Here is a 53,090-nt window from a genome sequence, read left to right as displayed (position 1 = left end):
GCGCGCCAGCGCGGCGGTAGCCGCAGCCGCCTGGACGGCCGATGGCAATTACAGCGCGGTGCGCGATATCGTATGGGGTCGGGCTGACACCCTGGTCTGGCTTGATTATGCACTGAATGTCATCTTGTGGCGCCTGGTAGGCCGCACCGTGCGCCGCGTGGCCTTGCGCGAAGAACTGTGGAGCGGCAATCGCGAAACATTGGCCGCACAACTAAGTCGAGATTCGATGATCCTCTGGGCCTTGCGCACCTACCAACGGCGACGGCGCGAGACGCCGCTGCTCGTTGAGCAGCCTGCTTACCGCCACCTCACCGTGATTCACCTGCGTTCGCCGCGCGAGGCGCAGCGTTGGCTGGCGGCGCGTCAACCGCTGGACCTGACGCAGGGAGAGGCGTAGGCCATAGGCGCCTGGTCGAGGCGGCCGGCGCCCGATTCAGTCAGCAGCCGTCCTCTGCGCCGCTGCTTCATGAGCTCCGCCGTCTGTGCTTGCCTGGGTTGGAAGGCGGAAGGTAAACGACGTGCCTTGACCTGGTGTGGACTGGAAGCCAATCTGTCCGCCAGCCTGCTCGACGATCTGCTTGCAGATGGCCAGGCCCAGGCCAGTGCCCTGGCGCGTCAACGCTTTTGCGTTGTCCGCGCGGTAGAACTCGCCAAAGATGTGCGGTTGCGACTCTAGCGGGATGCCGATGCCGGTATCTGTCACTTCACCCACCAGGTTCCCATCGTCGCGCTGCAGACTGACATGCACATGGCCCCCGGGCGGCGTGTATTTGATGGCGTTGCTGATCAAATTCATCCATAGGCTCTTCAACTGGTCTGGATTGGCGCGCAGCGGCGGCAGATCAGCGCCAATTTGCGTCTCCATGGCAACCTGGGCGCTCTGCATCTGCGCGCGTAACGAGTCCAAGACTCCGCCCAGGACTTCTTCGACCTTGAGGGTTTCGATGCGGCTGCGCGCGCGCTCGCGCACGCGTCCCAGTTCCAACAGGTCGGCAATGAGAGCCAACTGCTCCATGGCGCGAGTTTCAGCGCGTTCCAAAATCGCGCGCTGCTGCTCGGCCGGCACATAGCCCTCCAAAATCAGCTTGAGATAACTCTGGATGGCGGCCACGGGCGCGCGCAGCTCGTGCGTCACCAACAACGTAAACTGAGTGCGGGCGGCCTCGGCTTGTTCCAGGCGCACATTCAATTCGGTCAGTTCCTGCGCGTGCGTTTCTAGCGCCTGGTTGGCATGGCTCAACTGGGTGTTGAGCAGCGTCAGTTGGTCGCGCTGCGCCTTGCACTCGGCGTTGGCCTGGCGCAGCTGCCTGTTCAAATCCTTCATGCGCTCGGAGCGGGCCACGTAGCGCTGATTGCTCTGACGCAGCTCGCGATCTCGCTGGCGCAGGTGCTGCACAATACTCGATGTGAAGAAGGCTTCGAAGAAAGCGGTGGAAACCAGGCCAAACACCTTGGCGATCAGAAACGTATCGCGTTGGTGAAAGCCCTCGTCAATCAGACCTGTCAGGTGAAAATGGGGGAGCACGCCAAAGTATTCACCGGCGGTGAGGCCAGCATAGAGCAGGCTGCAGAAGCCCGCAAACCAGAAGGCCTCGCCTTGGGTCAGCAGCGCGCTGGCCAGGCCCACCAGAATCAGATAATAGAGATAAAAAGGGTTCTCGGCGCCGCCGGCCAGGTGAAGCAGCCACGTCACGCACAGCATGTCCATGCCAATCTGCAGTTTGACCAACCACGTCGCCTGGCGAATCTCCTGGTCGCTCTGCGTGGCGCGGAGCACATACCGCCGGTAGCCCCAGATCAAGAGGTTATAGAAGGCGAGGGTTCCCACGGCCACCAGCAGCCCGCCGATGGGCAGGACGCCAGGCAAGCGCAGACTGCTGATCGCGATGATCAGCAGCGTCGAGCCTACGGCGATCCACCGCAGCCGCACCAGCCAATCAATACGATCGCCCAATTCTTGGCGAAACGACGTAAACAGCGTCGTGACCCGTGAGATTGACACGACAATTCCTCCTGCCAAAGCCGGGGGTTACTGTGGTACGTCGAAATAACGATTGATCGCTGCCAACGCGTTTTGCAGACTCGCCTCGGCAATGATACAGGTTACGGTTGAAATGGAAGTGCTGATGGCCTCGATGTTGATGCCGGCTTGCGCCAAGGCCCGAAACATGGTTGCGGCAATGCCAGGGCGCTCACGGAAATCAGGACCAAAAATGGCGATACTGGCGGCGCGGCTGTCGTGGACGATGCTGCGCGCCCGCACGTCGCGGGTGGCCTCTTCCACCACGCGCAGGGCCTCAGGCAGTTCATCGCGCTGAATACAGAGCACGAAATGATCCTGCTGGTTCAGATCAATGCACTGAATGATGAAATCTACATTGATCCGAGCATCACCCAGGGCGCCCAGAATTGCAGCCGCCACGCCTGGCCGGTCTGGCAAGCCAATGACACTGATGCGAGCGAGGGTTTGGTTCTTGAGAATGCCGCCGATACGCGTTTTTGCATTCATGCTGGCCTCATTTGTTAGGCTGGTGTCAACACAGCAGTGAGCAATTGATTCACCTTGTCGCGCAGCTCGCGTGGGTTCACCGGCTTGGATAAGAAAGCATCAATATGAATATAATCGGACATCGGGAACAGGGCTGCGTAATCGGTGTTGGCAATGGATGTCACCATGATAATCGGCACGTGGCGCAAATCGGGGTCATCGCCCATGCGTTGGCTCATGGTCAGGCCATCGAGGACGGTTGACATGATCACATCGAGGATCACCAGGTCAGGCTGCTCTCGCACCACCTGGCGCATTCCATCGGCGCTGCTGCTGGCGCTTACCACCTGATGTCCATCCACGGATAGCACCGTACGCATCACTTCCACAAAATCGGGATCGTCATCTACCACCAGAATTTTGCTCATGCGGTCTTCCTCCCTCGGTCTTTCCTTCTCGGTAGTTTTCTCTTCTTGCCTCAATGGGCACGCATATGGGCGCGAAACTCGTCTGGAAATTGCTGCAGCAGCGAATGGACGGGGTTCGCCATCCCGGTCCCCATCGGGCAAAACGTAATGCCGTTGATGCCTTGCGCCAGGCGCTGCAGATTCTCCAGGTCAGTCGGCGACGCGGCTGATGATGTGAAACGGGTGAGAGACTCTAGCAGACGATAGCCGCCAATGCGGCACGGCACGCATCCACTGCACGACTCATGAGCGAAAAAAGCCACGGTGCGCCGCGCCACTTCGACCATGTCCGTGGTGTCATCCATTACGATGATGCCGCCAGTGCCAAGTTGGGTGCCAATGGCTTCCAAGCCCTCGAAAGACATGGGCACATCGAGGTGCTGCGGCAGCACCAGGTTGGTGGAAACGCCGCCGGGAATGATGGCCTTGATCGTATGTCCGTGGCGGACTCCGCCAGCGTATTCGTCAATGATCGTACGCAGCGGCGTACCCAACGGCAGCTCATAAATGCCTGGCCGATTCACATGCCCACTAATGCAGAAGATCTTGGGGCCGCTGCTCTTCTCTGTGCCAATGCTGGCGTACCATTCGGCGCCATTTAGGATGATATGCGGCACATTGACCAGAGTTTCCACATTCTGAACCACCGTGGGCTGACCCCACAAGCCAACCTGCACCGGATAGGGGGGCTTCAAGCGCGGCTCACCGCGTTTGCCCTCCAAAGATTCAAGCATGGCCGTCTCTTCGCCGCAGATGTAAGCGCCCGCGCCGCGGTGCACAGAAATGTCCAGGCTAAAACCGCTGTTCAAGATGTTTTTGCCGAGCAAGCCATACTGATAGGCATCGGCGATCGCCTTGATCCAGCGTTTGATGCCCAGGAAAAACTCGCCCCGAATATAGACAAAGGCGCGCTGCGCCCGAATGGCATAGGCAGCAATGATAACACCTTCAATAATTTGATGAGGGTCGCGTTCAACAATGGCGCGATCCTTGAAGGTGCCTGGTTCTCCTTCGTCCGTATTCACCGCGAGATAGCGAACAATGTCATCGCCTTTTGGTACGAAACTCCACTTCAGCCCGGTGGGAAAACCGGCGCCCCCACGCCCGCGCAGGCGCGAACGTTTCACGAGGTCAATGACTTCGTCGGGTTTCATGGTCAACGCCTTACGCACCGCCTGGTAGCCGCCATGATCAAAGTAGGTGGTGATTTTTTCTGAGTTTGGCAGATGAATGTTACGCGTCAGAATCGGTTGCCACATGCCAGCACTCCCTTCTGTTGCCGTGTCTGTTCGGCTGCGGCATCAACTCTCGTTCAACCGATCAAGCAGTGCATCGAGGCTGTTCGGCGTCAGATTCTCAACCAGTTCATCATTGACGCGCAGAGCTGGCGCCGTGCCACATGAGGCTAAGCATTGCACCCGTTCCAGCGCAATCCGGCCATCAGGCGTGGTTTCGCCCGGGCGGATACCCAACTTACGGCCAATGTAGTCTGCAACACGATCTGCGCCGTCGCGCAAGTAACACGAGAGGCCATCGCACACCTGGATCACGAAGCGGCCGCTCGGTTGCGTGCGAAACAGGCTGTAGAACGAAGCCGTGGAATAGACGTGCCCCACAGGCAAATCAAGGCGACCAGCCACCTCTTCGATGGCCGCTGGCGTCAGATAGCCATGCCGCTCCTGGGCCAGGTACAGCGCCGTCAGGAGCATAGATTGACGTACAGGATCGCTCAGTCGAGCGCCATGCCTGGCAACGTCGGACCGATGAACGGCGGCCGTTGCTGACGACAACGCCGCCGCTGCAGCAGAATCTTGCGTAGTTGGCGCCATACAATCACCTCATCACTACTTCGCAGTCCCGTCAGTCGCGGGTCTCCGTTGCGCCCCAGTTTACGATGCCGGCGCGCGATGAACGTCAACGAGTCGTTGCTTGAGTAAACGCTCAACATTGGCCAATATAACAGCGGGTTGGATGGGCTTCGTCAGGAAGGCGTCAATCGCGTCGGCGGGCACATCGGACAACAGGGCATGCGCCGGTTCGCGCAAAACAGCCGACACGAGGATTAATGGAACGGGGTCTAAACGCGAATCTTGGCGAATCTCCTGCACCAAACTCAGACCCTGGAAGGCGTAAGACATCATGGCATCCAGGATGATGAGATCAGGCTGTTCGCTTTGCAGCAGCGCGGCGCCATCACGCGCGTTGCTAGCGCAGCGTACGCGGTAGCCGTGCGACTCCAGAATTATGCGCAGGTATTCCCGAAAATCGCTGTCGTCATCAATGACGAGAATGTGTGGAGACGCGATCATGGTCTCCTCGCTATCCTTGTGCCATCATTACTTGAGCAACTCGTCAACCTTGCGCAGGAGTTCGCTCGGATTGACCGGTTTGCTGACCCATGCGTCCATGTGCACGCGCTCTTCGAGCGGAAACAAGCCCGCATGGGGAGTCTCAGCAATCGAAGAAACCATGATGATGGGCAAGTAGCGCAGTTCAGGATCGGCCGCCAGTTTTTCGCTGACCATGTAGCCGTCAAGGACCGTTGACATCATGATGTCCAAAATCATCAAGTCCGGCTGCGCCGCAGTCACTTGCTGCAAGGCCTGCGCGCCATTGGCCGCCGTAATGACGGCATAGCCGCGGCTGGTCAAGATCGTGCGCATGATCTCAACGAAGTCGGGGTCGTCATCCACAATCAAAATGGTCGCCGACGCCATTGTCGCCTCCAATCACAAACAGATCAGCCTTCATCTGGGCCGCTTCTGGTGATCGCCCAGAGATCTGACGTTTGGTCGAACGTCTATTCAGTTTACCACGCCCGAACCTTCCGCCATATGACTTGCATCATAGGCTGACTTTGTTCCATCTGGTACAATCGAACGTGAGCAGGTAGTCCTGCACATCTCCCACTTCCATCGTCGGGCAATGGCGCCCGGGGGGGCACAGATTCGGAGGGTGAGGGATGTTGGGGTCTCCAGGAGCACGGGTCTTGGAGGCCCTTTTTTTGTTGCCCGCGGCGCGATCGGGTTGACACGGGTTATCATTTAAGGTATGATTCGCTGCATGGACGCACAAACGCCCGCCTTTACTGCATGAGGAAACAATCATGACGTTAGCCGCTCAAACTGTTACGCGACCGCGCACCAGGTCACGCCAGGCGCAAACGCAACCTGCCGGTGAATGGCCGCGCGATATTCTGGAAGCGTTTAGCCGCCATCCTGGCCCCTATGCCCTGAATGATGTCACGGCTATTCTGGGCGAGGAGCCGGTCGAGCTCTTGAATGGCTGGCTGGTGAGGCAGGAAATGACCGACCTATTCGAACGACGCGTGGTGAGCAATCTGCAGAGCGCCCTCGACCTGGCTGCACGCGAAGCTGGCTTTGGTCAGGTATTGGGCGATCAAACAGAGTGCTTGTTGTCCAACGGCAGTGTCGTAAAACCAGACATCGCCCTCGTTTCCTATCAACGCCTGGCCGCGGCCGTCCCGATGGGTCCGCTGCTGCGCCCTACAATGATCGGTAGTCCCGAACTGGTGGTTGAGGTCCGATCTCCGTCGAATCGCCGCACGCAAGAGGAGTTCAAGCGCTCGCTCTACTTCACCAACGGTACGAAAATTGTCTGGGATGTTGACGATCGGCGGCAGCAGATTTGGGTCTATCGCGCCGAACATCCAGACAGACCCACCCACCTCAAGCTGCATGACACACTCGATTGTGAACCCTTGATCCCTGGCTGGCGTCGGCAAATGGCAGACCTCTTTGCGGACCGTGTCTCGGCCAAAGCCCTGGCCGGTGAGGTCGCCGTCAAATGGACCGCCGAAGGCAAGGCCCAAGGCATCGCCGAAGGCAAGGCCCAGGGCATCGCCGAAGGAGAAAGCCGCGCGCTGCGTTCTCTCATACCCACCCTGGCGCGCTTACGCTTTGGCGCGAATCTGCCCGCGGACTTTTCAGCCAGACTGGAAACCTTGCAACACCACCAACTGCTGCACCTTCAGGCGAGCATTGAGACCAGCACGACTTTCACAGAATGGCTGGCCGCGGCCGAACAACCAGTAATCAGCCCAGAAAAGTTATCCGAATAACCTGATGATGATGACCAAACGTGAACGCCTGGCCGCGACCATTGCCGGTCAATCGGTGGATCGGCCGCCCGTGGCCCTCTGGCGCCATTTTCCTGGAGACGACCAGGACGCCAATGATCTGGCAGCCGCGCATATTCAGTTTCAACAAACTTTTGACTTTGACTTTCTCAAAGTGACGCCGCCCAGCACCTACATGGTGGATGATTACGGGGTGAAAACGGTCTGGCGCGGCCATGAGGAAGGCACGCGCGACTACGTCAGTTTCCCGTTAGCGCAGGCGCAGGATCTGGCTGCGCTGGCGCCGCGCAACGTGATGGCTGGAAGCTACGCAACCGCGCATCAGGCGCTGCGTCAAATCTGCGCGGCGCTAGATCCCGACGTGACGGTATTACAGACAATCTTCAGCCCGTTGTCGCAGTTGAAGAAGCTGGTCGGTCCGCGTTTCTTTCCCCTGCTGCGATTATCTCCACAAGCTGTGCAGGCCGCGCTCGAAACGCTGACGGTCAACAGCATGCGCCACATCCAGAGCCTGGTGGAAATCGGCGTTACCGGTATTTTCTACGCCATTCAGCACGCGTCCGCGCACCAGATGAGCCGGCAAGAATATGCAACGTTAGGGCGACCGTTCGACCTGCGCATCCTGCGCGCAGTCCCCGCAGGATGGTTCAATGTCCTGCATCTCCACGGCAGCGATGTCTATTTCGATGACGTAGCCGATTATCCGGTGCAGGCCATCAACTGGCACGACCGAGAAACCTGGCCCGATCTGAGCGCGGCGCTGACCCGTTTCCCAGGCGCGCTTATCGGGGGCGTGCGCCAGTGGGAAACGTTGGCGCGCGGAACGCCGGCCCAAATCGAGGCTGAAGCGCTCGATGCCTACACCCAGACTGGCGGCCAGCGCTTCATCCTGGGCACAGGCTGCGTGACGCCAATCACCACCCCCCTTGCCAATCTACGCGCGCTGCGCCGCGCGGTCGAGTCCATGCCGCAGAAAGAGCAGGAATCGCGCGGCGATGCATGACGGCGCCTATCGTTTCTGCCCACGCTGCGGACAGCCGCTGTCGTCGGCGCTGCTCTTTGGCCGTGAGCGGGCGCGCTGCACCGCCTGCGGCTTCATCCATTTTCAGAATCCCAAAGTCGCCGTTGCTGTCCTTGTCACCGACGGGCCGACCGTACTGCTCGTGAAGCGGGCCGTCGCGCCGCAAATCGGATTCTGGTCCCTGCCGGCCGGCTTCGTGGACTTCGATGAATTGCCGGCCGCCGCCGCGGGTCGCGAGGTGGAGGAAGAAACCGGCGTGTGCATCGAGATCACCGATTTGCTTGAGATCTTCCCCATGCCGCAGGGGGGCGGCATCGTCGTCACCTACGCCGCGCGGCCGCTGAGCAATGGCGTCCCGCGACCAGGCGATGACGTGAGCGACGCAGGCTGGTTTGCGCCGGATGCCATTCCCGCCGATCTTGCTTTTGAGAGCACCCGTACCATGTTGACGCGCTGGCAAACGACGCTGTGACGATCGTTGCAAACCCGGAGTCAACCCACGAAAGCCAATTGGGACATCGCGGACGCCGGATCAGCCTCCAATTTAGACTTCACCCATACGTTGAGCGCGACAACCATGCACCGCAACCGCCCCCCAGTTTAGTCAGAGGACATTGACGATGCGACTTGCCTATTTCGATTGCTTCGCTGGCATCAGCGGCGATATGACCCTCGGCGCGCTGCTCGATACCGGGCTGCCCCTGGCTGATTTACAACGGGCGCTGAATGGACTCAGGCTGAGCGGGTGGCGTCTCAACGTGAGCCGCGTGACCAAGCAAGGGATCGCTGGCACCCAAGTCAAGGTGGAGGTTGATGAGTCGTCCGATTTGCCGCACCGTCATCTCGACGACATTCTGAATCTACTGGCGGGTAGTGATTTGGAGGAGACGATACGCCAGCGCGCAGCCGCGGTTTTCAAACGCCTGGCCGTTGCCGAGGCGGCCGTGCATGGCACCGACATCTCCCATGTGCACTTCCATGAGGTGGGTGCGATAGATAGCATCGTGGACATCGTGGGCGCCGTGGCCGGCTTGCATCTGCTCGGGATAGAACGCATCGTGGCGTCGCCGCTGCCGTTGGGGCATGGTTTTGTCTCGGCGGCGCATGGGCTGCTGCCTGTGCCCGCGCCGGCCGTGCTGCGTCTCCTGGCTGAGCGCAACTTCCCTGTGCGTGATCGTGACGTGGCCGGCGAATTGGTCACGCCGACCGGCGCCGCCCTGTTGGCTGAGTTGGCAGATAGCGTTGGCGCGTTTCCGCCGATGACCCTGCACGCTACTGGTTTTGGCGCCGGGCAGCGCGACATGCCCTATCCTAACCTCTTGCGGCTGGTGCTTGGCGAGTCCAACGAAGCTCCAACGGCTGCAGCCGGACCGGCAGCGGCTTACCAGGTGGAACGTTTGCAGCTCTTGGAGACGAACATTGACGACATGAACCCCGAAATTCTAGGCTACGTCAGCCAACGCCTGTTCGAAGCAGGCGCGCTCGATGTGTGGCTGACGCCGATTTACATGAAAAAGGGACGACCCGCCACGCTCCTCAGTGTGCTGAGTCAGCTCGACCGGGCCGACCGACTGATCGAGCTCATTCTCCTGGAAACGACCAGCCTGGGCGTGCGCCGCCAAGAGGTCGAGCGCCTCTGCCTGCCGCGCGCGATGGAACAGGTGGAAACGCCGTGGGGGCCGGTGCGCGTCAAGGTGGCGCATCTGCCAGACGGTCAACGCAAGGCCGCGCCCGAGTACGAGGATTGTCGGGCGCTGGCGCTGGCGCATGGCGTACCGCTGCGCGAGGTGTACGAGGCTGCGCGGCGCGCGTAAACGCGCCTCACAGACTGCTCAACAGATTCGGAAAGACGCTTGCCGCCACCAGGATGACCGTCAGCAACACCAAGACGATCACCATTCCCCAACTAATCGCATTGGCCAGACGACCGTTGACAAAACGCCCCATCAAGCGCCGATCGTTGACCAGGCGCAGCATGACGATCAAAACGAACGGCAGGAGTACGCCGTTGAGCGTTTGACTGGCAAGCATGGCCTGGATCAAGGACTTGATCGGCAACAGGATGATTGCCGCGCCAACGACAATCAACGCTGTGTAAATGATGAAGAAGATCGGAGCCTCGCGCCAGTTGCGACTGATGCCTGCCTCCCAGCCAAAGGCCTCGCACACCACGTATGCGGTTGAAAGCGGCAAAATGGCAGCCGAAAAGACGGAGGCGTTGAGCAGACCCAGGGCAAAAAGCGCAGAAGCATACGTACCGGCCAACGGCCTGAGCGCAATGGCAGCATCTTGCGCGGTTTCAATGAGTTGGCCATTGGCAAAAAGCGTCGCTGCGCATGCGATGGTGATGAACGCGGCCACTACCACGGCGAAGAGCGATCCAATAATCACATCGAGGCGTTCGTAGGCCATATCGCTCACCTTCAGTCCCTTGTCAATGATAGAGGACTGCTGGTAGAACTGCATCCAGGGCGCGATGGTCGTGCCGATGATGGTGACGAAGATCGTGACATAGCCGGCGTCGAAATGAAAACTGGGCGTGATGCTGGCGATGGCAACGGCGTTCCAGTCTGGCCGCGCCAGGAAGCCGGATGCCACATACGCCAGGTAGAGTGCACTGGCCAGCAAAAAGATGCGTTCGACTGACCGGTAGTTGGCTTTGACGATCAACAACCAGACAACGACGGCCGTCAAGGGTACGGAGATATATTTGTTGATCCCAAAGATCTCCAGGCTGGCGGCCACCCCAGCAAACTCGCTGACCGTGTTCGCCAGGTTGGCGAAGACAAGCACTGTCAGGATAAGCGCCGTGGCCCGGATGCCCATGCTCTCCCGAATCAGGTCGGCCAGGCCTTTGCCCGTGACAATCCCCAAGCGTGCGCTCATCTCCTGGATGATGATCAACGCCAGCGCTACCAACGGCATCATCCACAGCAGAGAATAGCCGTAATGGGCGCCGGCGACGGAATAGGTCGTAATGCCGCCCGCATCGTTGTCCACGTTGGCCGTGATGATGCCCGGCCCCACCACGGCCAACAAGAGCGCAAGACGGACGCGTAAAGGCCGAAATCGTTGCGAAAAGGTCATGATAAGCCCTCTCCGGCGGCGGTAGACGCCGCGCCTCTTCGTGAAGTCTGATGTTTAGCGATACATACGCGGCAGGCGTTTCTTCCACGCGGTCGGAATGATCTTGTCCAACGCATCGTCCGCGGTCACAATACCGTGCAGCCGCCCTTCCTCATCTATCACGGGCAGGGCCAGAAAGTTATACTTGGAAACCGCCTGCGCGACGTCCTCTTGCTTGTCCAACAGATTCACGGTAATCAAGCGACCCAGCATAAATTCCTTGACCGGGGTTTGCGGTTTGGCCAATACCAAATCCTGCAAGGAAAAAACGCCCAGCAAGCGGTTCTGTGGATCCGTGACGTAGATATAGAAGAAATTCTCAGCCTCCTGCGCCGTGGCTCGCAAATGGGCAATGGCCTGGCCGGCCGTCAGGTGGGGAGGCACGGTCACGTACTCGGTGGTCATAATACCGCCAGCGGAATCCTCAGGATAGGCAAGCAGCTTACGCACCTGGCGCGCGTCCGCATCCTCCATCAGGTTGAGGATTTCCTCGCTGCGATCCTCCGGCAGTTCGGCCAGCAGGTCAGCCGCTTCGTCAGGCGACATCTCCTCAAGTACGTCTGCCACGCGCTCTGAGGTCATCGTCTCCACAAGGCTGGCCTGGAACTCGGGCTCCACCTCTTCCAGGGTCTCCGCCACGGTTTCAACATCCAGGGCTTCCAAGAACTGCTGGCTCTCGTGGCGGCTCAGATCGCTGATGATTTCGGCGATGTCGGCCGGGTGGAGATCGGTCAGCCTGTCGCTGGGCACTTTCAGGCGCATGGGTCCGTTACCCGGCAGCAGTTCCACCCCTTCCCAACCGATCGTGCCGGGCGGCAGCTTGCGCCCTAAGCGGTCCGCGACGCGTTGGGCCACGCGAGCCACGCCCAAGCGGCGCAAAACCCCCAGACCGCCGATGTCTACGTTACTGACATAAAAATGTCCGTTCAAGCGCGCCAGTTCCAGATCATTCACACGTACAACCCGCACGCCGTTCGTATCAATGATTTGCTTGTCCAACACATCCCGAATCAAATAGAGGTCATCATCGGTTGGCTTGAGCGGCACAATATCCTGCAAACGTTTGTTGAGTGGAATGGCCGGCGCCAAGAAAACCGCGATGTCTTCGTAGGGCACCACCAGCGTCCCGGCGGCGCGCTTGACCACGATCGCGCGAATGACAGGACGCACCATCCCTTGCTGCAGGGTGGCGATGACATCCTGCAAGAGACCGATTCGTTCGCCTTCCACATCGGCCACAGGCCGTCCTTGCAGTTCACTCACGTAAGGCATGGGCACCTCCCGCGGCATGACGAATCAATGATGTCTTGGGGCAATCAGTTGAGAGAGATGACGCCGACTCTTCCGCGCGCCTGCGGAAGACCCGGCGCAGGTGCAGGGTCAGAGCAAGGCGAGGTGTGCGAAAGATGCGGCGGCGCCATCAGTCCGGCAGCTGCCATGATTTTCTCGGCATTGAACGGGAGCGAGCAACTGCCGAGGATTGCTCTGTTTAGCAGGCTGTGAATCAGAATTCATTGTAATTACCGAAGCGTTCGGGGGTGACGAAAGCGTCTGTAGCTCCTTGTAAAACGAGTTTGGCGCACGTACATTCGTGATAATTGTAACACGATTCAGGGCCAACATCAAACAACACGCCCCGCCGCGACAAGCGGCCACAGAACGACGACTCACCATCATCGCGATGACAGCGCCAGGCTGGGCCCGGCGCTGTCATCGGTCTGTCAAACCCTACTGCGCGGCGACATTGAACACACCGCCATCGCTGCGTCCCCACACGTCAGGGAAGTACATTTCGTAGCCGGTCGCTGGGAGCGTCATGAAGCGCCCTGGCAAACTGGCTCGCATTTGATAGCTATACGTGTAGGTGCCGCGTGGCAGGTAGGTGGCAAAGAGCGCCACCTTCTCATCGCGCAGTTCGCTGTGATTGGGCAGCCAGAAGTACCAGCCATCGCTGCTCTCCTGCGGCTGCAGCTCGGGCCCTTGCGCACTCTGCCGTGTCGTCTTCAGGCTGGTGTCCACCGCCTCCGCGCCGGCCGGGAGCGGATCCTCGATCACCGCGTAGTGCAGATCACTAGGCACAACCAGCGTCAGCTTCACATTGATCACATCGCCTACCTTGGCCGCGGTGATGACCGGGCAGGTTTCGCCGGCCTTCTGCCCGCAGTTTTCCAGGCTGTACTCACGATGGATCGAGAGCCCACGATCGCGCGCTTGCAGCTGCTCCACGGGCAGGAAGTAGCGCAGATACGCGGAGTAGTAGAGGCGCCCTTCGCCTGTCTGCGTCCCGGTGGTGTAACGCTCGAAAGCCAATGCATTCGCGCGGTCGTTGAACATCTCAGTGACCTCTTTGCGCAGCGTCACCGTTTGATCCACCGTCTGCGGGCTAACCGCGCCTTCGGCCAGCGATTGACCGTTGAACGCCACGCGGTAGGAGTAGTTGCCCTTCAATTCGCCGCTCGCCACCATCCAATCGGTCAGGGCCAGGATGGACCAAACGGTCTCCTGGGTCGTTTCCCACGCGCCAGTCTTGCGCACGGTCATCAACCAGCGCACCACGTTGGGGCCAACGGCATCTTCAGGCCGCAGCCGGGCAAACGCGGACAGGATGATGGCCGTGCTGCGAATGTCGGTGTTCATCGTCCAGTAGTCCACATTTTTTTCCTGCCAGTGCGCCCCAGCCGCGCTCTCGATGGCCGCGCCGCGCAGATCGTCCAGCAGGGTTCCGGCCAGCGTGCGCAAGCTGGTTGTAACAGCCACCGTCGGCTCAGGAACAGATGTCGCGGTAGGCGCCGGCGTGTCGGTCGGCGCATCGGGATTCTGCGCGGCCGGCGTTGGCTGCGCCGTAGGCACAGTCACGGTGATGGTCGTGGTGAACAGCGGCGATGGTGTCGGCGGCGCGCCCCCGGTTTGCGTGGCGTCCAGCGTGCTGAGCGCCAGGGCCAGGTAAGCCTTGCCGTAATTGGCCAGGCGTTCGCGCGCATCGAACAGCGCCACGCTGCGGCCCACCGATCCCCGCCCGCCCTCGGCCAGGACGTAGAGCAAGAAGGCCTGCTGATTCGTCTCATAACCCGCCAGGTCCTTCGTTGCCTTGAGTTGACGTTCCACAAAACGCAGGCCGCGGTCCAACACCCTGCTATCCACGGCGATGCCGGCCTGGCGCGCCTGCACGAGGCCAAAGACCACATAGCCGCTCACAAACGGGTTGCTCTCCTCGGCCGACCACCAGCCCCAACCGCCGTCTATGTTCTGACGATTGTAGAGACGCTGCAAGCCGACGGCCACCTGCGAGGGCAGCGTGTTCGCCAGATCGGGCCGGTCAATGCCGAGCTGCTTGAGCGCACGGTAGGTCATCACGTTGGGCAGGAAACGGCTCAGTGTCTGCTCGGTGCACTCATACGGGTAGTGCTCCAGGTAGTTCAGCCCGCTCTGCATACCAGCGGCCAGCGACGGCTCCAGCGTGAGCAGCAGTTCGCCTTGATCCTTGATCGCGTTCGGCGGCAGCATCACCGTTTCCAGGCGGCCAACGCCCTGGTCCACTTGACCCGAAGTGCCAACCACTTCCGGCGTGGTGTAGCGATAGACCGGCAGCTTGATTTGCACCGCATCGTTCAGTTTGGCGGCCAGGGCCGTGAACTTGATCGAGACCTCATCGCCTGGCTGCACCGTCACCGGCCAACGCACCTTGACCACGCCTTGCGCTGGCACATCCACGGTTTGCTGCGGGGCGGCGCCTAACTCCAGCCCCTGCGCCGACAGACTGACATCCGCCTTCTGCGCTTCATCGGTGTTGTTGGTGACAATAGCCGCAATCTCGGCTTGATCGCCAGCTACGAAGAAACGCGGCAGCACCGGGCGCACGAGCAGCGGCCGCGAGACCTGCACATCGGCCAGGGCCTCGCCGACGGCTGTGTCAGCCGTCACGGCCTTGGCCACCATGCGCCAGGTCGTCAGGTTATCCGGCAAGCGCACGCTGACTGTAGCCTTGCCATCGGCGCCCGTCATCACATCCGCGCGCCAGAGCGCAATATCCGGGAACTCTGAGCGCACGAGCATCAGCCCTACGTCGCCGCCGCCGCCGCCGCCTTTGGTGCCGCGCGCTTGCTGCAAGTTGATGCGGTCAATGTTCAGCACCAGGGTGGCTGCAGTCATCACGCCTAGCCCGCGCTGGCGGTAGAACGCATCGAGCAGGGGCGGCGCTAACGGATCAGCCAGGGCCAACACGGCCTTGTCAACCAGGGCCAACGACACCTCCGCTTGCACTGGTTTGCTCAGATAATCCATCGCCTGCAGCGTGAAGCTGACCGTGTCGCGCGGGCCGAGATTGGCAGCACTGGGCGTGATGGTCAACTTGATCTGCTGCTGCTCCGTGGAAACGGGAATCAGCCGGGAATAGCCCAGCCGGAACTGCGGCAAGTCCTCGGACGCGTCCTGCCCCTGAACCAGCATTGCCGAGACGAATATGTTGGGCGCGAAGATTGGCTCAATCGGCACTTCGACTGTTGTGCTGTTCGAAGTGAGCTTGAGCAGTTGATGCGTGTAGGTGCGGCCGCGCTCCACCGTAAGCAGCGCGGTGACCTCGCCCTGGAAAGGCGACGGCACCAGCACGCGCGCGACGTCGCCTGGCTTATAACTCTGCTTGTCCAGGATCAGTTCCAGGCGGTCGTTGTTCTCTCGCCGCCAGCTCACATACTCGTTCGGGCTGCCGCTGACCCACAGGAAAGCCGCGCTGCGAATCGGTCGGCCGTGCGCGTCCACCGATGCCGCACGCACCAGGTACTGCCCGCCTTGCGCTGGCTTCCACGACGTCACTGCCTTACCGTCGGGGCCGGTCGTAACCGTCGTTGTGAATACCGGCGTCTCTTTGACTTTGCTGGCCCAGAAGAAGCGGCCGCTGTCATCGCGCTCCTGCACGTTGAACCACTCGGCCTTGGCCACGGTGATGGTCAGCGGTATGCTGGGCGCCGGCTGGCTCTCTGGGTCAACCGTAATCAAGTTGATATCCATCGTCTTGCCAGCCAGGCCAACATAGTCTGCAGGCATCACGCCCACATAGAAGTCAGCCAGGTGCACCACCACGTTCGTGGAACCAGAGACCTCCTGGTTGTTCAAGTCCATCAGGCTGACTTCGAAGGTGAAGCGTTGACTCTGCTTGGCCTTGGGGTTCTGGGCCGGCACGCTGATCACGAAGCGCCCCTGCGCATCCGTCTTCCCAGTCCCTTCCGCGATACGCTCACCGTAAGGGCCGTTGGTTTGTAGACGTTCCCAGGTGGTGATGTCGCTGAAGCTGTAGTTGCCTTCGCCCTTGTAATCAAAGGTGGCATCGGTGCTGAAGAGCGTCCAGCGCACATTGGCATCTTTGACTGCGCCGCCAAAGAAGTAGTTAGCCTGGGCTGTCACCGTAATGGCATCCCCCTGGCGATACTCTGGCTGCGCTGCGTTGACGGTCATCTCGTACTCAGGCTTGCGGTACTCCGCCACCTGGAAGGCTGTGCTGCTGGTGAAATCGGGGCTGAGTTGAGCATTCACATTATAGTAACCCAGCGTCGCCTCATCGGCCAGCTTCAGTTCGCCGTTGAAGGTGCCCAGCGGGTTGAGGTCCAGGGTGCGGCGGAAGACTTCGTTGCCAGTCTGGTCGGTGATGACGATCGGCACCTGTTTGAGATCAGGCAGGCGGTAACGGGCGTCATTGTCCAGGCGGATGATGCCCTTGAAGTAAACCGTCTGCCCTGGGCGGTAGATCGGCCGGTCTGTGTACAGGTAGGCCGTGTAGGGGGCCACATACGTCTCGCCGTACAGGCCATCCAGGCCAAAGTTCCAGAGATCAACGCCGTCAGTCCAGCGCGTGTTGACGACGCCGAAGTCATCCTGGCCGGGCTGACCCACAATTGCCAGCAGCGGGCGATAGACATCGCGCGTTTCCAGCGTGGTTGAATAAACGCCGTTCGCGTCGGTGACGCCGGATCGTTTGAGACCCTTTTCATCAATCAGACGCACCGGCGCACCAGCGACGGGTTGTCCGGTCTTCAGATCGGTCACCCAAACCAGGCTGTCGCGCGGCGACGACTTGATGAAGACGTTCTCACGCGAAATGGCGATGATCTGGCCGGGCGGTTCAGGGCTTTGCCCCTCGGCCGGCGGTTTGACGGGCGCCTCAGGCGATGACACGATCAGGTAGTAGAGGCCAGGTGCGAGAGGCTTGTTGCCGTCCAGCACCAGCGGCTCGAACCAGACCTGGGAGCGATTGCGTTCGGCAGGCGGACGCACGCGCCATTGGCGCAGCAAATCCTTCTTATCCATGCGCGCATTGCGCTGCGTTTCCCAACTGTTCTCACCGGTCAAGCGCAAGAACTGGGCCTCGCTCAGCTGGTACAACGCCAGATCCACATCAGTGACGTTGCGATGCAAGATGCTCGCCACCGTGCGTGTATAGGCGTTGTACGTGCCAATCGGCCCGGCCACATTCAACTGCACAAACGGGTTGAAATCGCCCGTGGTAAAAGTCAAGACAAAGTTGGAACCCAGCGTGTGGCCGTAGTTATCGCCCACCGTGCCTTTGAGCGTCACCGTGTAGGTGGTGCGAGCCTCCTGCGGCCAGGTGACGAACAAACGATTGTCATAGGAGTTGAAGTAGGTAACAACCTGGGTGGTCGTCAGGACAGGTGTAATCGTCAACGCGTTGGCAACCGTGGCCTCACTGATGGCGCCGGTGAAGTAAATCTGCACCGCGCCCACGGGGTTGAGATTCGTGGCGCCATTCAACGGTTCGGTCTTCAGAATGCCAGGCAGGGCGATCACCCGGTACGAGGCGGTGAACCCCGACCGCAGGCCGCCGACGCCGCCATAGGCCTTGGCATCAGTCGTAACCGTCAAGGTGTAGGCTGCGCCAAAGGTCAACGCGGCCTCCGGCTTGAAGTTCAGTTCGCGGCTGTCCTCGGTCCAGATGAATTTACCGGGCGCTGCGCCCTTGTCGCTGACCAGGCTAAAGGCTGTCTCCGTGCTGGCCTGATCCATCGGCTGGCTGAAGGTGACGGAGAAGGTTTGCGAAGGCAGGATCGCATTCGCGCTGGCTTCCGGCGTCACTCGCTGCACGATCGGATTGGTGGTAGTGAAGCTCCAGGCATACGGCTCAGCCAGGACCCCGCCCGTCGTATCGGTCAACGTGCTAGTCACGCTGACCGAGTACGTCGTGGCTGCCAGCAGCGGCAGCTCGGGCTTGAAGCTGTAGATGCTCGTGTTGATCCAACGCCCGCTGCCCTTAACCGCGGGCGTGAATGTCAGCGGCTGCGGCAGGTCCTTCTGCTGCTCTATGCTGGTCAGCGGCACGACAGGTCGGTTGAAGACCAGCGTGATGCCGGTGTCGGTGGTAATATCCTGCGCACCGTTCGTCGGGTTGGTGCTCGTCACTTCCAGGTAGCCTACGGTGACAAAGCGGAACTGCAGCGGCTGACTCATCGCCAAGCCCGCGCTGCTCTTCGCGCCCGCCAGCGTGATGTCATAACGCGTGGCGCGTGCCAGCGGCTTGCCCGGCTTCCAGACCAGCGTGTTGCCCATGACCTCGGTGGAACCAGGCGCCTCTGGCGCGATTTGGAACGATGTTTGCGTGGCCGCGGCGTCCATCGCCTGGTCGAAGACAATGCGCACCGGCGCATCAAGCGGCTGCTCTTCGCCGCGCTCGGGCTGCACGGCTACCACCGTGGGTGGCAAGGGGACTGCAGTCGGTTCTGGCGTGGCGACGTCGGGAGTCAGTTTCAACGGAAAAGGGCTGCCGATTGGCTGCGGCGTTGCGTCGCGCGGGTTGGGCGCGGGCGTCGGGGTCGGCTGCGCACACGCGCTGAGCAGCGGCCCCACGATCAACAAGACCAGGAAAAGAAGATTGACGAGTCGTGATTTTGGCATGTGTGTGAATCTCATCGTTTTTGCTCCTACCTTTAGAAGTAAGTTCTTCAGACACCCGATTTCTGCGAGAAACCCGGTTTCTCGCGATGTCATCCGACCACCGTGATGGTGATCGGCGCACTCTGAATCCTTTCGCCAGCCGTTGTGATTCCAACGGCCTGGAACGTATACTCTCCCGCTTGCAGCTGCCACCAGGCGCTGGCGTAGGCGGCCTGCTGCTGCCATAACGGTTGACCGTTCACCGTCAGGGTCAGCTCACGCAGCGGCAGATCGCTCTGCGCGGCAATTTCGATCTGCTGCGTACCGGGAGGCGCGGCGCGGCTCAGGCGGTAGACGCGTGCCGGATCCGGGCTGGTCAGGGTCAGCGGCGCGCGCGTGCCCGCCGAAAGCACAGCGACGGGAGCAACGGCCGCCTGACCGCCGATGGTCACGGCTGCCGTTTGTGGGGGCGGCTGCGCAATGCCGTGCGTACGCGCCCATTCCTGCAGCTCCGGCGGCAGCACCCAAAAGACCCTGTCCACGCGATACGCGGGAGGCGCCTCAGGCGCGGCCCGCTGCATCGTGCGGCCGTCCAGGGTGATGCGTTGGTGCATCGTATCGGTCTGCGTGGGCGCGCACGCCTGGCCAGGACAGGCGATGAAAATCTCGCGGCGCCGATAGGGACAGAGATCGGTGGGCAATTGGCCCGAATCCGCGCAGATTTCCATTTCCACCAGGCCTGGCGGACGCCCGAACGGCTGCGCCGGGGTATTACGCAGCGCCGTCTCCATGAAATCGTGCCAAATCGGCGCCGCGCCGGTGACGCCGCTGACGCCGATCATCGAGGCATTGTCGGCGTTGCCCACCCAGACGCCCACCACCAGTTGTGGAGTATACCCCACCGTCCAGTTATCTTTCCAATCGGTGGTGGTGCCTGTTTTGACCGCGGCCGGCCGGTCGCCGGAAAGGCGCAGCAGGCTGTTGCGGCCGAAGGTGCGCACGCGCGCCTCATTGTCGCTCAGAATGTCGGTAATCAGGTAGGCCACCTGCGGGCTGAGCACTTGCGGGCGCGGCCCGGCCTGGCCCATTCCCGGCAGGGTCTGACCGGCGTCGTTCTCGATCTTCAAGATGGCAACCGGGGACACGCGGCGGCCGCCGCTGGCAAACGCGCCGTACGCGGCGGTCAATTCCAGGAGACGCACTTCGCCGCCGCCCAGAGTCAAGGCCAGGCCCAGATCATCCGCCTGTACGAATGACGAGATGCCCAGGCGCTGCGCCTGGTCCACTAAAGCCGGCACGCCGATGAACTGCAGCACCTTGACGGCCGGAATGTTGAAGGAATTGCCCAAGGCATCGCGCAGCAAGACCGGGCCGTGGAAATCGAGGTCATAGTTCATCGGGACATACGGCTCGCCCTCACGCGTGGGAAAAACGGTGCGCACGTCGGCCACCAGCGTGGCTGGATTGAGCGGCGCGCGGCCAGCCGCCTGCGCGCGCGCCGGATCGAACGCCGCCGCGTAGGTCAGCGGCTTGATCGCCGAACCGGGCTGGCGCAGGCTCAACGCGGCGTTGACATTGCCCTGGATGCGATCATCGAAGTAGTCGGGGCTGCCGATCATCGCCATGATCTCGCCCGTCTGCGGATCGAGCGCCACCAGGGCGGCGTTATCCACGCGGCGGCTCAGCGGCGCCTTGCGATCTTCCTTGAGCTGGCGCAGGCGGCGCTGCACGATGGCCTGCCCTTCCTCTTGCCAGTCCAGGTCAAGGGTCGTGGTGACATGCAGACCGCCCTGGCGCAGCGCATCCACGCCGAGCTGCTGTTCGAGCAGGCTGCTGACGAACATCACGAAATGGGGCGCGCGGATGGGAAACGTGTTGGTGTTGAACTGCAGCGGCTCCTGTCGGGCCAATTCGGCCTGATCGGCTGACAGATAGCCCTGCTCGACCATCAGGTTGAGCACCGTGGCCTGCCGTTGGCGCGCGGCGTCGGCGTATAACAAGGGATTGTAGCGCGCCGGAGATTGCAGCAGGCCGATGAGCAAGGCGCACTGGGCCGTGTCCAGTTCACGCGCCGACGCGCCAAAGTAGGCCTGGCTGGCCGCTTCCAAGCCAACGGCAAAATTGCCAAAATAGGCCTGATTCAGATAGAGCGCCAGCAGTTGATCCTTGCTAAAGGCTTGCTCCAGGCGCCAGGCCAGCCACGCCTCGCGCAGCTTACGGCGCACAGACCGCTCGTAGCGCTCCTCCGCGCTCAGGAGCAGGTTGCGGGCCACCTGCTGCGTGATGGTCGAAGCGCCGCTGATCGTGTCGCCGGCCTGGGTGTTTTGCCACAGCGCGCGGCCGATGGCGCTGAGATCCACGCCTGGATGCTGATAGAAATGCTTGTCCTCGGTCGCGACCGCGGCCTGCTGACAGGCCAACGGCATGTCGGCCAGGGGCACGGAGGCCTGCTTGCTGCCGTCAGGATCAATCACCTCGTACAGCAGGCGGCCATGGCGGTCCAGGATCAGCGTGGATGGCCGCTGCACGCGCTGCGCCACGGCCCCTGGCCCGGGCAAATCGGCCAGTACAACGACGTAAATGCCCCCGGCGACCAAGAGTGCGACCAGGCCAAGGCCAAGAAACAATTTGAAGGCGAGTCGGAAACGTCGTGACATCAGCAAAAACACCTCGGCTCTAACCCCACGGTGGGGTGACTCATCGCCAAACAGAACGTGCCACGCGTGGATTTGGTTCCTGCGACCAGCCTCACCCGGCACTCCGGCCTGAGCGCAGATCATTGAGGATGACCTGGGCAGAGCGGTGTGTATTGGGCGCAGTCGAAGGATGGTCCGGCAACAGGTAGGTGGTGTGGCTGTTGGTGCGCATGGCTACGCAGCTGCCGGCAGCTTAGAAGACTTGCGTGGCGTCGTCCCGTTGTGGTTGCTTATGTGACATCAGGGCGTAGCGTCAAGAGTGGCTTTTGCCGGCTGGCTGACCTCGTCTGATAGGAAAAACCCCGGAACTCGGTTCCGGCTGGACACAATCCTATGGGCAACACCTACCAGGCGCGCCCGGCTCAGCTGCTTTCCCGCAGTGCACCTTCTACATATTGATGAAGAATGCTCGACGCCAGTATCTGATAGGGAATACCCTGTTCAAGCGCACGTTTCTGTAGGCGGCGCAGATCGCGCGTGGTCAAGTGTACGTTGAAGCGCTCTTCCATGCGAAGGGCAGCCGCAGCGTACTCCTGGTGGCGCTTGAGTAGTTCATCCGCATCCGCTGACCGCTCAAGCTCGCCAGCCTCGAAGGCTTCCAGGATTTCGGCCTCTTCCTGATCTGGTTTAGCCCCCAGGTCTAGTCCCATACTGTTTTTTCGCCTTTCTGCTGGGAATGATCGTCTTGAGAAATACCTCGTCTTCCGACTCAACGAACGGAACCAAATAGACATAGTCCTCAATCACAATGGCGTATATCCTCTGACCTGGATAGCGCTCTTGATTGGGATGGTCGAAGACATCAATGGCGTCTCCGGCTTCGACATGGAGCACTACCTCCTCAAATGAAATACCTCTTGTTTGCTTGAGAAGCCGGTTTTTTGCTTCATTCCAGTTGAAAATCTTCATTGAACGACGAGGTTCGCGGTTCTAGCATGACTTGTGCGAGCTATCGGCATTCTACCACCATCGCGCACGAGCGTCAAAGCCGTTGGCGAGCAGTAGGTCGTAAGTTGGCCCGGTTCATTGCCCGCACTGCTGCGTGAAGCGGGCCAGGTCGGTCACGACGCGCGGCGACTGCTCGGTGAGGGCGGCGAAGAGAAAGTCGGAATGGCCGGCGCCGGGGTAGATGATCAGGCTGCTGCGCGCGCCCACGGCTTGCAGCGCGGCCTGAAAATCTTGGCTGATGCTGACCGGCACGGTCTCGTCCTTGTCGCCGTGAATCAACAGGATGGGCGGCAAATTTGGCCGCACGTAGCTGATGGGCGATGTCGCGGCAAAGTTTTCGCGGCCGCCCATCACGGTGGTCATCACCGGCGCTTCACGGCCATTGGCTTGCTCGAAAGCAAATTGCGCGTTGATGTCATACACGCCGCTCATGCCGACCAGGCCGCACAAGTCATCGCTGCGGTGGCCAAATTCGGCCAGGTACGACGGGTCGAGCGTCGCCAGGGTGATCAAATGCGCGCCGGCTGAATGACCGGCCACCACCACACGCCGCGGATCGCCGCCGTAGGACGAGATATGGTCCAGCGTCCACGCGATGACCGCGGCTACCTCGCGCGCCATCAGACGATAATCGCCGTGCGGATAGAGCGTGTAATCGGGGATCACAACGACCAGATTCTCCGGCAGCATCTTCTGCGCCACGGAGGCAAAGAGGGTCTTATCGAAATCCTTCCAGCCGCCGCCGTGGACAAAGATCAGCACCGGGTGCTTGTCGCCGCTCGCCGGCGCGTAAACATCCAGGCGCGGGGTCATGGCGGGGTTGAAAACTACGTCGCGTGTCGCGTGAGGATACGTCTGGCGAAACTGCTGGCCGATGCGCGTGGCGTTCAGGATCTTGAACGTGTAGATGGCCCGCTGACCGTAGACCAGGGCCGCCGTGGCAGCCAGCAAAATAAGCCCCAGGATGATCTGGCGCCGCCTGTTGAACATCAATGTCACCTCATGCAGAATGATTCGGTGAATTCTAGCCGATCCGCTGCGCAATCGCAAAACGATCCCCGCCCACCTACAAGCTCCACGGGGTGCATTCCACTTTCGGGGCGTAGCTCACGCAGGGACTTGCACCTTGCAGCCGGATGGCCCTTGACGTCAGACCTGCCCAGTATTACAATCGGTCATGGCAATCTGCTGTATCGCCTGACTTCCTCCGCCTTGCGCACCCGTGAACACGAAGCGGCAAGCGCGCCCCTTGGCCGCTTTCTTCCTCAATGGAGGGCAGTATGTCAGCGTTTCACATCGGTTTCCGTCGTGCGACATCCAGGCAGCTTCGGCGCTCGCCCCGGCCACGCCGACGCCTGCTTGGTTTGGTCGTTCTGTTTCTTCTCGCCTGGCCGGTGTTGGCCAAAGCCCAGACGCATCCCCAAGCGTTAGTTTCCGTTCAGAATGACTTTCTACGGGTGGATGCCAGCGACAGCGGGGCCTACACAGGCGCCTTCGTCATCGGCACAACGGGCGGCGACCCATCCACGGCCAATGACGACAACGCACGCCTGCTGTACGGGTTTACGCCCAACGGACAGAGCTACCCCTATTCATCTTTCGTTACCTTGCGCCTACTCACCAATGGCGCGCCGTCTGATTACGTCTTGACCACACAGACGCCAATCCAGGCGCCCAGCGTGGTGGGCAATGAAATCGTCACCATCTGGAACATTCAGGGGGTGCGGGTTGAGCAGCGCCTCTCCCTGGTGAACAACCCGTACACCGGTCGGCCGGACACCACGCGCATTGAACATGACCTGGTCAATGAGAGCGGCCAGGTCATGAGCGCGGGGGTCCGCGTGATGTTCGATGTGGAAATCGGCGGCAATGACGGTGCGCCCTATTTTGTCCCCGGTGCGGGTAATCTGACCAACGAGCGCGAATTCACTGCCGTGGATATGCCGCCGTACTGGCGCGCGTTCGAAAGTCCAACCTTCGATCCGACCCTACTCAAGGGCCAGGGACTGCTGACCGGCGGCCAGGCGACCACCCCCGATCGCTTCATCGTGGCGCGCTGGAGCGGCCTCTACCAGACAGCGTGGGACTACACCGTGGATCCAAACCAGGCTTTCACGAGCGACAGCGCCGTGGGGGTTTACTGGAATCCCGCCAACCTGGCCGCCGGCGATGCGCGACGTGTGGTCACCTTCTATGGCCTGGCTGGCGAAGGCGGCGGCGAAACCTGGATGGATGGCCCGGCTGCGCTGGACTGCGGTGAGTTCACCTTCAGCGTCACCCATTGGATTGTCAACCGCTCCACGCAGACATGGACAGGCGCGCAAACCACCATCAGCCTGCCGCCGGGTATGCGCCTGGGGCCTGGCGAGGATGCCACCAAGACCTGGCACGATCTGGCGCCAAACGATGCGCGCTCCGCCACCTGGCAGATCATCGCAGACCCGGTCAGCGCGCCGACCACTCTGCGCGTGGGCGCGACCGCGACCTTCACCAGTGGACCAGGGCCATTGAGCGCGGGTAAGGACATCGCCGTGCCCTTCTGCCCCACACCAACGCCTACGGCCACCGACACCCCGACCGCTACACCGACTTTTACATTCACACCGACCGCCACCTGGACGCCAACGCCTACCAACACGCCCACGCGTACGCCAACCCCCACAGCCACCTTCATGGGACCGACAGCCACGCCTACGGCCACGCGTCCAGGGCCGACTGCCACTCCCACTGTAACGCCAACTGCCACCCAGCCAGGCCCAACCGCCACTCCCACCCCGACGCCGACTGCGACCAGGCCAGGCCCAACGCCCACGCCGACTGCGACCAGCACCCGCGTGCCGCGACGGCTTGGCCCGCAGACAGTGATGTGGAATAACCGCACCTGGCAGGGCGTCACCGGCGGCAACGTGCCGTTCATTACCACCTGTGGTTCGGCGGCGGCCATTGGCACGGTGGTGGAGATCTTCGGCGAAGCGCCGCTCAGCGTGATCTTGAAGGATGATCGCGGGCGCGTGATCGGCTTGTTGAACTGGGTCAGCAGCACGCCGGGCGGCAACCTGTACGCGGGCACTGGCCTCAGCGCCGGCATCTACCAGGGCGGTGTGCCGCAGGTGTTCCATATTCACAAAGAGGCGCTGTACGCCGACGGCTTGATCCTGACCGATCCGGTCGCCATTCACAAGGAGCTGTGCATTGACCCCAGCGGTTACATTTACGACAACAGCAGCCAGGCGCGCGTGCCGGGCGCGGTGGTCACACTGTATCGCCGCGACCCTGTGCTGGGCGACGTCCTGTGGAACGCCGGCGATTATGAACAATACAATCCGCAGGTCACCGATGCCGACGGCCGCTACGGCTGGAACACGCCGGCCGGCAATTTCTTCATCCGCATCAGCAAGCCCTGCTATGCCGATACGCAAAGCTATGTCGTTACCGTACCGCCGCCTGTGACCGATCTGAACGTGGGTATCCCACCGACTGCTTGTTCGCCGCTGATCGTGAGCAGCGTGGCTGCCTTCGATGGGGAAGGTAACCCGGCCGTCCGCCTGCTGCCTGGCCGCGCGCTGGGCGTCGTGTGGACCTTGTCCAACAGCGGGGCCGCGCCCATCAGCGCACAGATCAGTGTGCGTCTGCTCAATGCGCGTGGGCAAGCCGTCCCAGGCTTTACCCAGACCACGACGTTGATGGTGGCGCCCGGCGCGATCACGTACGGCTTGAATGGCATGCTGCCGGTGACGCCGGAAGGTCAGTACACGTTTGAAGCCAGGGCTACGGTGGGACAGCAAACCAGTTACGCGGCCGCTCAATTCATGATGGGCTGGCAGCGGCAATACCTGCCCGGCGTGCGCAAGCTACGCACGGGGTGAGAAACAAGACTTCCGAAGTCTTGCAGACTTCGGAAGTCTCCTGGTGCATCAGACACTCCGCCAGCGCCTGGATCAATAACCAGACTTCGGAAGCCTGGCCGGCTTCCGAAGTCTATCGAGGGCGCCGGTTACGCCGCCAGCGCCTTGTCAATTTCCGCTTTGGTGGCCGCGATGGCCGCAGCCAGCTCCTCATCGCTCTTTTGCAGCTGCGCCAACTTATCTTCTAACTGGTTCAGGGTGCGCACATAGCGGCCGCGCAACTGACCTTCCTCGCCCTGCTCTTTGAGGGCCCCCAAATTGCCCTGCACCACCTTCTGCTGATTGAAGATGGCCTGGCGTTCACCGTCATTCTTGCGCACGCCCGCTTCATGCTCAGCCAGGCGATTGTACAGCGCCAGGATGGCCTTGATGCGGTCGAATGTGGCTTGATCGAGCTGATGATCGTGCAGCCAACGCTGCAGCGCATCGAAGCGCTGATTGCGAATCTCCTCGCGGCGTGCGGTCAGGCGGCGCTGCGCGGCCGTAAACGTGGACACACCGTGCGCCTTTACCTGCACCTGGTAGCGATAGGCATCGGCGGTCATCTCCGCCGGCTCTGGCGTCTCGTGCGTGGCGTAGTTCGCCAGGCGCGGATGCTCGATGGTGACGCTGACCGGCTGGTCGTTGTGATTCTCCACGCGGTAAGCGACGCGCTGAATTTGATACTCCTGGAACGAAAGCAGCCCATTGGCGATGTTGACTGAAACAAGCACCTGCTCGCTGCTCGCTTCTTCTGTCACCTTCACGCCGAGGTCCACCGCATAGGCCAGAAAAATCTCGCCGCCGGGCGCGGTGAAGGGGAGCATCGCCTCGCCTGCGTATTCACCGCTCTCCACGACGGTCAACGGCCCGCGCTCGAGGGTCAGGCCGGTGTCGTTCTTGAAGCGCGCCGTGATGATCGGATTGAGCGGGTGCTTGCGGCCGTTGTAGATGCGCTCCTTGCGAAAAACGGGTCGCGCCTGCAAGATCGGCACCAGGGCGGAGCGGCCGCGCTTGACCGTCACCGGGTTTGCGACCGCATAGCTGAAGAATTCACCTTGCGCCTGGCCCGTGGCCGCCACCACGGTGGAATCGGCCAGATCCGCGACGCTCATCTTGGCCATCGGCGCGGCCGCCATGTCAGCCGCCATCGGGCCGCGGCTGAGGCCGCGCATGGCGCTGCGCGTCGGCGGCGCTTCCGGCGCGGCCGACAGGGCCTCCGCAAACTCCACCGGCCGTGCCACCGCGCGCGCCTGCTCTTTGACCACCGGCCGCTCCGGCGTGAACGAGGTGTAGAGGTCATAGATGAAGCTGACGGGCATCCCTGCCACGAACGTCAGCTGCACAGCCTCCAGATCCTCGTCGAACGTGTTATCGAACAACCCCCACCCCTGTAACAGGCTGGTCGGTTTGCCATTCTGTTCATCAGCCACCAGGCGATAGCTGACGCGCCAGACAGGGCTGGGCGCGATATAGCTGAGCACCACATCGGAACGGCCCGGCGTCAATCGCACGGTCACCGACCGTTTCTCATCCTCCATCAGGCTGGTTTCCAGGAAGTAAGCCAGGTCGCTGGCGGCGCGTGCATCTACCAGGGTCAATCGTTGAATGTCCCCCACCTTCATGGTGCGCACGGTTGCCTGCGCCGGTATATAGACAGACAGCAGCGTGGCGGTCAGCGGCTCGCGTTCACCAGGCAAATCCACACCGACGGCAAGGCCGGAAATGGTTTCAGTCGTAGTGGTCACTTCAACGCTGCGCCCGCGGACGTCGCGCAGCAAGTCACGGAGGCTAGAGCCGTCCGCAAGATGAATGGACGAGCGAGCCAGAAGCGCGGCCTTGTCCTCTGGTGTGGCATAATCCATGCCGAGCACCTGACCACCGCCAACCGTGAACGCGGTCAGGCTCTTGAGGATATCGTTCATCTCATCTTTGCGGAACTGCACGGAGGCTGTGTCACCTTCGACCGCGCCTCGACGCTGGTAGAAACCAACGCCATGCTTGTAGAGAGTCATTTTGACAATGGGAAGCGTATTCATAGAACGAGCGCCTTTCTGCGAAAAAACGAGACATCGGAAGTCAGTGCTGACTTCCGATGTCTGTGAACCATGTTATCTTGCCAGCATCAGCCAATCTCCGGCCGTGCTCGGGGAGCCGCCAGCGAACGCCGGGTTACTCCTGATGAATGCGGCAGTATGATGAGCCTGGCAAAGCCATATTCTTGCACGGGCGGCCCGATTTGGTCATGGCCTGGCAGGCCGCGGGTGTGCTCACAAGCGCCGGCTTCTCAGCCAGGGCGGCGTGCGCGCCGTTGGTGGACGCAGCCGGCGCGCTGAGGGCCTGCGGTTCCGCGTCCACCAGGACCGCGGCGGTGTCTGTTGTTTGCGTCTCGTGCACCACCAGCGGCACCGCGGGTCCGCTTGGCACGGCCAACTCTTGCACCAAATCGGCAACTCTATCCGTCGCCGTGACCTCGGCGGTTGTCTCGGCTCCATCTACGGGAATCTCCGCAACGGGCCGCCGCGACCGTTTGGCCGTTGTGGGGCCGGTGGGTGCTGGCGCAGCGATCGCCTCTGGCTGCTCCACGGGCGCTTCCAGCGCACTCTGCGCCAGGGCCTTCTGCTGCGCAAAAGCCAGGAGGTCCACGAATTCTTGTTCGAAGTACTCGTTGATCTTCTCGGGGTCTGGCACCAGCCCGGTGTCGGTTGCGATGCCCAAGACCACGTTGTCATTGTAGCTGAAGATGCTGACGCCCAACCCCATGCGCCCCGACTGCGGCACCCAGAACATGCTCGTTTCAATGCGCTCGCCGGCAAAATAGATGGCGTGGCGTGGACCGGGCACGTTGGTCATCACGGCCGACGATTTCAGCCCGAAAATGTTGACCATCTGCTCGGCCACTTGCAGGGGCATCATCCCCAGGGTATTGAGAATCTGGAAGGCGACAACCGCTTCTGGTGTGTTCTTGATGTCGTCCATGCGTCGCTTCAGCTCGTGCAAGCGCTCCATCGGGTCAACCAGGTAGATGGGCAAGGAGAGGTAAATGAGGCCAAAGTGATTGCCCAGCTTGTAGGCTTCTGCGAGTGGGCGCAGGTTGACAGGCACCATGGCGCGGATGTTGATGCCGTCGGTTGGATCGTTGCGGTATTCCATGTATCGGCGCAGGGCGCCAGTCATGGCCGTCAGCAGCACGTCGTTGACCGTGCCGCCCAAGACCTTGCCGATCAATTTGACATTGCTGAGCGGAATCGGCTCCGACCAGGCTGCGCGCTTGCCCACGCCGAGGGGGCCTTTGTAGACCGTGCGCGGATCAGGCCCGATCAGCAGGAGTTTACCGAGAGCTGCAGCCGCGCTGGCGCCTTGGGACGCCAGGTCCAAGGCATGGCCAGGATTCGTCAGGGTCTCCAGACTCTCGTGCAGCAGGGTGTCAGTCACCTTGCGCGCGGTGGACACCATGCCCAGGGCGCTGCGTAAGGTGCTCTCCAACCACCCAGGTTGATGGCGTTTTTCATGCTGTGGGGCCGTCGGATAGGGCGCGTCTGGCTCGGTGTCGGTGCTGGCCAGCATCACATGCATCAGCGCAATGCCATCGGCAATGCAGTGGTGCAAGCGCATCAACAGCGCGCTGCCCTCCCCATAATGCTCGATGTAGTGCATCTGCCACAACGGCTTGGAGAAATCGAGCGGCGTGCTCATCAGGTCGCTGACAAATTCTTGCAGCGCGGCCTTGTCGCCCGGCGGCGGCAGCGCGACACGATGAATGTGCGCATTGAGATCAAAATTATGATCGGTGACCCAGTAGGCTTTGTTGCCCTGCTGCACCACCTTATGCTTGAAACGACTAAAGCGATCCAGCCATCGGTATTGCACGGTGTCGCGCAGGCGGGTGATGTCAAGCGGTTTGTCGAAAATGTAAAGGCCCGTCACCATCATGAGATTGGTTGGGTCTTCCATATGAAGCCAGGCTGTGTCTACATTGCCTAGCGGAATCCCGTAGCGGATACTATCAGCCATCGCCACCTCCTTTGCAAGCGCTTCGCTGCCTACGAAAAGCCTACCCGAAAGATCGCCCTGGCCGATCTACCGACCGGTTCATGACGCGTGATTTCGAATAGGCCCTTCATGGCGCTTGTATATGAATACAATATAAATCCGACACGCGAAAAAGTCAATCCGCTGCGAGCGCCTGTGCAAGATCCGCGATGATGTCAGCCGGGTCCTCGATGCCAACCGACAGGCGTACGAGACCCTCGCTGATGCCCACCTGGGCGCGCTGCGCCGGCGTCAAGGCTCGATGCGACGCCATGACCGGGTAAAGCACCAGGCTGTAGACATCGCCCAACGAAGTGCCGGTCAACACCAGGTGCAGGCGTTCCAGGAAGTGCATCACCTGCGGGTGCGCGGCCGCCTGCAGCTCAAAGCTCACCATGCCGCCGTAGGCCGGCGCGCCATCGGGTGCAGTCAGCAGCCGGCGCGCCAACCCATGCTGCGGATGGTCAGGCAGGCCGGGGTAGTTGACGTGCGCCACGCGTGGATGCTGGGCCAGCCAGGCTGCCACTTCCTGTGCGCTGGCGCAGTGTTGCCGCATGCGCAGCGACAGGGTCTTGAGGCCGCGCAGGGCCAGCCAGGCTTCGAACGGCGAGAGGTTGGCGCCCAGCATCTTCAACTGATCAAAGAGGCGCGCTTCATGCATCTGCTGCGTAATCACGGCGCCGCCCAGAACGTCGTCATGTCCGCCGATATACTTGGTGAGCGAATGAACAACAAAATCAGCGCCGTATTCAAGCGGTCGCATCAAGTAGGGCGTGGTGAACGTGCTGTCCACAATGACCAGCGCGCCGGCCGCGTGCGCCTGGTCCACCAGGCCCGGTATGTCGGCCAACTTGAGCAGTGGGTTTGAAATCGTCTCACACACCAGCACGGTCGGCGCGTGCGACTGGAGCACTGCCGCCACGGCGTCCCGGTCGGTGATATCCACAAAGTGCGTCATGACCCCTTGGTCGGTGAACAGGCGGTCGAGGAGGGTATAGGTGGCGCCGTAACAATCTCGCGCCGCCACGACGTGTGCGCCCGCCTTGAGGCCAGCCGCCAGCAGCGCCGCGTGCATAGCCGCCATGCCCGAGGCATAGGTCAGCGCAGCGTCGCCGCCTTCCAGATTGGCGAGCGCGATCTCCAACGCCCGCGTCGTTGGGTTGCCGTAGCGCCGATAGACGAAGCCTTCTTTCGCGCGGCTGAAGACCGCGTCCAGGTCTTGCATCTCATCGTACAGGTAAGTCACGGCCGGGTGAATCGGCGTGGTGGTGGGTGTATAGTCGGGCGCAGGCAAACGCTCGCCGGCATGGACCGCCCGTGTGGAAAAACTGGTCATCTGATGGTCGCTCCCCGTGCTGCAAACGTGGGCGCCAGCGTGCTGCTCGTAGGCGCCAACAAGGGGGCCAGTGTACCCCGCTCAGTGCGGCCTGTCAAAACCGCTGCGCACCAAGCACGGCCAACAGGCGCATTTCATTGTTCGGGGTGTAGCCCCGCAGGGGCTTGCATCTCGTAGCCGGATGGCCTCTGGCCTCCGGCGGGGTCGGTGGCCGCGTGGCGTGCGCGCAACCTACCCCGCCCGACCGTGAACGGATCGGGCTACGAAGTGGAAGGTCCTATCGGGCCTGACAGCCCCAGAGGGGCTTGCATCTCGTAGCCGGATGGCCTCTGGCCTCCGGCGGGGTCGGTGGCCGCGTGGCGTGCGCGCAACCTACCCCGCCCGACCGTGAACGGATCGGGCTACGAAGTGGAAGGCCCTATCGGGCCTGACAACTTTTGGCCTCACCCGTGCTCTTGTGGTACGATAGGCGCGGCACAGACTGCATCAACCAAGCGCTCAACGGTTGACTGCTCAACCTCATCCCATAGGACGTGCGGTGATGACACACAACCTGACCAAGCGTACGGGCCGCAGCGCCGTGAATGACGCGTCGAGCGATGAGTCGCGGCAAGCAAACGCTCTCCCGCGCGTGCGCGTGTGGCTGCCTCCGTCGAACGATCAACCAGGCGACCAGGCCCTGGCCCACGCGCTTGAGCAGGTGCTCCTGACCAGCGGCCGCCCGTATGATCTTCATCGGAGCGGCGTGGTGGGCAGCCACGACGCGGTGACGCCGACGCGCTACTCGGTGGTGCTTCCGGTGTTTAATGAAAGCGAAACTCTGCCCGAGCTCCATCGGCGGCTGAGCCTGGTCATGGAAGCGCTGGCCGAACCGTACGAGATCATCTTTGTGGATGATGGCAGTCGAGATGCATCGGGCGAGCTGCTGCACGCCTTGCAGACCAGCGACCCCCATGTGCGTGTGCTGCGCCTGTCGCGCAATTTCGGCCATCAGTCGGCCATCAGCGCCGGGATTGACCACGCGCGCGGCGACGCCGTGATCGTGATGGACGCCGATCTACAAGACCCGCCAGAAGCGCTGCCCGAACTGCTTACAGCGTGGCGCCGGGGCCACGATGTGGTTTATGCGGTTCGCCGGGATCGCAAGGAAAACGTGTTGAAACGCAGCGCTTACGGCCTCTTCTACCGCCTCCTGCACCAGGCGGCCAACGTGGAGATTCCACTCGACGCAGGCGATTTTTGCGTGCTTGACCGCCGCGTCGCGGACGTACTGAGGCAGATGCCAGAACGCAACCGTTTCATCCGTGGCATTCGCAGTTGGGTTGGTTTCCGCCAGATTGGCGTGCCCTACAAGCGGGCGGCGCGTTACGCCGGCCAACCAAAGTACAGCCTGTTCAAACTGCTGCGTCTAGCCTTCGATGGTTTCTTTTCGTTCTCATACGTGCCCCTGCGCCTGGCCTCCCTCTTTGGTCTCTTCGTCTCATTCCTGGGGTTTCTGCTTTCCGTATGGACCGTCTACAAACGGTTCACCTTGCCGGAATTCCCCTCTGGTTTCGCCACGATTGTCGTGGGCATGATGTTCCTCGGCGGCATCCAGTTGATCGCGCTGGGCGTCATCGGCGAATATGTCGGCCGCATCTTCGACGAAGTCAAACAGCGCCCTCTCTACATCATCCGCGAACGATGGGGTTTCGATGGCTAACGGACCGTTATGCGCATCTTGATGCTGGACAATGAATACCCGCCGCTCGGCGGCGGCACCGGCGTGGTCAACTACCACCTCTTGGATGGTCTCCGTCAACTTGACCAGGGCATCGAGGTTGACCTCGTTACCTCCAGCCGGTCGCGCGATCGCTACGAATACAGCGAGATGACGCCTGCTATCCGCGTGCACAAGGCGCCGGTTGACAATCGCAACATCCATCATTCGACCAACATCGAGCTTCTGCGCTACACCTGGCGCGGCTACCGCTACGCGCGGCGGTTAGCCATGCAGCGGCCCTATGACCTGTGCTTTGCCTTTGCCGGGGTGCCAGCCGGCGGCATTGCGTGGGCGCTGCGGCGTTCAATCGGCCTGCCCTACATCGTCTCCCTGCAAGGCCCGGACGTGCCCGGCTTTGAGAATCGCTATCGTTATGTCTATCTTGCCCTGACGCCCTTCATTCGTCACATCTGGCGGCAAGCCGCGGCCGTCATCGCCATCAGCCAGCGGCATCGCGCGCTGGCCTGGCAAACCGCGCCCGGCTTGCCGATTGACATCATCGTCAACGGCGTTGACCTGGCGCATTTTGCCCCGGTGGCGCGACCGCCGCGCGCGCCAGGCGCGCCGGTGACGGTGTTGTGCGCGGCGCGGCTGATTGAGCGTAAGGGGCAGCAGCATTTACTGGAGGCTGCGGCGCGGCTGCGCCGCCGGGGAATTGCCGTGCGCATCCTCCTTGCGGGCACTGGCGACGCTGAGCCGCAACTGCGCCAGCAGGCGCATGCCAGCGGCCTGGATGACCACGTGCAGTTCCTGGGTTTTGTCGAACGCGACGCCATGCCTGCGGTTTACGCGCAGGCCGACATCTTCTGCCTGCCCTCGTTCAATGAGGGTATGTCCATGGCGCTGCTCGAAGCGATGGCCAGCGGACTCCCCGTCGTGGTGACAGAAACTGGCGGCATGGAGGAACTGCTAGACGGCAACGGGCTGGTCGTCCCCTGGGCGGCAGTCGAACGCCTGGCCGACGCACTGGCTCTCCTCGTCAGCGATGCGCAGCGCCGCGCCGACTGGGGCCAGCGCGGCCGCCAGATTGCCGAAGGTTTCACCTGGCCGGCCATCATTCAGCAGTATGTACAGCTTTTTCAGCGCGTCATGGATCGTCAACCGGCCAGGGCCAGTCATGCCAGCCGTTAGCCAGGGCGCAGCCGCGCTGCGCGTCACGCTCATCAACCTCTGGCCGCGCGGGGGCATGGCCCACTACACGGCCGCGCTGGCTAACGCCCTGGCGCAAGAACCTGGCGTCCAGGTGACGGTGGTGGCGCCGAAGATGCCCGCGCCGCTCGGATTTGCGTCCGACGTCACGCTGGCGATGGTAGACGTACCTACCGGCAATGGGCTGCGCGACGCGGCGCGCCTGCCAGGCCAACTGCTGGCCGCGCCCGCTTATCTGCGCGCCGTCCAGGCGACCGCGCCCGATGTGGTGCACGCCAATTTGAGCACCCACCCGTGGGAATTGGCTACCTTGCCCTGGCTGCGCCGTCATTGGCCGCTGGTGGTCACCCAGCATGAGGTCAGCCTGAAGAGCGGCGAGGGCGGTTGGCGCAAGCGTTGGAATGTGTGGGCCGGGCCGCGCTTCGCGCATCACCTGATTGTGCACGGCCAGGCGCTGGCCGCGGAAGTGCAGCGCATGCACCAGACGCCAGCCGCGCGCATCAGCATCCTGCCCATCGGTTGGTTCGATTTTCTGACGCAGTGGGCTGGCGGCGAGCAGGAGGAGCCGGAAACGGTGCTTTTTTTTGGCCGCATCAAGGCTTACAAAGGCCTGGAAGTCCTCGTCGGGGCCATGCCGCTGATCAAGGCGGCCGTGCCATCCGTTCGCTTCCTCGTGGTTGGCGGTGAAGGAGACACCGCGCCCTATGAACGCCTGCCCGGCGCGCAGGCAGCGCCGGTGGAGTGGGTCAACCGCTTCGTCACCGACGCCGAGGCCGCCGCGTACTTTCGACGCGCGGCCCTGGTCGCGCTGCCTTACACCGATGGCAGCGCCTCGGGCGTGATGGCCGCGGCGTATGCGTTTGCTCGCCCCGTCGTCGCAACTCGCGTGGGCAGCCTGCCCGACATGGTGGTGGACGGCGTCACGGGGCTGTTGATTCCTCCTGGCGACCCTGGCGCCCTGGCAGAAGCGATCAGCGCGCTCCTCCTGGACGCGCCGCGCAGACGCGCGATGGGCGCCGCAGCGTGGCAATGGGCGCACACCCATCTGTCATGGACAACGATCGCACAGCAGACCGTGGCGGTCTATCGCATGCTGCTGGCAGACCGACGCCCGCCGCGGCGCGGACAGCCATCAGCATGAAAGCCAATCACCACACCCCGCCGCCCCTGGTCGTGGCCCTGATCCTGAACTGGAATGGATGCGCCGACACCCTGGCCTGCCTGGAAAGCCTGCAGCAGCAAACCTATCCTGCCTTAGTGCCCCTGGTAGTTGACAACGGTTCGAGCGACGGTTCCGCGGTCGCCATCCGCGCCGCCTTTCCTGGCGTCCATCTCATCGAGACAGGCGCCAACCTGGGTTTTTGCGCGGGCAATAACGTCGGGCTGGAATGGGCGCTGGCCCAGGGCGCAGATTACGTGCTCATGCTCAACAACGATACCTGGTTCGACCCCGCCATGACGAGCGAATTGGTTGCGGCGGCCCGCGACGACGCCCAAATTGGCCTGGCGGGGCCAAAGATCTACCAGGCCGCACCCCCGCATGTCCTCTGGTCGGCCGGCGGCGATATTACCTTCTGGGGCAATGTGACGGCGATGCGCGGCTTTGGGCAGGCGGATCGCCGTCAGTACGACACAGCCGCTGATGTGGACTATCTGCCCGGATGTGGTATACTAGCCCGTCGTCAACTTCTGGAGACGGTCGGTCTGCTGGATGTCACCTACTTCGCCTATTACGAAGATGCGGACTGGGCGATGCGGGCCAGGAGGGCCGGCTGGAAGGTGCGTTACGTTCCCTCAGCCCGGATGTGGCATAAAGGCGGCGCCAGCACGGGCGGGTTCTACAATCCCCGTGAAAAGTACCTTTCCGGTGTCAACGCAGTGCGTTTCATGCGTCGCTATGCCCATGCCGGGCAGTGGGCGCTGTACTTGACTTCCCTGGCGGCAGGGATTCCGTGGCTATTTATTCGCGAGAGCGCGCGTGGCCGCAGCGCCGCTGTGCGCGCCAAAATTCGTGGGCTGGTTGATGGATTCTGGCACAAGTCCTAACACACGTTTCACCAAAAATACAATTCAGATCGCCGCGCTGCTCATCATTTTGCTCGCCGTCGGTCTGCGCGCCTATGAACTGAACACTCGTCCCTTCTGGGGCGACGAAGCGTTGACTGGCGACCTGGCCCTACTTGGTCCAGCCTCCGTGCTGCGGACCACGGCGCCATTTTCCCTTGTCCGCCAGGTCGGAGCCGCGATGGGCGGTCAGTTTGTGGCTGGATGGGGTTTTCAGATGCCCCTGCCGCTGTTAGCGTCGTTGAGCGGACTCATCGGCAACCAGGACATGCTCATCCGCCTGCCGTCGTTCGTGGCCGGCGTGCTGGCGGTGGTTGTGGCTTTTTCGCTGGGGCGAAGGCTGCGTGGGCCGGGGGTGGGACTGCTCCTTGCCTTTCTGATTGCCATTTCTGCCTTTCACATTCAGTATTCGCAAGAAGCGCGCTATTACGGCTTGATGTCATTCCTCTCCCTCTTGGGCGCTTACCTCATGACACGCGGGCTTGATGAAAACCACATCGGCGACTTGATCGCGTTCGTTTTTGTCTCCGCGCTGAATGTGTGGAACCATCTCTTCGCCCTCTTCTTCGTGGGACCAATGGTCATCTACGCCGCCGTGATCCTCGGCGCCAGGCTGGTAAGCGCCGCGCGCATGCCGCAGTTCGGCGCATGGCGCGGCCGCGGCAACGGTCGGCGCAAGTCCATACGCAGCCGGCTCCTGGGTTGGCAGCAGGTTCTGGTAAGCTTCGTTCGTCGAATCCCGCCTGCGCACGCTGTTTTCATTGTCAGTGTGGTGGTTTTGGGCCTTCTCACGTTGGAGGTCACCGTGCCAGTCTTACGCGCGGCCACCAGCGGCAGCGCGGGCAGCGCCGTGGCTACCGTTTTTTCCACTGCTGACTCCGCGCGCGGCATCCAAGGCACAGTCCTGCACGGCTTTTCCTTATCACCTGCCTCGCTCGTCAGCCTGTTTGCGGAGTTTGGCAGCGGCCAGGGATGGACATCCTGGGTATACCTGGCCCTGGCGCTCGTAGGTCTGGCGGACCTGATCGTCCGCCGCCGGTGGCAGCAGGCGCTGTTCCTCATGACGTGGTTGTGGCTGCCTCTCATCCTCGTCTCTCTGATCCGCTCCGAGCATTTCTTCGCCGAGAAGTATCTGATTTTTGTACAGCCTGCCTATTTGGCCTTCGTGGCCCTGGGCATCGCGGCCATCGTCAGCCAGGTCTGGGCCAGACCGCAAGTATTCACCTGGCGCGGGCCGCTGCCGGCCTCGGGGCTAGTGGCGGGACTGGCCGTGCTGCTGCTGCTCATCAACACACGCCCCGTCCTCGGCTATTATGGACAGCAGGACCGTGTAGATTGGCGTCGCGTGGTCCGTTACATTCAATCCGACTTACACACGGATGACGCCGTCATTTTTGCCACCACACGCGAGCGCGATTGGGGACCGTTCATCTATTACTTCCGCCAAATGGTCAAGCCCGAGGCGTTTGGCAGCTTTGTGCAGTCCTTCTCCAGCCTATCGGCTATGCAGTTGCAGCCGGTGTTTGACACGCACCGACGCGTGTGGATTGTGGATCAAGCCAGCAACGGCGGTTTCAGGGAAATCGGCGCATTTTTCCCCGACATCAGACCGACCAATGTGGGGGGCGCGCAGGTCTTCTTGATCGAAACCTCGCCCATCCTCAGCAGCCGGACGCCATTCGTATGGCCGGCAGGCAGCACCGAACTGCACACAGAACGCGCGGCGCTCACCAATCGCAACCTGATCATTGGCGTCACGACGTACGATGCGCCCGTATCCCAACGCTTCAACGTCTACATCAACGGTCAGGACCAGGGCGGTTTCGATCCGGCTGGCGTCCAAGCGCCAGACTATGTACAAATGCCCTTCACGGGCACGTATGTATCCAAGATAGACATCATCGCGCCGCAAGCGCCCACGGCGCCGCTCAGCGGCACGTTGACGCTGGCCTACGCTGTGGCGCTGCCGAAAGAAAACGGTAAGCGCATCGAAGCAGAGGACTTTCCCACCGAGAACGGTTTTGTCTTCGATCAGGCAGATGCCAGCGGCGGCTTTTTCGTGCGGCCGCAAGGGTTCGGCACGGTCGCGCAGATCGCCTTATGGACGAGTCAACCGGGTGATTATCTGCTCACGCTGTATGGCCGCATGAACGCGCGCATTGGCGCGCCAAGATGGACAGTCGTGCTGGATCGGCAGCCAATCGGCGCACTGAACACCCCGGTCAACCAGGGTTGGCAGCCAGTGGCCGTGCCCATTAGTTTGGATCGTCCAGGGATGCACACCCTCACCCTCGGCGTCACCGCCAGCGCCTACGTGGAGTCCGCCTATGCGGACCTCGACTATGTCACGCTGGAAGAGCGGCAGAATTGGGTCTACCGGGGCAACACGCAAATCAGCCTGGGCGAGGTGAAGGAGCCTCTGCCCGATGTGCCCATTGACGCAACCACGACCCTGACCGCGTGCGTCACCGCAACCGGTGCGGATGGGCGCTGGATCAACGGCGAGCCGGTCACCTTCACGGTGACTGTGGAGAACGCAGCCGATTATGCCCTCGGCCTGGTTACTTCCAGCCAGAACATCACGCGGCCACTGCAAGTGACCGTGGATGACCGCTTCCTGGGCCAGATCAACCCGACAAGCAGCAGCGCGCAGCGCGATTATCTGCTTATCAGGCTGAGCCGGGGTGAACACGAAATCTTGCTGACGCCCCCGGTGCAGACGCAGCCCCGCCAGTTATGTCTGCAAGAGATGAACTTACAGCTCGTCTACGTGCAATCGGACGCGGCGGATGTGCGGGTGGACGCGAACCCGTTTGTGATCGGCGCGAATGCGCGCCTGCAGCGGATGAGCGATCGCCCGGCGGCGGTGGGCGCGGGCACAGGCACGGTCATCCAAGCCGGATTGTGGTTCAGCCGAACCGGCAACTTCACACTCAATGTGGATGGCCTGCATGATCGCCCTGGCCCGGTGCAGATTCAGGCCGACCTGGATGGCAAACCGCTCGAGGAGACCCTCGACTATGCCCGCAATGATTACACCTGGACCATTCGTTCAGTGCGTTTGCCGGTGGACGCCGTCGGCTTCCACAGCCTGCGCCTCAATTTCACCAATGACCTTTATGATGCAGCCCTGGTGGCCAACAAAGAAGATGGCGACCGTAACGCGGCCATTGATTTCTTCACCATCTCAACCGTCTCGCCCCCAGTGATTGCCATTGGCAACCGCGCCACCTTCGAGACAGCCAACGAAACGGCGATGATGCCCCCCGGTACGGCCGTGACAGAAATCGGGGGCGTGCGTGCGATCATGCGGCCGGCCGCCGGGCCTGTGTTTAGTATGGATCTCAACTTTGCGACCGCAGGCGGTTACCAGATGACGGTGCGGGCGCAAAATGATCAACCAGGCCCTGTCCAACTTGACGTTTTGCTCGACGGCGAACGCATTCAGACGTTGAGCTTCGACGCGAACGACGGCAGTTGGAGCGAGCAGACGTTCTACTTTGCCCTGGGCCTGCCTGGTTTCCACAGCCTGGTGCTCAATTTCGTTGCGGACCTCTATGATCAGAAACTGGTTGACGCCGGTCTGGATGGCGACCGCAATGCCGTGGTGGAACGGGTCGGCCTGACTAAGATTCCCGCGGCCATCAGCCGCGACGATGCGCTGATAGATCTCAATTTCGACGACTTGCTCAGCGCGGATGCCGCGAATCCACCGCGCCTTGAGCGCGTGGACGGAGACTTCGCGTTCGTCTTTGCGCCAGGCGCCGAATTGTCGTTTCCAATCGTTTTCCTTTCCGATGGCAACTATGTGCTCGAATTTGGCGGGCGCAGCGAGCGCCTGGGTAATGTCCTGGCGCTTGAAATGGATGGCGTCCTGCTCGATAACCTGACTTTCGATTTACAAACCGCGTCCCGTTTCGTTGGTCTTCAGCACGACGCGGGGACGGCTATGCTGCGCCTGCGCAACACGAGTAATCGCGACCTGTACCTGCAGACGATGCGCCTCTACGGCAACGTCCTCTCCACCTATCCCGACGCAGTCTGGACGCCCGATCAAGGCGGCCTTAACACGGGCGCCGAGATCGTGCAAGAAGGCGACCGCCGTGCGGCCATGCGCGCCGGCATTGGCCCCATCGTCACGCTCAACGTACTGTTGCCCCGGCCGGGCGTCTATCGCCTGGCGGTCGAAGGCCAGAATGATCGGCCCGGCCCAGTCATCTTGGATGTGCTGCTCAACAACAAACAGCGCGGCCAAATGATCTTCAACGCTGACGACGGCAGTTGGGAAACGCGCATCCTGCAGATTGTAACGGATCGCGCAGGCATCCAGCCGTTGACATTGGTTTTCAATAATGATATTTACCTGAAAGACGTGGTTGATAAGGGCGGCGATGGCGATCGCAACGCCCTGATTGACCGCATCCAAGTTCTTCCGCTGACTGCTGATCGCTGATTGGAGAATAGATACGTTATGAGCTTTTGGCCCAATCGCCGCGTCCTGGTGACCGGCGGTTCTGGATTCCTGGGTTCGGTCATCGTTCGTCAGCTGCACGCGCTGAACGCTGCAGCCGTCTTTGTGCCGCGCAGTCATGAGTACGACCTGCGCCAACTGGAGAAGGTGCAGCAGGCCTTGCGCGACGCGCGCCCCGATATCATCATTCACCTGGCAGCCCGCGTCGGCGGCATCGGCGCCAACCGGGAGCATCCGGCTGAGTTCTTCTATGATAACCTGATGATGGGCGCCCAGCTCATGCATGAAGCGTGGCGAGCCGGCGTTGAAAAGCTGGTCGCCATCGGCACCGTCTGCGCCTACCCCAAATTCACGCCGGTGCCGTTCCACGAGGATGACCTGTGGGCAGGCTATCCCGAAGAGACCAACGCGCCCTACGGTCTGGCCAAGAAGATGCTGCTTGTACAATCGCAAGCCTATCGCGATCAATACGGCTTCAACTCTATCTTCCTGCTGCCCGTTAACCTTTACGGCCCAGGCGACAACTTCGATCTGGAGACTTCGCACGTCATCCCTGCGCTCATTCGCAAGTGCATCGAGGCGCAGGCGCGCGGCGATGATCACATCATGGTGTGGGGGGACGGATCGCCCACGCGCGAGTTCCTCTATGTGGATGACGCGGCGCACGGCATTCTGTTGGCAGCCGAGCATTATGACGCCAGCGCTCCGGTCAATATCGGCTCGGCGATGGAGATCAGCATCCGCGACCTGGTGCACTTGATCGCCGAAACCGTGGGGTTCACGGGCGACATCCGCTGGGACGCGTCCAAGCCGAACGGGCAGCCGCGACGCAAACTGGATACGCAGCGCGCGGAGCAGCAGTTCGGTTTCCGCGCCCAAACGTCGTTTGCCGATGGATTGCAGCGCACCGTAGCCTGGTATCGCCAGCATCGTTAAAAAGAGCCGGAGCACCTTCTAGCCGTGTCTGCAACCACTAACCCACATATGACGCGCATGGTGCGCAACTCGCTCTTCAGCGTGATGCGCTTTGTGGTGCTGCTGCCGCTGCCGCTGCTCGTGGTTCCGTTCATGCTGGGCCGGTTAGGCGATGAGCGTTTCGGCGTGTGGGCGATCGTGGCGCTGTTCACGTCTTACACACAGCTGGCCGATTTTGGCATGGGCCTGGCATTGACGAAGTATGTGGCCGAATACGCCGCGCAGAAGCAGTGGCAACGCCTGGATATGGCGCTAAACACTGTCTTCTTTTTCTATCTCTTGGTTGGGCTAGTTCTCGCCGCCGTGATTCTGCTCAGCCGCCACGCTCTGGCTGGCTTCGTCCCCCATGCCTCTCCGGCCTTGGTGCAGGAGATCGCGACGGTCATCGGCATTACGGCCATCACCTTTGCCGTGAACCTGACCATGGGCGCGTTCAACTCGGCCTTGCAGGGCTTGCAGCGCATGGACATGACCAACCTGACCTCGCTGGGAAGCGGGATTGGCCTCTACCTCGGCATTGTCATCGTGCTGGCGCTGGGCGGCGGTCTGATTGGCATCGCCATCCTCAGTCTGGTGCTGGCGCTGGCCGCCGGTAGCCTGAATGGCGTCATGACGCGACGGCTGGCGCCCCATTTTCGCCTGCGCTGGCGCGCCTTCGATGCGGGTTACCTGCGCTCTGTGCTCAGCTACAGCCTGAACATCCAGGGCGGCGCCCTGACGGAGCTTTTGTTCGACCCGCTGAGTAAGCTGGTCATTACCCGCTTCTTGGGCGTGGCGCTGGTAACGCAGTACGAAGTGGGTCAGCGCCTGATCACGCAGCTGCGCGGCCTGTTCGCCGTCGCTTTTCTCCCCCTCTTTCCCGGCGTCTCACACCTGCACGCTGAGCGAGAGCAGCAGGCGGTGCGGATGGTTTATCAACGCAGCTCGCGCTATGTCTATTTACTCGGCTGGCCGGCCTACCTGCTGCTGATCATCACCGCGCCCTGGCTGTTGAGCGCCTGGCTGGGGCCAGGCTACCAGCAGGCTGCATTTGTGATGCGGCTGATGACCTGCGGCTGGTTCATCAGCCTTGTGGCCTTTCCGCCCTACATGATTCTGCAGGCCCTGGGCCAAGCGCACCTCTGTTTGCGCGCCCATGTGGTGCAGGGACTCACGAACCTCACCCTGGCGCTGCTTCTGGTTGGCCCCTTCGGCTTCAATGGGGTGACGTTGGCCGCGTTCACAGCCTTGACCATTGGCTCGATCTTGGTCATGATTGCGTTTGCGCAGACGCTCGAGCTCTCCATCGGCGCGTTGGTGCGCCTGGCGCCGTGGCGCGCCATAGGTACGGCTCTACTCAGCGGCGCGGGTCTATATGTCGCGCTGCTGCGACTGCCGCATATCACGCTGTTGACGCTGACCGCGCTCGCCGCGGGCTACGCTGTGCTCTATGCTGGACTTTTGCTTGCACAGGGTATTGTGAGCCAGGCCGACCGCCAGCTCATCCGCACCCTGATGCCGGCGCGCAGGGGAGTTTAGATGCTGCACACTGCGGCGAATCAGCCCGCCCTACGTTATGGTAAGCGGCTTCCACAGCTCGGGCTGCTGATTGCACTGACGTTGATCCTGGTCAGTCGAGGGCCATCCATCGCCGGCCAGCAGAAGCAGACAGCCTGCGCGCGCCAGGGGCGAGACATTCTCTATCGCTTGCTGCAAGCGCCCAGTCAGCTGGCGTGGCTGGACGACGCCGCGGCGCAGATCAACCCGATGTGTGCGACGGTGGCGGCCCCGCAGCCCCTGCTGTCCAACGTCTTTTTTCAGGTCGGCAATCACGCCTGGCTGGCGCAAGCGTGGGCCAAAGCCGCAACCGCCTATCGCGCAGCCATTGCGCGTGATCCTGGCCAGGCCATGCCGCGGCGCCGTTTGGCGGAGATCTTGCTCTACCGCGATCAACAGCCAGCCGCCGCGTTGGCGCAGCTGCAGCAAGCGCAGATGCTGGCGCCGCGGGAAAGCTACACGTACCTTGTCATGGCGCATGCCTACCTGGCGCTGCATGACCCTGAGCAGGGTTTGCGGGCGGCCAATCAGGCATTGGCCGTCACGCAAACCGCCTATGGCTTCATGGTGCAAGGCCAGATGCTGGCCGCGCTGGCGCGCTGGCCCGAAGCCGTCGCCAGCTTGCGCGCCAGCATTGCGCTGGATGACAGAACGGCTGGCGCCTACCTGCTGCTGGGCAATGCCCTGCAGGCCAATGGAGAGCCGGACGCAGCACGCGCGGCCTGGGCCGAAGCCCAACGTCGCGACCCGTCCATCAGCGCGCCAACGCCAGCGCCCTCCCGACCGTAGCGCCGTGCGTCGAGTTTCGATCACGCAAACATCAATCGGTTCAGAGTAAGGAAATGTCGTCGAATGGCAAATCTACTGCGCACCTTTGACAGCGGCAGCCGCAAGAACAGAGAGAACCTCTGGATCCTCCTGGGGGTGCTTCTCATCGGCGCACTGCTGGCTATACCGCTTGGCAGCAGCGCCACCACAGCCCTGGCGTTGATCGTCCTCGGTGCGGCCGCCGCGATCTACCTGATCTTGCCCTTGCGGTGGCAGATGTGGACCATCGTCGCCATTGCCGTCTACTTTCAGCCGTTGGAGGCGCTGCAGCTCCCCATTTCGCAGTCGAACGTGCACCTGCTCGACCTCTTTGTCGCCATGACGTTAATGGGGTGGCTGGCGCGTTGGGCTTTGCAGCTCCATACCTTTCGCCTGACGCAGCGTTCTGGCTACCTGCTGCTCGGCATCCTGGCCATCCTACTGTTCCCTGCGCTGGTTGGTCTGCTGAAGGGAAACCTCCTGATCACCATTCTGCGTGACATGCGCGTGCCGTTCTACTACATCGCGCTCTCCTTGTTGGTGGTCAGCAGTGTGCGCACGCGTGACGACCTTTTCCTGACGCTGCGCGGCATTATCCTGGTGGTTCTGCCTGCACTGATCTATTACTTCGTGAGTTGGGCGCTGCGCATTCCCACGGCCGAGGGAGCATCTACCGTCGTGCTGAGCACTGGCCGCTTTCTGCGCTACGGCTTGGTCACAAGCTGGGAGTACATTTTGTTTTGCTGGCTCATGGGCATTGCCTTTTTCCTCACGGGCGAAGTGAAACCCAGTGGGCGACCGTGGCTGGCTCTTCTTACTCTGGGCTGCACCCTGGCCTTGATGGCGCTCTTGGTGCGCGGCATCTACCTGGGTATGATCAGCGGCGTGCTGACGATTGGGCTGTTTAGCCATTGGCTGCGCAAACCGCAGCGTGTACTCAGTGCTGGGCTGATCATCCTTGTCCTGGGTGGCCTGCTCGTGGTGGCTGATGCGGCCGCCGGCACAGGCCTGATTCGTGCGGTCAGCGAACGCGCGGCCTCCATCGTTGACCCCAGCGCCTCAACTTCCAGCTCGGCCGCGAACCGCGAGACGCGCCTGGAAACCACACGCTTCATTAACAACGCGGCCCGCGGCGCGTCCAATCCGTTCATTGGCGCCGGTTATGGCGATCGCGGCAGCTTCGCCTATTCGCGTGCCAGTGAACTGCAGGCGCTCTTCCGTCACAGCGCCTACAGCTGGCTGTTTTATCGCATCGGACTTGTGCAAGGCATCCTCATCTTGCTCTTGTTCGGCGTCGTTGCCCTGCGCGCCGGCCGCCTGGTTTGGCGCATGGAAAATAGCCTGCTGCGCGGCGCCATCGTAACCATCCTGGCCGCTTTCATTGCCAACTTCTTTGTCGGCCTGGGAAACAACACCATCTTCGATTTCTTTGGCGCATTCTCCGTACAAGTCGTCGTCGCACTGGCGCTGCTGCTCAAACTCGATCTACTCCTGGAACCGCACTAGGGAGGTAAGCGCGTGCCGTTGCCGTTGGTCTCCATCGTCACCCCCAGCCTGAACAGCGCAACGTGGATCAGAGCCACGATCGAAAGCGTACTGGCTCAGGACTATCCGCGCCTGGAATTCATTGTCATGGATGGCGGTTCCACGGATGAGACGCACGACATCCTGCGCACCTTCGCCGACCGCCTGACCTGGTATGCTGAGCCTGACAGCGGCATCTCTCAGGCTGTCAATCGAGGTTGGGCGCGCAGCCGCGGCGAGATCCTGGCCTGGATTGGCAGCGACGATCTGTATCGGCCCGGCGCAGTTACTGCGGCCGTGGCAGCCTTGATGGCGCAGCCCGCGACAACCGCCGTCTACGGCGATTGCGACGTGATTGACGCGCAAGGCCGCGTGGCAGGGCGCGTGCCCACTGGCCCCTTCGATCGCGGACGCATCCTGGGCTGGAATTACCTGGCGCAGCCGGCGGTCTTCATGCGTCGGACTGCGCTGGCGCGCGCCGGCTGGCTGGATGAAAGTCTGCTCAACGTGATGGACCACGACCTCTGGATCAAGCTGGCGCGCCAGGGCGACATGGCTTATGTGCCGATGACCTGGGCCGCGGTGCGCGTGCATAGCCAGACCGTGACCAATCGCCAAGTACGCCGCGCCGGCGAAGAAACCATCCGCGTCGTGACGCGCGCGGTCAACGATCCTGCGCTGCCAGCCGCATGGCAGCCGCTGCGCATGCACGCCCTGGGTGAGGCCTATCTGCGCGCGGGCATGTGTTTCTACGCTGCATCAGATTTGCCCCCGGCGCGCACCTATCTACGGCAGGCTCTGCGCTGCGCGCCAGGGCTGGCCCTGGATGGCCGTTTTGTCCGCACCTGGTTCTCGTCATGGCTGGGCGCGCGCCTGATTGCGCGGCTGCGCAGTTGGCGACGCGCGCCGCATCGAGGCGGCGTAGAGCGCAGGAGCGAAGCCTGATCCATGGCGCCCTACCGCATCGTCCACATCATCAAGAACCTGCCCTTCGACGGCGGCACGACGCAGTATCTCTACCAACTGCTGTCGTCACTCGATCGGGCCGTGTTTGCACCCGAAATCCTGGTCATCGAGGCGGATGCGCCCGGCCGCAGTTTCGCCGACGCGTTCCGGGCGTTGAACATTCCAGTCACCTATCAACCAACGCACAGTAACCTGGATTGGCGCGCCTTGCGTTCGATCACTGAATGGCTTGACAGCCGCCATGCGGACCTGGTGCAGACGCACCTGGCGCGTGCGCATATTTATGGCGGAATCGCGGCCTGGCGATTGGGCCTACCCACCATCATGACCGAGCATGGCATCGTGCGCAATACCAGCCTGGCGGTGCGCTTGTGGGACAACATCTACGGCCGCACGGCGGCCCGCATCGTGTGTAATTCCCAGGCAACCTGCCGCCAGGTCGCGCGCGACATGCCGCTGCTGCCCCGCTCAAAACTTGCGGTCATCTATCCTGGCGTCAGCGACCATCCAGCGAACCAAGACCAGGCATCCCCCCTCGCCAGGACAGCTCTTGGGCTGTGCGATGACGACCGGCTGCTGGGCTATGTCGGGACCTTCATGCCGGTGCGCTGTCACGACATCCTCCTGCAAGCTTTTGCACACGTCCGCCAAACGGAACCCCATGCCCGGCTCCTGCTCATCGGCGACGGGCCGCTGCAAGATCATATCCGCAAGCTGATCATCCGCCTGGGCTTGGAGAAATCGGTGCTGGTCTGGAGTGCGCGTGACGACATTCGCCAAATCCTACGGCTGCTCGATGGTTATGTCAATCCTTCCAATGCAGAGGCCTTCGGCATCGCCACCGTGGAGGCGATGCTGGCTGGCCTGCCCATCGTGGTAACCGATGGAGGCGCGCTGCCAGAGTTGATCGAGCACGAAGTGAATGGCCTGGTGACGCCAGCCAACGATGTCGTGGGCTTGGCGGCGGCGCTGCACCGCCTGTTGTCGCCAGAAGCCCAGGCGCGGCAGTGGGGTCAGGCTGCGCGCCAGCGCGCGTTGCAGCAGTTTGGGCCTGCCGCCTTCGCGCAGCAGTTTGCCGCCCTCTATCGGGTCATCCTGGAGCCAACGACCGCAGAATCGCAGCAAGCAGCGCTGGTCAGCATGGCGCCCGCGCTGACGGGGCAGAAGCCCGCGCGGGCTGGCGGCCAGTCCAAACCCAAGCTGTTGGTGGCCGGGCCTACGCCACCGCCCTTTGCCGGCGTGGAGACATTTACGCAGACGGTTGTGACTTCACCGCTCATGCAGCAGCGATTTGCGCTCTCGTTTTGCAACATGCAAAAACCGATCACCAACGAAGAACGCGGGCGCCTGGGATTTGTCAACATACGTTACAACCTGCGGCACCTGCGTCAAGTGTGGGGCATGAGCCGGCGGCTGCGCCCTGACCTGGCCTATCTCCCGTTGAGTCAAAACCGCACCGGTTTCTTTCGCGACTCCATGCTGCTCTGGATGTGCCGCCCGTTTACGCGACGCGTTGTCTTCCAGGTACACGGCGGATCGTTCGATGAATTCTACCGCAGTCAACCGGCCTGGTTTCGTGCATACACGCGCCTCGTTTTTCGTCGGGCGGATGCTTTCCTGATTGGCGGTGAACGGCTCAAGCGGCAGTTTGGCAAGCTCGTGGCGCCGCAGAAATTCCACGTCGCCGCCTATGGCGTTTACACTGTCTATCCACGACGCAGTCGGCTGCCAGAAGACGACAGGCGGGAAATCCGTATCCTGTTCATGGGGCACATCTCGTTTGCCAAAGGCGCGGTTGACCTGGTGCGCGCAATGCCTTTGGTGCTGCCCCATGTCAAGGTGCGCCTGCGCCTGCAAATGGCGGGCGAGTTCATCAGTACAGAGCGCAACATCACCTTCATTCCCGAACATGACAATGCGCCGGGGGCCATCCAGCAGACGATCCACCAGCATCACCTGGAAGAAGTTGTGACGTTCCTGGGTGTGATCAGGGATGAGCAAAAGTTGCAAACCCTGGTAGATTCTGATATTTTTGTACTGCCTTCCTACACCGAAGCCATTGGATTATCTGTGATGGAGGCCATGGCCGCGCAGCTGCCCGTGATCGTCACGCCGGCGGGCGCGCTGCCTGATATGTTGACCGCCGAAACACACTGTCTCTTTGTGCAGCCTGGCGACCCGGCAGCGCTTGCACAGCAATTGCTGCGTTTGATCGAAGACCGGGCTTTGCGTCTGCGCATGGGCCAGGCCAATCGCCAAATCATTGAGGAGCGCTATAACGAGACCGCCTTCCTCAATCGCCTGGCTGACGCCCTGGACGATGTGTTGTGACAGGGGAGGAACCATGAAGCCGATGCCCATAACGGCCGCCGACCTCACGACCAGCGCCGATCCGGCGTCTCTTGCCGCGCCGCGGGTGCACTTGATGGGCGTGCCCGTGGACGGCGTCACTGAAACGCAGGCCGTCGGCATATGCCTGGACGCGATTGCTCAGCGCCGCCAGGTGTGCATCGTGCCCATCAATGCCTCGCAGACGATCCTGGCGCACGAGAACCCGAACTTCCGGTCTGTCGTCCAGGGTTTTGAACTGGCCCTGGCCGACGGCAAGGCGGTCGCCTGGGGCGCGAAATGGATAAAGCGTCTGCCGATACCGGAACAGGTGGGCCTGCCGCCGTTCGTCCATCGCCTGTTGGGCGCTGCGGAATTGTATGAGTACAGCGTCTTCTTCTTTGGCGCTGAGGAGGAAATTGTACAGCAGGCGGCGGCGCGCGCGCGCCAGCGCTGGCCGCGGCTCCTTATTGCCGGCTGCCGTAACGGCTATTTCAAGCCGGCCGATGAGGCTGGCATCGTGGCTGCGGTCAATGACAGCCGGGCCTCCATCCTGCTGGTCGCGTTGCCCTCGCCGATGAAAGAGATGTGGATTGCCAGGCACAAGCGCGAGCTGCGTGCGCCTATCATCGTGGGCGTTGGCGGGCTGTTCGATGTCATGGCGGGCAAGGTGCGCGCCGCGCCTGAGCCAATCCGCAAGCTGGGCTTGGAGTGGGTCTTCCGCATGGTGCAGGAGCCGCAGCGTCTGTTCAAACGCTACATGACTACCACGCCCCTCTTTGTCTTTCGCCTGTTGACTGGCTATGAGCCGCCAAAAGTCGCCGGCGAATAACGAATACACTACACGAAGCAAGGCGGCGGTTTCCACTGGAGACAGGCTGGCGCCTGGTTTGCGGTCGCAGTGCGGCTGGTTCATTGGGACATAATTGCGAAAGGATGATTTTTCATGCGAGTTTTAGTCACCGGCGGCCTGGGCGCAGTCGGTTCAGTCCTGGTGCGTGAGCTGCGCCAGCGCGGCAACGATGTTTGGCTATGCGATTTATCGCATCATCACGACGCGCAATATGTGCGCTGCGATGTGGGGGAGTTTCGACAGGTTGAGCGTCTCTTTGCTCAGCATGACTTTGAATACGTTTACCATCTGGCGGCTGAGTTTGGGCGCAACAACGGCGAAGATTACTATGAGAAAGTCTGGCAGACGAATGCGATTGGCACGAAAAACATCCTGCGCATGCAAGAAGCGCAGCGATTTCGCCTGATTGCGTTCAGCAGCTCCGAAGTCTATGGCGACTATCCCGATGTGATGTCCGAAGATGTCATGGCGCGCTTCGCCGTGCGCCAATTGAACGATTACGCGATCAGCAAATGGGTGAACGAACAGCAGATCATGAACTCCATGGATCGTTTCGGCACCGAGTCGGTGCGCGTCCGCTTGTTCAACACCTACGGCCCCGGCGAGCCTTATTCGCCCTACCGCAGCGTTATCTGCTTGTTCATCTATCGCGCGCTGCACAATTTGCCGTACACGGTCTACCTCAACCATCACCGCAGTTCCACTTACATTGACGACTGTGTGCGCACCCTGGCGAACATCAGCGAACGCTTCCAGCCCGGTGAGATTTACAACATTGCCGGCGATGAATATCACGACATCAAGGCCCTTTCGGACATGATCCTGGCTTACCTGGGCAAAGACGATCGCCTGGTCACCTACCTGGAATATGAGGCGCACAACACGCGCGACAAGCGCGCCGATACGGCTAAGGCCGTACGCGATTTGGGTCATCAGGCCACCGTATCGCTGGCAGAGGGCGTGGCGCGGACGATCGAATGGCAAAAGGTGTTCTATGGCCGAAGCTAAGCAGGTTGTGGTGGTAGGCACGGGCTACGTGGGGCTGCCGGCCGCCTTGATGCTGGCGCGGGCCGGCTGGCGCGTGGTGGGCGTTGACATCAACGAAAACATAGTGCGCGCCATCAACGACGGTGTGCTGCACCTCAAAGAGGCTGAGCTGCAGGAACTGCTGCACGATCCCCAAGTGCGCCAAAATGTGAGCGCGCGTCAGTCGCCCTGCGCGGCCGATGTGTTCATCATTGCGGTGCCTACACCCGTGCTGCCGCGCCAGAAGGTGGCCGATCTCTCCTACGTCGTACGCGCCATCGAATCGCTCCTACCCTACCTGCGGCCGGGGAATCTGATCATCGTCGAGTCAACGATTCCGCCGCTCACGTGTCGCAACGTGGTGACGCCTCTGCTGGAGCGCAGCGGACTGAGGGTCGGCGTTGATCTGCACCTGGCCCACTGTCCGGAGCGCATCCTCCCCGGCGATGTGTTCTACGAAATTGTGCACAACGACCGCGTCATCGGCTGCGCGGAGCCGGTTGGACGCGAGATGGCGCGGGCGGTCTACGCGTCATTCGTGACGGGCGAGCTTTACTTGACCGACGATGTCACCGCCGAACTGTGCAAACTGTGCGAGAATACGTTTCGTGATGTCAACATCGCGCTGGCGAACGAATTTGCGGCTGTCGCCGAAGGCCTGGACATTGACCCGCTTGAAGTCATCCGCCTGGCAAACCGACATCCCCGCGTCAACATCATGCGCCCTGGGATTGGAGTCGGCGGCCACTGCATCCCTCTGGATCCGTGGTTCATCAAAGAGGTGGATCCCGCCAACTCCCGTTTGATCTTCACGGCGCGGCTCGTCAACGATGAAGTGCCGCACAAGATGGCCGCGCGCATCCGCCGGGCCGTGGCGCACATCATGTCGCCCCGGCTGGTCGCCGTTGGCATGAGCTACAAACCCGACACGGAAGACACACGCGAAAGCCCCGCCCTGGAAATCGTCCAGATTCTGACCGCAGATGGTTACCAGGTAACGCATTTCGACCCCCTGGTCGCGGGGCATGAATATACCAGCCTGGCGGCTGCGGTCAAAGACGCCGACTGCCTGCTCCTGCTGGTAGAGCACAAAGTGGTCAAGGAAGCCTGGAGCCGAGAGCAAGATGCGGTCAGAGCAGCCATGCGAACGCCCATCGTCCTACGCTTCTATCAGGACGACTAACCGTGCCAATTGACGCAGGCCAGGCAAGCGCTGGTAAATTGACTGTTCTCTCCATCGTTGGCACGCGGCCCGAAGCCGTAAAGATGGCTCCCGTCATCCAGGCGCTGGCCGTGCAGCCGGGCGTGCGCGCGCTGGTTTGCGCGACAGCCCAACACCGCGAGATGCTCGATCAGGTGTTCGAGATTTTCGCCATTCGCCCTGACGTAGATCTCAACCTGATGCAGCCCAACCAGACGCTGCCTGCGCTGACAGCCCTGGCGCTGACGCGTGTCAGCCAGGTGCTGCAAGATCTGCAGCCTGAGCTGGTCCTGGCGCAGGGCGACACCACCACCGTCATGGTGGCGGGGCTTGCCAGTTTCTACGCCCAGATTCCCATGGGACATGTGGAAGCTGGTCTGCGCACCCATCAGCGCTACAGTCCGTTTCCCGAAGAGATGAACCGCCGCCTGGTCGGCGCGCTGGCATCGCTGCACT

Annotated in this window: 38 protein-coding genes (1 of these 38 cut by a window edge); 21 read left to right on the top strand and 17 right to left on the bottom strand. The window is 61.7% G+C overall.

Annotated elements, in window-relative coordinates:
* A partial coding sequence (locus tag ACPQ6D_RS08180; RefSeq protein ID WP_423223818.1) for a P-loop NTPase family protein occupies positions 1–397 on the top strand: 397 nt, incomplete at its 5' end.
* A gap of 36 nt (positions 398–433) precedes the next feature.
* On the opposite strand, the gene ACPQ6D_RS08175 is transcribed toward ACPQ6D_RS08180, so the two are convergent.
* The 7 genes from ACPQ6D_RS08175 to ACPQ6D_RS08145 are packed head-to-tail and all read right to left on the bottom strand — an operon-like array spanning position 434 to position 5,672.
* Positions 434–2,002: a sensor histidine kinase gene (locus ACPQ6D_RS08175; protein ID WP_423223817.1), complete on the bottom strand. Its 1,569-nt coding sequence runs from the start codon at positions 2,000–2,002 to the stop codon at positions 434–436.
* A 27-nt stretch (positions 2,003–2,029) separates the two neighbouring features.
* The gene (locus ACPQ6D_RS08170; RefSeq protein ID WP_423223816.1) at positions 2,030–2,509 is read right to left on the bottom strand and encodes an ACT domain-containing protein; all 480 of its coding nucleotides are present in this window, start codon (positions 2,507–2,509) and stop codon (positions 2,030–2,032) included.
* A 14-nt stretch (positions 2,510–2,523) separates the two neighbouring features.
* Complete coding sequence (locus tag ACPQ6D_RS08165; RefSeq protein WP_423223815.1) at positions 2,524–2,916, bottom strand: response regulator; 393 nt, start codon at positions 2,914–2,916, stop codon at positions 2,524–2,526.
* Between the two features lie 50 nt (positions 2,917–2,966).
* Positions 2,967–4,214: an NADH-quinone oxidoreductase subunit NuoF gene (gene nuoF, locus ACPQ6D_RS08160; RefSeq protein ID WP_423223814.1), complete on the bottom strand. Its 1,248-nt coding sequence runs from the start codon at positions 4,212–4,214 to the stop codon at positions 2,967–2,969.
* Positions 4,215–4,256: 42 nt separating this feature from the next.
* Positions 4,257–4,784 carry an NADH-quinone oxidoreductase subunit NuoE family protein gene (locus ACPQ6D_RS08155; protein WP_423223813.1) on the bottom strand — a complete coding sequence of 176 codons (528 nt, stop codon included), beginning with the start codon at positions 4,782–4,784 and terminating at the stop codon, positions 4,257–4,259.
* A gap of 60 nt (positions 4,785–4,844) precedes the next feature.
* Positions 4,845–5,264, bottom strand: coding sequence for a response regulator (locus tag ACPQ6D_RS08150; RefSeq protein ID WP_423223812.1), 420 nt, complete (start codon positions 5,262–5,264; stop codon positions 4,845–4,847).
* Positions 5,265–5,291: 27 nt separating this feature from the next.
* Positions 5,292–5,672, bottom strand: a complete 381-nt coding sequence (locus tag ACPQ6D_RS08145) for a response regulator (protein WP_423223811.1) — start codon at positions 5,670–5,672, stop codon at positions 5,292–5,294.
* A gap of 389 nt (positions 5,673–6,061) precedes the next feature.
* Between ACPQ6D_RS08145 and ACPQ6D_RS08140 the strand changes: the two genes are divergently transcribed.
* The 4 genes from ACPQ6D_RS08140 (at position 6,062) to larC (ending at position 9,889) form a co-directional block, all read left to right on the top strand.
* Entirely contained in the window at positions 6,062–7,036 is a 975-nt protein-coding gene (locus ACPQ6D_RS08140) for a Uma2 family endonuclease (protein ID WP_423223810.1), read from the top strand.
* A gap of 4 nt (positions 7,037–7,040) precedes the next feature.
* Positions 7,041–8,057: a uroporphyrinogen decarboxylase family protein gene (locus ACPQ6D_RS08135; protein WP_423223809.1), complete on the top strand. Its 1,017-nt coding sequence runs from the start codon at positions 7,041–7,043 to the stop codon at positions 8,055–8,057.
* Positions 8,050–8,547 carry an NUDIX hydrolase gene (locus ACPQ6D_RS08130; RefSeq protein ID WP_423223808.1) on the top strand — a complete coding sequence of 166 codons (498 nt, stop codon included), beginning with the start codon at positions 8,050–8,052 and terminating at the stop codon, positions 8,545–8,547. The genes ACPQ6D_RS08135 and ACPQ6D_RS08130 overlap by 8 nt, the downstream gene beginning before the upstream one ends.
* 148 nt (positions 8,548–8,695) lie before the next feature.
* A complete protein-coding gene (gene larC / locus ACPQ6D_RS08125; RefSeq protein WP_423223807.1) occupies positions 8,696–9,889 on the top strand; it encodes a nickel pincer cofactor biosynthesis protein LarC in 1,194 nt (397 codons plus the stop codon).
* Positions 9,890–9,896: 7 nt separating this feature from the next.
* Here the strand turns inward: larC and ACPQ6D_RS08120 are convergent, their stop codons facing one another.
* From ACPQ6D_RS08120 to ACPQ6D_RS08090, 7 genes are all read right to left on the bottom strand, one after another.
* On the bottom strand, positions 9,897–11,162 hold the full coding sequence (locus tag ACPQ6D_RS08120; protein ID WP_423223806.1) for an Nramp family divalent metal transporter: 1,266 nt from the start codon (positions 11,160–11,162) through the stop codon (positions 9,897–9,899).
* 54 nt (positions 11,163–11,216) lie between these two features.
* The gene (locus tag ACPQ6D_RS08115; RefSeq protein ID WP_423223805.1) at positions 11,217–12,473 is read right to left on the bottom strand and encodes a magnesium transporter; all 1,257 of its coding nucleotides are present in this window, start codon (positions 12,471–12,473) and stop codon (positions 11,217–11,219) included.
* 456 nt (positions 12,474–12,929) lie between these two features.
* Positions 12,930–19,097: an Ig-like domain-containing protein gene (locus ACPQ6D_RS08110; RefSeq protein WP_423223804.1), complete on the bottom strand. Its 6,168-nt coding sequence runs from the start codon at positions 19,095–19,097 to the stop codon at positions 12,930–12,932.
* 89 nt (positions 19,098–19,186) lie between these two features.
* On the bottom strand, positions 19,187–21,733 hold the full coding sequence (gene pbpC / locus ACPQ6D_RS08105; protein ID WP_423223803.1) for a penicillin-binding protein 1C: 2,547 nt from the start codon (positions 21,731–21,733) through the stop codon (positions 19,187–19,189).
* 401 nt (positions 21,734–22,134) lie between these two features.
* Positions 22,135–22,422, bottom strand: a complete 288-nt coding sequence (locus ACPQ6D_RS08100) for an antitoxin (protein WP_423223802.1) — start codon at positions 22,420–22,422, stop codon at positions 22,135–22,137.
* Complete coding sequence (locus ACPQ6D_RS08095; RefSeq protein ID WP_423223801.1) at positions 22,400–22,681, bottom strand: BrnT family toxin; 282 nt, start codon at positions 22,679–22,681, stop codon at positions 22,400–22,402. Before ACPQ6D_RS08095 ends, ACPQ6D_RS08100 begins: the two co-directional genes overlap by 23 nt.
* Before the next feature lie 114 nt (positions 22,682–22,795).
* Positions 22,796–23,710: an alpha/beta hydrolase gene (locus tag ACPQ6D_RS08090; protein WP_423223800.1), complete on the bottom strand. Its 915-nt coding sequence runs from the start codon at positions 23,708–23,710 to the stop codon at positions 22,796–22,798.
* A gap of 290 nt (positions 23,711–24,000) precedes the next feature.
* Between ACPQ6D_RS08090 and ACPQ6D_RS08085 the strand changes: the two genes are divergently transcribed.
* On the top strand, positions 24,001–26,586 hold the full coding sequence (locus tag ACPQ6D_RS08085; RefSeq protein ID WP_423223799.1) for a hypothetical protein: 2,586 nt from the start codon (positions 24,001–24,003) through the stop codon (positions 26,584–26,586).
* A 128-nt stretch (positions 26,587–26,714) separates the two neighbouring features.
* Here the strand turns inward: ACPQ6D_RS08085 and ACPQ6D_RS08080 are convergent, their stop codons facing one another.
* The 3 genes from ACPQ6D_RS08080 to ACPQ6D_RS08070 all read right to left on the bottom strand — a co-directional run bounded on the left by ACPQ6D_RS08080 (position 26,715) and on the right by ACPQ6D_RS08070 (position 31,972).
* Positions 26,715–28,643: a hypothetical protein gene (locus ACPQ6D_RS08080; RefSeq protein ID WP_423223798.1), complete on the bottom strand. Its 1,929-nt coding sequence runs from the start codon at positions 28,641–28,643 to the stop codon at positions 26,715–26,717.
* A gap of 133 nt (positions 28,644–28,776) precedes the next feature.
* Complete coding sequence (locus ACPQ6D_RS08075) at positions 28,777–30,618, bottom strand: WS/DGAT/MGAT family O-acyltransferase (protein WP_423223797.1); 1,842 nt, start codon at positions 30,616–30,618, stop codon at positions 28,777–28,779.
* A gap of 154 nt (positions 30,619–30,772) precedes the next feature.
* Entirely contained in the window at positions 30,773–31,972 is a 1,200-nt protein-coding gene (locus ACPQ6D_RS08070) for a trans-sulfuration enzyme family protein (RefSeq protein ID WP_423223796.1), read from the bottom strand.
* A gap of 541 nt (positions 31,973–32,513) precedes the next feature.
* Here ACPQ6D_RS08070 and ACPQ6D_RS08065 point away from each other — a divergent pair.
* The 15 genes from ACPQ6D_RS08065 to wecB all read left to right on the top strand — a co-directional run.
* Positions 32,514–33,674 (top strand): glycosyltransferase family 2 protein, encoded by a 1,161-nt coding sequence (locus ACPQ6D_RS08065; RefSeq protein WP_423223795.1) that lies wholly within the window; start codon positions 32,514–32,516, stop codon positions 33,672–33,674.
* 9 nt (positions 33,675–33,683) lie between these two features.
* Complete coding sequence (locus ACPQ6D_RS08060) at positions 33,684–34,865, top strand: glycosyltransferase family 4 protein (RefSeq protein WP_423223794.1); 1,182 nt, start codon at positions 33,684–33,686, stop codon at positions 34,863–34,865.
* Complete coding sequence (locus ACPQ6D_RS08055) at positions 34,852–36,024, top strand: glycosyltransferase family 4 protein (protein ID WP_423223793.1); 1,173 nt, start codon at positions 34,852–34,854, stop codon at positions 36,022–36,024. The genes ACPQ6D_RS08060 and ACPQ6D_RS08055 overlap by 14 nt, the downstream gene beginning before the upstream one ends.
* Positions 36,021–36,929 carry a glycosyltransferase family 2 protein gene (locus ACPQ6D_RS08050; protein ID WP_423223792.1) on the top strand — a complete coding sequence of 303 codons (909 nt, stop codon included), beginning with the start codon at positions 36,021–36,023 and terminating at the stop codon, positions 36,927–36,929. Before ACPQ6D_RS08055 ends, ACPQ6D_RS08050 begins: the two co-directional genes overlap by 4 nt.
* On the top strand, positions 36,907–41,400 hold the full coding sequence (locus ACPQ6D_RS08045; RefSeq protein ID WP_423223791.1) for a carbohydrate-binding domain-containing protein: 4,494 nt from the start codon (positions 36,907–36,909) through the stop codon (positions 41,398–41,400). The genes ACPQ6D_RS08050 and ACPQ6D_RS08045 overlap by 23 nt, the downstream gene beginning before the upstream one ends.
* Positions 41,401–41,418: 18 nt before the next feature.
* Complete coding sequence (locus tag ACPQ6D_RS08040) at positions 41,419–42,354, top strand: GDP-L-fucose synthase family protein (RefSeq protein ID WP_423223790.1); 936 nt, start codon at positions 41,419–41,421, stop codon at positions 42,352–42,354.
* A gap of 24 nt (positions 42,355–42,378) precedes the next feature.
* Complete coding sequence (locus ACPQ6D_RS08035; protein WP_423223789.1) at positions 42,379–43,911, top strand: oligosaccharide flippase family protein; 1,533 nt, start codon at positions 42,379–42,381, stop codon at positions 43,909–43,911.
* Positions 43,912–44,718, top strand: coding sequence for a hypothetical protein (locus tag ACPQ6D_RS08030; protein ID WP_423223788.1), 807 nt, complete (start codon positions 43,912–43,914; stop codon positions 44,716–44,718). It abuts the gene before it with no gap.
* A 63-nt stretch (positions 44,719–44,781) separates the two neighbouring features.
* On the top strand, positions 44,782–46,242 hold the full coding sequence (locus tag ACPQ6D_RS08025; RefSeq protein ID WP_423223787.1) for a hypothetical protein: 1,461 nt from the start codon (positions 44,782–44,784) through the stop codon (positions 46,240–46,242).
* Between the two features lie 12 nt (positions 46,243–46,254).
* Positions 46,255–47,205 carry a glycosyltransferase family 2 protein gene (locus ACPQ6D_RS08020; protein ID WP_423223786.1) on the top strand — a complete coding sequence of 317 codons (951 nt, stop codon included), beginning with the start codon at positions 46,255–46,257 and terminating at the stop codon, positions 47,203–47,205.
* Positions 47,206–47,208: 3 nt separating this feature from the next.
* Positions 47,209–49,557 carry a glycosyltransferase family 4 protein gene (locus tag ACPQ6D_RS08015; RefSeq protein ID WP_423223785.1) on the top strand — a complete coding sequence of 783 codons (2,349 nt, stop codon included), beginning with the start codon at positions 47,209–47,211 and terminating at the stop codon, positions 49,555–49,557.
* A gap of 22 nt (positions 49,558–49,579) precedes the next feature.
* The gene (locus ACPQ6D_RS08010; protein ID WP_423223784.1) at positions 49,580–50,386 is read left to right on the top strand and encodes a WecB/TagA/CpsF family glycosyltransferase; all 807 of its coding nucleotides are present in this window, start codon (positions 49,580–49,582) and stop codon (positions 50,384–50,386) included.
* 114 nt (positions 50,387–50,500) lie between these two features.
* On the top strand, positions 50,501–51,415 hold the full coding sequence (locus tag ACPQ6D_RS08005) for an NAD-dependent epimerase/dehydratase family protein (protein WP_423223783.1): 915 nt from the start codon (positions 50,501–50,503) through the stop codon (positions 51,413–51,415).
* Positions 51,402–52,616: a nucleotide sugar dehydrogenase gene (locus ACPQ6D_RS08000; RefSeq protein WP_423223782.1), complete on the top strand. Its 1,215-nt coding sequence runs from the start codon at positions 51,402–51,404 to the stop codon at positions 52,614–52,616. The genes ACPQ6D_RS08005 and ACPQ6D_RS08000 overlap by 14 nt, the downstream gene beginning before the upstream one ends.
* 2 nt (positions 52,617–52,618) lie before the next feature.
* On the top strand, positions 52,619–53,090 hold the 5' portion of the coding sequence (gene wecB, locus ACPQ6D_RS07995; protein WP_423223781.1) for a non-hydrolyzing UDP-N-acetylglucosamine 2-epimerase. 695 nt of this gene lie beyond the right edge of the window; the window shows 472 of its 1,167 coding nt (coding positions 1–472); the start codon lies at positions 52,619–52,621; its stop codon lies beyond the right edge, outside the window.

This window comes from Candidatus Amarolinea aalborgensis, from assembly GCF_900491745.1.
Taxonomy (GTDB): Bacteria; Chloroflexota; Anaerolineae; order SSC4; family Amarolineaceae; genus Amarolinea; species Amarolinea aalborgensis.
The sequence above is the reverse complement of the archived record's forward strand: the minus strand, read 5'-3'. Positions and strand labels throughout refer to the sequence as shown.

Excerpts from the sequence above, each read along its gene's own strand:
- ACPQ6D_RS08055 (WP_423223793.1), top strand. The coding sequence starts at position 34,852 with ATGCCAGCCGTTAGCCAGGGCGCAGCCGCGCTGCGCGTCACGCTCATC.
- ACPQ6D_RS08115 (WP_423223805.1), bottom strand. The coding sequence starts at position 12,473 with ATGCCTTACGTGAGTGAACTGCAAGGACGGCCTGTGGCCGATGTGGAA.
- ACPQ6D_RS08110 (WP_423223804.1), bottom strand. The coding sequence starts at position 19,097 with ATGCCAAAATCACGACTCGTCAATCTTCTTTTCCTGGTCTTGTTGATC.
- ACPQ6D_RS08135 (WP_423223809.1), top strand. The coding sequence starts at position 7,041 with ATGATGATGACCAAACGTGAACGCCTGGCCGCGACCATTGCCGGTCAA.
- ACPQ6D_RS08015 (WP_423223785.1), top strand. The coding sequence starts at position 47,209 with ATGGCGCCCTACCGCATCGTCCACATCATCAAGAACCTGCCCTTCGAC.
- ACPQ6D_RS08045 (WP_423223791.1), top strand. The coding sequence starts at position 36,907 with ATGGATTCTGGCACAAGTCCTAACACACGTTTCACCAAAAATACAATT.
- ACPQ6D_RS08070 (WP_423223796.1), bottom strand. The coding sequence starts at position 31,972 with ATGACCAGTTTTTCCACACGGGCGGTCCATGCCGGCGAGCGTTTGCCT.
- ACPQ6D_RS08090 (WP_423223800.1), bottom strand. The coding sequence starts at position 23,710 with ATGTTCAACAGGCGGCGCCAGATCATCCTGGGGCTTATTTTGCTGGCT.
- ACPQ6D_RS08050 (WP_423223792.1), top strand. The coding sequence starts at position 36,021 with ATGAAAGCCAATCACCACACCCCGCCGCCCCTGGTCGTGGCCCTGATC.
- ACPQ6D_RS08085 (WP_423223799.1), top strand. The coding sequence starts at position 24,001 with ATGTCAGCGTTTCACATCGGTTTCCGTCGTGCGACATCCAGGCAGCTT.
- larC (WP_423223807.1), top strand. The coding sequence starts at position 8,696 with ATGCGACTTGCCTATTTCGATTGCTTCGCTGGCATCAGCGGCGATATG.
- ACPQ6D_RS08150 (WP_423223812.1), bottom strand. The coding sequence starts at position 5,264 with ATGATCGCGTCTCCACACATTCTCGTCATTGATGACGACAGCGATTTT.
- ACPQ6D_RS08060 (WP_423223794.1), top strand. The coding sequence starts at position 33,684 with ATGCGCATCTTGATGCTGGACAATGAATACCCGCCGCTCGGCGGCGGC.
- ACPQ6D_RS08145 (WP_423223811.1), bottom strand. The coding sequence starts at position 5,672 with ATGGCGTCGGCGACCATTTTGATTGTGGATGACGACCCCGACTTCGTT.
- ACPQ6D_RS08100 (WP_423223802.1), bottom strand. The coding sequence starts at position 22,422 with ATGGGACTAGACCTGGGGGCTAAACCAGATCAGGAAGAGGCCGAAATC.
- ACPQ6D_RS08165 (WP_423223815.1), bottom strand. The coding sequence starts at position 2,916 with ATGAGCAAAATTCTGGTGGTAGATGACGATCCCGATTTTGTGGAAGTG.
- ACPQ6D_RS08155 (WP_423223813.1), bottom strand. The coding sequence starts at position 4,784 with ATGGCGCCAACTACGCAAGATTCTGCTGCAGCGGCGGCGTTGTCGTCA.
- pbpC (WP_423223803.1), bottom strand. The coding sequence starts at position 21,733 with ATGTCACGACGTTTCCGACTCGCCTTCAAATTGTTTCTTGGCCTTGGC.
- ACPQ6D_RS08025 (WP_423223787.1), top strand. The coding sequence starts at position 44,782 with ATGGCAAATCTACTGCGCACCTTTGACAGCGGCAGCCGCAAGAACAGA.
- nuoF (WP_423223814.1), bottom strand. The coding sequence starts at position 4,214 with ATGTGGCAACCGATTCTGACGCGTAACATTCATCTGCCAAACTCAGAA.
- ACPQ6D_RS08140 (WP_423223810.1), top strand. The coding sequence starts at position 6,062 with ATGACGTTAGCCGCTCAAACTGTTACGCGACCGCGCACCAGGTCACGC.
- ACPQ6D_RS08005 (WP_423223783.1), top strand. The coding sequence starts at position 50,501 with ATGCGAGTTTTAGTCACCGGCGGCCTGGGCGCAGTCGGTTCAGTCCTG.
- ACPQ6D_RS08095 (WP_423223801.1), bottom strand. The coding sequence starts at position 22,681 with ATGAAGATTTTCAACTGGAATGAAGCAAAAAACCGGCTTCTCAAGCAA.
- ACPQ6D_RS08170 (WP_423223816.1), bottom strand. The coding sequence starts at position 2,509 with ATGAATGCAAAAACGCGTATCGGCGGCATTCTCAAGAACCAAACCCTC.
- ACPQ6D_RS08010 (WP_423223784.1), top strand. The coding sequence starts at position 49,580 with ATGCCCATAACGGCCGCCGACCTCACGACCAGCGCCGATCCGGCGTCT.
- ACPQ6D_RS08065 (WP_423223795.1), top strand. The coding sequence starts at position 32,514 with ATGACACACAACCTGACCAAGCGTACGGGCCGCAGCGCCGTGAATGAC.
- ACPQ6D_RS08075 (WP_423223797.1), bottom strand. The coding sequence starts at position 30,618 with ATGGCTGATAGTATCCGCTACGGGATTCCGCTAGGCAATGTAGACACA.
- ACPQ6D_RS08120 (WP_423223806.1), bottom strand. The coding sequence starts at position 11,162 with ATGACCTTTTCGCAACGATTTCGGCCTTTACGCGTCCGTCTTGCGCTC.
- ACPQ6D_RS08000 (WP_423223782.1), top strand. The coding sequence starts at position 51,402 with ATGGCCGAAGCTAAGCAGGTTGTGGTGGTAGGCACGGGCTACGTGGGG.
- ACPQ6D_RS08030 (WP_423223788.1), top strand. The coding sequence starts at position 43,912 with ATGCTGCACACTGCGGCGAATCAGCCCGCCCTACGTTATGGTAAGCGG.
- ACPQ6D_RS08080 (WP_423223798.1), bottom strand. The coding sequence starts at position 28,643 with ATGAATACGCTTCCCATTGTCAAAATGACTCTCTACAAGCATGGCGTT.
- ACPQ6D_RS08130 (WP_423223808.1), top strand. The coding sequence starts at position 8,050 with ATGCATGACGGCGCCTATCGTTTCTGCCCACGCTGCGGACAGCCGCTG.
- ACPQ6D_RS08040 (WP_423223790.1), top strand. The coding sequence starts at position 41,419 with ATGAGCTTTTGGCCCAATCGCCGCGTCCTGGTGACCGGCGGTTCTGGA.